General features: G+C 58.6%; 51 protein-coding genes and 3 tRNA genes. 38 read left to right on the top strand and 16 right to left on the bottom strand.

Annotation, left to right across the window (positions count from 1 at the left end; all coding sequences use genetic code 11):
• The first annotated feature begins 17 nt into the window (after positions 1 to 17).
• Positions 18 to 254: a hypothetical protein gene (locus tag IC37_RS23100; RefSeq protein ID WP_008005816.1), complete on the top strand. Its 237-nt coding sequence runs from the start codon at positions 18 to 20 to the stop codon at positions 252 to 254.
• A gap of 5 nt (positions 255 to 259) precedes the next feature.
• Here IC37_RS23100 and pdxH read toward each other — a convergent pair whose 3' ends face one another.
• The 5 genes from pdxH to dinG form a co-directional block, all read right to left on the bottom strand.
• A complete protein-coding gene (gene pdxH, locus IC37_RS23095) occupies positions 260 to 907 on the bottom strand; it encodes a pyridoxamine 5'-phosphate oxidase (protein ID WP_030131286.1) in 648 nt (215 codons plus the stop codon).
• A gap of 24 nt (positions 908 to 931) precedes the next feature.
• Positions 932 to 2,044, bottom strand: coding sequence for an OmpA family protein (locus tag IC37_RS23090; protein WP_030131287.1), 1,113 nt, complete (start codon positions 2,042 to 2,044; stop codon positions 932 to 934).
• Positions 2,045 to 2,157: 113 nt separating this feature from the next.
• Complete coding sequence (locus tag IC37_RS23085; protein ID WP_030131288.1) at positions 2,158 to 3,303, bottom strand: EstA family serine hydrolase; 1,146 nt, start codon at positions 3,301 to 3,303, stop codon at positions 2,158 to 2,160.
• A 226-nt stretch (positions 3,304 to 3,529) separates the two neighbouring features.
• On the bottom strand, positions 3,530 to 6,040 hold the full coding sequence (locus IC37_RS23080; RefSeq protein ID WP_030131289.1) for a beta-galactosidase: 2,511 nt from the start codon (positions 6,038 to 6,040) through the stop codon (positions 3,530 to 3,532).
• Between the two features lie 96 nt (positions 6,041 to 6,136).
• On the bottom strand, positions 6,137 to 8,281 hold the full coding sequence (dinG, locus tag IC37_RS23075; protein WP_030131290.1) for an ATP-dependent DNA helicase DinG: 2,145 nt from the start codon (positions 8,279 to 8,281) through the stop codon (positions 6,137 to 6,139).
• A gap of 99 nt (positions 8,282 to 8,380) precedes the next feature.
• Here dinG and IC37_RS23070 point away from each other — a divergent pair, with 99 nt between their 5' ends.
• The gene (locus IC37_RS23070; RefSeq protein WP_030131291.1) at positions 8,381 to 8,845 is read left to right on the top strand and encodes a CopD family protein; all 465 of its coding nucleotides are present in this window, start codon (positions 8,381 to 8,383) and stop codon (positions 8,843 to 8,845) included.
• Positions 8,846 to 9,116: 271 nt separating this feature from the next.
• Here IC37_RS23070 and IC37_RS23065 read toward each other — a convergent pair whose 3' ends face one another.
• The 4 genes from IC37_RS23065 to IC37_RS23050 form a co-directional block, all read right to left on the bottom strand.
• Positions 9,117 to 9,875: a hypothetical protein gene (locus tag IC37_RS23065; protein ID WP_030131292.1), complete on the bottom strand. Its 759-nt coding sequence runs from the start codon at positions 9,873 to 9,875 to the stop codon at positions 9,117 to 9,119.
• Positions 9,868 to 10,146, bottom strand: a complete 279-nt coding sequence (locus tag IC37_RS23060) for a DUF1145 domain-containing protein (protein WP_030131293.1) — start codon at positions 10,144 to 10,146, stop codon at positions 9,868 to 9,870. The genes IC37_RS23065 and IC37_RS23060 overlap by 8 nt, the downstream gene beginning before the upstream one ends.
• Positions 10,147 to 10,309: 163 nt before the next feature.
• Entirely contained in the window at positions 10,310 to 11,035 is a 726-nt protein-coding gene (locus IC37_RS23055; protein ID WP_030131294.1) for an OmpA family protein, read from the bottom strand.
• A gap of 90 nt (positions 11,036 to 11,125) precedes the next feature.
• On the bottom strand, positions 11,126 to 11,821 hold the full coding sequence (locus IC37_RS23050; protein WP_030131295.1) for an OmpA family protein: 696 nt from the start codon (positions 11,819 to 11,821) through the stop codon (positions 11,126 to 11,128).
• A 201-nt stretch (positions 11,822 to 12,022) separates the two neighbouring features.
• On the opposite strand from IC37_RS23050, the gene IC37_RS23045 reads away from it, so the two are divergent.
• The 4 genes from IC37_RS23045 to IC37_RS23030 are packed head-to-tail and all read left to right on the top strand — an operon-like array spanning position 12,023 to position 13,741.
• A complete protein-coding gene (locus tag IC37_RS23045; protein ID WP_030131296.1) occupies positions 12,023 to 12,520 on the top strand; it encodes a DUF6231 family protein in 498 nt (165 codons plus the stop codon).
• Between the two features lie 4 nt (positions 12,521 to 12,524).
• Positions 12,525 to 13,001: a YchJ family protein gene (locus IC37_RS23040; protein ID WP_030131297.1), complete on the top strand. Its 477-nt coding sequence runs from the start codon at positions 12,525 to 12,527 to the stop codon at positions 12,999 to 13,001.
• Positions 13,002 to 13,034: 33 nt separating this feature from the next.
• Positions 13,035 to 13,526 (top strand): LEA type 2 family protein, encoded by a 492-nt coding sequence (locus IC37_RS23035; protein ID WP_030131298.1) that lies wholly within the window; start codon positions 13,035 to 13,037, stop codon positions 13,524 to 13,526.
• A 5-nt stretch (positions 13,527 to 13,531) separates the two neighbouring features.
• A complete protein-coding gene (locus tag IC37_RS23030; protein WP_007906737.1) occupies positions 13,532 to 13,741 on the top strand; it encodes an SEC-C metal-binding domain-containing protein in 210 nt (69 codons plus the stop codon).
• A 202-nt stretch (positions 13,742 to 13,943) separates the two neighbouring features.
• Here the strand turns inward: IC37_RS23030 and IC37_RS23025 are convergent, their stop codons facing one another.
• Positions 13,944 to 14,501 carry a cysteine hydrolase family protein gene (locus tag IC37_RS23025; protein ID WP_030131299.1) on the bottom strand — a complete coding sequence of 186 codons (558 nt, stop codon included), beginning with the start codon at positions 14,499 to 14,501 and terminating at the stop codon, positions 13,944 to 13,946.
• Positions 14,502 to 14,647: 146 nt separating this feature from the next.
• On the opposite strand from IC37_RS23025, the gene IC37_RS23020 reads away from it, so the two are divergent.
• From IC37_RS23020 to IC37_RS22980, 9 genes are all read left to right on the top strand, one after another.
• Positions 14,648 to 15,292 (top strand): glutathione binding-like protein, encoded by a 645-nt coding sequence (locus IC37_RS23020; RefSeq protein ID WP_030131300.1) that lies wholly within the window; start codon positions 14,648 to 14,650, stop codon positions 15,290 to 15,292.
• Between the two features lie 219 nt (positions 15,293 to 15,511).
• The gene (locus IC37_RS23015; RefSeq protein WP_030131301.1) at positions 15,512 to 17,962 is read left to right on the top strand and encodes a penicillin acylase family protein; all 2,451 of its coding nucleotides are present in this window, start codon (positions 15,512 to 15,514) and stop codon (positions 17,960 to 17,962) included.
• A 314-nt stretch (positions 17,963 to 18,276) separates the two neighbouring features.
• Positions 18,277 to 19,308: a ligase-associated DNA damage response exonuclease gene (locus tag IC37_RS23010; RefSeq protein WP_030131302.1), complete on the top strand. Its 1,032-nt coding sequence runs from the start codon at positions 18,277 to 18,279 to the stop codon at positions 19,306 to 19,308.
• Entirely contained in the window at positions 19,305 to 20,993 is a 1,689-nt protein-coding gene (locus IC37_RS23005) for an ATP-dependent DNA ligase (RefSeq protein ID WP_030131303.1), read from the top strand. Before IC37_RS23010 ends, IC37_RS23005 begins: the two co-directional genes overlap by 4 nt.
• Positions 20,994 to 21,351: 358 nt before the next feature.
• Positions 21,352 to 22,134, top strand: coding sequence for a transporter substrate-binding domain-containing protein (locus IC37_RS23000; RefSeq protein WP_030131304.1), 783 nt, complete (start codon positions 21,352 to 21,354; stop codon positions 22,132 to 22,134).
• A gap of 56 nt (positions 22,135 to 22,190) precedes the next feature.
• Positions 22,191 to 22,919, top strand: a complete 729-nt coding sequence (locus tag IC37_RS22995) for an ABC transporter permease (protein WP_030131305.1) — start codon at positions 22,191 to 22,193, stop codon at positions 22,917 to 22,919.
• Positions 22,916 to 23,626, top strand: coding sequence for an ABC transporter permease (locus tag IC37_RS22990; protein ID WP_030131306.1), 711 nt, complete (start codon positions 22,916 to 22,918; stop codon positions 23,624 to 23,626). The genes IC37_RS22995 and IC37_RS22990 overlap by 4 nt, the downstream gene beginning before the upstream one ends.
• A gap of 12 nt (positions 23,627 to 23,638) precedes the next feature.
• Positions 23,639 to 24,757: a succinylglutamate desuccinylase/aspartoacylase family protein gene (locus tag IC37_RS22985; RefSeq protein ID WP_030131307.1), complete on the top strand. Its 1,119-nt coding sequence runs from the start codon at positions 23,639 to 23,641 to the stop codon at positions 24,755 to 24,757.
• A gap of 13 nt (positions 24,758 to 24,770) precedes the next feature.
• Positions 24,771 to 25,535, top strand: a complete 765-nt coding sequence (locus IC37_RS22980; RefSeq protein WP_030131308.1) for an ABC transporter ATP-binding protein — start codon at positions 24,771 to 24,773, stop codon at positions 25,533 to 25,535.
• A gap of 439 nt (positions 25,536 to 25,974) precedes the next feature.
• Here the strand turns inward: IC37_RS22980 and IC37_RS22975 are convergent, their stop codons facing one another.
• Complete coding sequence (locus IC37_RS22975; RefSeq protein ID WP_081729385.1) at positions 25,975 to 26,184, bottom strand: hypothetical protein; 210 nt, start codon at positions 26,182 to 26,184, stop codon at positions 25,975 to 25,977.
• A gap of 107 nt (positions 26,185 to 26,291) precedes the next feature.
• Positions 26,292 to 26,858, bottom strand: a complete 567-nt coding sequence (gene dcd / locus IC37_RS22970; protein ID WP_007904652.1) for a dCTP deaminase — start codon at positions 26,856 to 26,858, stop codon at positions 26,292 to 26,294.
• Positions 26,859 to 27,212: 354 nt separating this feature from the next.
• Between dcd and IC37_RS22965 the strand changes: the two genes are divergently transcribed.
• Positions 27,213 to 27,422: a cold-shock protein gene (locus tag IC37_RS22965; protein WP_002554837.1), complete on the top strand. Its 210-nt coding sequence runs from the start codon at positions 27,213 to 27,215 to the stop codon at positions 27,420 to 27,422.
• Positions 27,423 to 27,586: 164 nt separating this feature from the next.
• Here IC37_RS22965 and IC37_RS22960 read toward each other — a convergent pair whose 3' ends face one another.
• Entirely contained in the window at positions 27,587 to 28,594 is a 1,008-nt protein-coding gene (locus tag IC37_RS22960; RefSeq protein WP_030131309.1) for a DUF481 domain-containing protein, read from the bottom strand.
• Between the two features lie 167 nt (positions 28,595 to 28,761).
• Here IC37_RS22960 and IC37_RS22955 point away from each other — a divergent pair, with 167 nt between their 5' ends.
• From IC37_RS22955 to IC37_RS22940, 4 genes are all read left to right on the top strand, one after another.
• Positions 28,762 to 29,115: an MGMT family protein gene (locus IC37_RS22955; protein WP_030131310.1), complete on the top strand. Its 354-nt coding sequence runs from the start codon at positions 28,762 to 28,764 to the stop codon at positions 29,113 to 29,115.
• A gap of 44 nt (positions 29,116 to 29,159) precedes the next feature.
• Positions 29,160 to 30,719: an AmpG family muropeptide MFS transporter gene (locus IC37_RS22950; RefSeq protein WP_030131311.1), complete on the top strand. Its 1,560-nt coding sequence runs from the start codon at positions 29,160 to 29,162 to the stop codon at positions 30,717 to 30,719.
• 140 nt (positions 30,720 to 30,859) lie between these two features.
• Entirely contained in the window at positions 30,860 to 32,575 is a 1,716-nt protein-coding gene (locus IC37_RS22945; RefSeq protein WP_030131312.1) for a proline--tRNA ligase, read from the top strand.
• Positions 32,576 to 32,592: 17 nt separating this feature from the next.
• The gene (locus IC37_RS22940) at positions 32,593 to 33,546 is read left to right on the top strand and encodes a hypothetical protein (RefSeq protein ID WP_030131313.1); all 954 of its coding nucleotides are present in this window, start codon (positions 32,593 to 32,595) and stop codon (positions 33,544 to 33,546) included.
• A 75-nt stretch (positions 33,547 to 33,621) separates the two neighbouring features.
• Here IC37_RS22940 and dinB read toward each other — a convergent pair whose 3' ends face one another.
• Positions 33,622 to 34,683, bottom strand: a complete 1,062-nt coding sequence (dinB, locus tag IC37_RS22935; RefSeq protein WP_008010121.1) for a DNA polymerase IV — start codon at positions 34,681 to 34,683, stop codon at positions 33,622 to 33,624.
• A gap of 301 nt (positions 34,684 to 34,984) precedes the next feature.
• Between dinB and IC37_RS22930 the strand changes: the two genes are divergently transcribed.
• The 5 genes from IC37_RS22930 to IC37_RS22910 all read left to right on the top strand — a co-directional run bounded on the left by IC37_RS22930 (position 34,985) and on the right by IC37_RS22910 (position 39,875).
• Positions 34,985 to 35,061: transfer RNA gene (locus IC37_RS22930), tRNA-Met, on the top strand.
• Between the two features lie 221 nt (positions 35,062 to 35,282).
• Positions 35,283 to 35,359 (top strand) — tRNA-Met (locus tag IC37_RS22925).
• Between the two features lie 221 nt (positions 35,360 to 35,580).
• A tRNA-Met gene (locus IC37_RS22920) sits at positions 35,581 to 35,657 on the top strand.
• Between the two features lie 277 nt (positions 35,658 to 35,934).
• Positions 35,935 to 38,577, top strand: coding sequence for a bifunctional lysylphosphatidylglycerol flippase/synthetase MprF (gene mprF / locus IC37_RS22915; protein WP_030131314.1), 2,643 nt, complete (start codon positions 35,935 to 35,937; stop codon positions 38,575 to 38,577).
• On the top strand, positions 38,577 to 39,875 hold the full coding sequence (locus IC37_RS22910; RefSeq protein WP_030131315.1) for a virulence factor family protein: 1,299 nt from the start codon (positions 38,577 to 38,579) through the stop codon (positions 39,873 to 39,875). The genes mprF and IC37_RS22910 overlap by 1 nt, the downstream gene beginning before the upstream one ends.
• Before the next feature lie 205 nt (positions 39,876 to 40,080).
• On the opposite strand, the gene IC37_RS30015 is transcribed toward IC37_RS22910, so the two are convergent.
• Positions 40,081 to 40,251, bottom strand: a complete 171-nt coding sequence (locus IC37_RS30015; protein WP_158225671.1) for a hypothetical protein — start codon at positions 40,249 to 40,251, stop codon at positions 40,081 to 40,083.
• Positions 40,252 to 40,500: 249 nt separating this feature from the next.
• Between IC37_RS30015 and hsdR the strand changes: the two genes are divergently transcribed.
• The 7 genes from hsdR to IC37_RS22875 all read left to right on the top strand — a co-directional run bounded on the left by hsdR (position 40,501) and on the right by IC37_RS22875 (position 49,710).
• Positions 40,501 to 43,977 carry a type I restriction-modification system endonuclease gene (gene hsdR, locus IC37_RS22905; RefSeq protein WP_030131316.1) on the top strand — a complete coding sequence of 1,159 codons (3,477 nt, stop codon included), beginning with the start codon at positions 40,501 to 40,503 and terminating at the stop codon, positions 43,975 to 43,977.
• A gap of 79 nt (positions 43,978 to 44,056) precedes the next feature.
• Positions 44,057 to 44,695: a hypothetical protein gene (locus IC37_RS22900; RefSeq protein WP_030131317.1), complete on the top strand. Its 639-nt coding sequence runs from the start codon at positions 44,057 to 44,059 to the stop codon at positions 44,693 to 44,695.
• Between the two features lie 2 nt (positions 44,696 to 44,697).
• Positions 44,698 to 45,402: a hypothetical protein gene (locus tag IC37_RS22895; protein WP_030131318.1), complete on the top strand. Its 705-nt coding sequence runs from the start codon at positions 44,698 to 44,700 to the stop codon at positions 45,400 to 45,402.
• The gene (locus tag IC37_RS22890) at positions 45,403 to 46,086 is read left to right on the top strand and encodes a protein phosphatase 2C domain-containing protein (RefSeq protein ID WP_030131319.1); all 684 of its coding nucleotides are present in this window, start codon (positions 45,403 to 45,405) and stop codon (positions 46,084 to 46,086) included.
• Positions 46,087 to 46,146: 60 nt separating this feature from the next.
• Positions 46,147 to 47,694, top strand: a complete 1,548-nt coding sequence (locus IC37_RS22885) for a class I SAM-dependent DNA methyltransferase (protein WP_030131320.1) — start codon at positions 46,147 to 46,149, stop codon at positions 47,692 to 47,694.
• A complete protein-coding gene (locus IC37_RS22880) occupies positions 47,687 to 49,036 on the top strand; it encodes a restriction endonuclease subunit S (protein ID WP_051414859.1) in 1,350 nt (449 codons plus the stop codon). The genes IC37_RS22885 and IC37_RS22880 overlap by 8 nt, the downstream gene beginning before the upstream one ends.
• Before the next feature lie 347 nt (positions 49,037 to 49,383).
• Positions 49,384 to 49,710 (top strand): DUF3077 domain-containing protein, encoded by a 327-nt coding sequence (locus IC37_RS22875; RefSeq protein ID WP_030131322.1) that lies wholly within the window; start codon positions 49,384 to 49,386, stop codon positions 49,708 to 49,710.
• Positions 49,711 to 49,951: 241 nt separating this feature from the next.
• Here IC37_RS22875 and IC37_RS22870 read toward each other — a convergent pair whose 3' ends face one another.
• Entirely contained in the window at positions 49,952 to 51,853 is a 1,902-nt protein-coding gene (locus tag IC37_RS22870; RefSeq protein ID WP_030131323.1) for a potassium transporter Kup, read from the bottom strand.
• Positions 51,854 to 52,143: 290 nt separating this feature from the next.
• On the opposite strand from IC37_RS22870, the gene rimO reads away from it, so the two are divergent.
• The 6 genes from rimO to tsaA all read left to right on the top strand — a co-directional run bounded on the left by rimO (position 52,144) and on the right by tsaA (position 57,537).
• Entirely contained in the window at positions 52,144 to 53,481 is a 1,338-nt protein-coding gene (gene rimO, locus IC37_RS22860; RefSeq protein WP_030131324.1) for a 30S ribosomal protein S12 methylthiotransferase RimO, read from the top strand.
• A gap of 111 nt (positions 53,482 to 53,592) precedes the next feature.
• Positions 53,593 to 54,066, top strand: a complete 474-nt coding sequence (locus tag IC37_RS22855; protein ID WP_030131325.1) for a GNAT family N-acetyltransferase — start codon at positions 53,593 to 53,595, stop codon at positions 54,064 to 54,066.
• Between the two features lie 190 nt (positions 54,067 to 54,256).
• Positions 54,257 to 54,967, top strand: a complete 711-nt coding sequence (locus tag IC37_RS22850) for an rRNA pseudouridine synthase (protein ID WP_008072721.1) — start codon at positions 54,257 to 54,259, stop codon at positions 54,965 to 54,967.
• A gap of 75 nt (positions 54,968 to 55,042) precedes the next feature.
• Positions 55,043 to 55,513: a DUF1456 family protein gene (locus IC37_RS22845; RefSeq protein WP_030131326.1), complete on the top strand. Its 471-nt coding sequence runs from the start codon at positions 55,043 to 55,045 to the stop codon at positions 55,511 to 55,513.
• Between the two features lie 366 nt (positions 55,514 to 55,879).
• Positions 55,880 to 56,650, top strand: coding sequence for an SDR family oxidoreductase (locus IC37_RS22840; protein ID WP_030131327.1), 771 nt, complete (start codon positions 55,880 to 55,882; stop codon positions 56,648 to 56,650).
• Between the two features lie 185 nt (positions 56,651 to 56,835).
• Entirely contained in the window at positions 56,836 to 57,537 is a 702-nt protein-coding gene (gene tsaA, locus IC37_RS22835; protein ID WP_030131328.1) for a tRNA (N6-threonylcarbamoyladenosine(37)-N6)-methyltransferase TrmO, read from the top strand.
• The last annotated feature ends 134 nt before the right edge of the window (positions 57,538 to 57,671 follow it).

Here is a 57,671-nt window from a genome sequence, read left to right as displayed (position 1 = left end):
CTGACCCAAGGATTTTCATGGATTACTTCATCATTGTCGTCACGACCGTCGCCGGCTTGTACTTCCATTGGTGGCTGTACGTGCGGATCAAACGCTGGATGGACCGCGATCTGGCGTTGTCACTGGCGGGTAAAGACGAACAGAAAAGAGCCTTCATGCTTCAGCAACTGGCGAACGCTCAAACGCAGAAGATCAAGCGGCGGGACCTGCCTCAGTGGCTGGAGGCCGCTGCGGCAGGGTACCCCGATCGGTAGACTGTTTACGGCGCCAGGCGTTCACGAACCCAGTCGGTACCTTGCAAGCGGTAGTTGAGGCGATCGTGCAGACGGCTCGGACGGCCCTGCCAGAATTCGATGCGCTCGGGTAGCAAGCGATAACCGCCCCAGTGCTCGGGGCAGTGAGGCTGGGTGTCGCTGAAACGTTGCTCGGTGTTCTTGAGCAGCGCTTCCAGTTCGGCGCGATCATCGATCACCCGGCTCTGGGGCGAGGCCCAGGCACCGAGACGGCTGCCCAGAGGACGAACCTGATAGTAGGCGTCGGACTCTTCAGGCGTGACCTTCACCACCCGCCCTTCGATGCGCACCTGGCGCTCCAGGGCTGGCCAGAAGAACGTCATGGCCGCAAATGGATTGGCTGCCAGTTGCTGACCCTTGTCGCTTTCATAGTTGGTGAAGAAGGTGAAGCCCTGCTCGTCCAGGCCCTTGAGCAGCAGGATACGGCAATGCGGCCTACCGTCCTGATCGACGGTGGCCAGCGTCATGGCATTCGCCTCCACCGGCACCTGCTCGGTTTTCACCGCATCGGCAAACCACTGATGGAACAGCGCGAACGGCTCAGCCGGGGCTTGCGCCTCGGTCAGGCCATCTCGGGTGTAGTCGCGACGCATATCTGCCAAGGGCCGGGTCATGGCGCATTCCTTTTGGTTAACGAATCACTGCTTTGTGGCGTCGGCGGCTGTGGCGCTCTTCGAATCGACAGCGGCTTTGGTCGGCGCCGTCTTTTTCGCTGGGGTCGTGGTTTTAGCCGGTGCTTTTTTCGCCGGAGTCTTGGTGGCCGCTTTCTTGGCTGGTGCCTTTTTCGTGGCCGGTACAGCCGACTTCTTGGCAGCGGGTGCCGGAGTCACAGACTTGGCTACTGGCTGGGCCGCGACCTTGGTCACCGGAGCCGGAGCCGGCATGTTGTACTTGCTCAGCAACGCGACCATGGTGTTTGCCGGCGTCACCAACAGCTCGACGCGACGGTTCAAGGCACGACCTTCAGCACTGTCGTTGGCGGCACGCGGAGCATCACCACCCATGCCGCGCAGCATCAGACGATCGCGCCCCAGACCGCTGAGACGGAAGATCGCCGCCACCGATTGGGCACGTTCCTGGCTCAGTTTCACGTTGGCCGGTGCGGAACCCGACGTATCGCTGTGACCGAGTACCAGCACGGCAGTCTTTGGATCTACTTCGAGGATTTTCGCGACACGGGTGAACGGGCCGAGGGTCACCGGCAGCAGCATGGCCGGACGGTCAGGGTTGAACGAGCCTTCTACCGGCGCGGTGACGACCAACACATTTTCACGGCGTTCGAGTTTCAGGTTGCTGTCCTTGATCGCCTCACGCAGACGCGGTTCGTAGTCATCGAGCCAGGCCTGGGTGACTTTCGGGTCGGGCATTGGCACGGCTTTGGCGGTGCTCTGCTCCTTGCCTCCGAACGGCCACCACCACTTGCCACCGGCCTCGGCTTCAGCCTTGGCCACAGCGACCGGTTTGGCTTCAGGTTTAACTTCCGGCTTCACTTCGGGCTTGGCGACCTTGTCGGCGCCATCGTCGGAACCGAACGGCCAGTACCAAGGGGATGCACTGTCCGCCTTGGCGATGGGGGCTGTTGCAGCAGGTTTCAGCGGAGCCGGGGTCGGGGCCGGCTTTTTGGTCGCAACCTTGTCGGAAGAACCGAACGGCCACCAGCTGCTACCGCCTGCTGCGTCATTTTGTGGGGTTTGTGCGCAACCGGTAATAACGAAGCACAGGGCCAGGGCGAGAGTTTTATTGGATGACATGGGATATCCACAAAATGAAGTAATGAAAAATCAGACCCGGTTAGCCCGGATAAACAGCGCTTTGAAACCACAAAGGCTTTCGGGTTCCGGCCCTGGCCCCCTTAAGCGTGATTTTACAGACAAGTGGCCAGTACTCGCACAAGCTGTTGGGCTCGTGGATCCATCAAGACGTACGGCCCCAGGGTATTTGTCACAAAGCCGAAGGCCACATCGTATTCCGGGTCAGCAAAACCGATGGAACCGCCGGCGCCCGGATGACCGAATGCCCGTGGGCCGAGGCCGTAGGTGGCGTTGGGTACGTCCGGTTGATCGAGCATGCAACCCAGGCCGAAGCGGGTCCGGGTCAATAAAGTCTTGTCTTCGCCGACGCTGTGTTCGCGGGTCAGCTCATCGAGCATTTCGCTTTCCAGCAGGCTGCCGTCGAGCAGACCGGCGTAGAAACCGGCCAGGCTGCGGGCATTGCCATGGCCATTGGCGGCCGGCTGCTGCATGCGCCGCCATTCCGGTTTGTTGGTACTGGTCATTATAGACGGCGGGTTGGTGAAGGCTCGGGTGCTCATGGCCGTCGGCTCGCGCATGGTCACTTGCAGCAAGCGTTGGGCAGCGGCGTCGCCGAGGTTGCCCTTGCCACGGGCAATGTGCGCCACGCGATGGAACTCTTTGTCGGCGAGGCCAACGTGGAAGTCCAGCCCCAAAGGCTTCGCGACCCGTGCCACGATGGATTCGCCCGGCCCACGACCGTCGGCGCGACGCAGCAACTCACCGACCAGCCAGCCATAGGTGATCGCCGCATAACCATGACCTTCACCCGGCGTCCACCACGGCGCTTCGGCAGCCAGGGCATCGACCATGGTCTGCCAGTCGTAAAGTGCTTCAGGGGCCAGCAACTCGCGCAACGCAGGCAGGCCGGCCTGATGGCAGAGCAAGTGGCGCAGGGTCACGGATTCTTTGCCGGCGGCAGCGAACTCGGGCCAGTAGCGAGCGACCGGAGCATCCAGTTGCAGCTTGCCTTCGGCCACCAGTTGCAGCGCGGTCACGGCGGTGAAGGTCTTGGTGCAGGAAAACAGGTTGGCAATGGTGTCGCTGTGCCAGGCCTCGGTGCCGTCCTTGTCGGCGGTACCGCCCCAAAGGTCGAGAACGGTTTCCCCGCCAATCCGGATGCACAACGCCGCGCCACGCTCCTGAGGATCGTCGAACAGCGCCGCAAAAGCTTCGCGCACCGCTTCGAACTTAAGCTCGTAATGACCCTGAATCTGCACCCACAACTCTCCCGGATAAACGCTCTACAAAGTGGCCCGCATTGTTCCAGCCCTTGAGGGTTTTGGGAACAGGGTCGGGTCGGGCGGTGTACCCGCCCATAGAATTAATCAGAAACCCATGTGGCGAGGGAGCTTGCTCCCGTTGGGCTGCGGCAGCGGCCCCAAAAAAGAGACTGCTACGCAGTCCAACGGGAGCAAGCTCCCTCGCCACAGGGGATATCAGTGCTTAATGACCGTTACCCGAGTGCCCGCCCGCATGGCCGGCGCCCTGCTCCGCGCCTTTGTCGGCAGCGCCTTGCTTGCCGCCCTCGCCCTCATGGTTCTCGGCGGCTTTTTCCGCCTCGGCTTTGGCCTTCTCGGCCTCTTTGCCGAGTTGATCGACAGTCTGCACATTGCTTTTGCGCACAGTGTCGACAAAGCCCTGGAACGGCAGGTCAGTAATGCCCACCAGGCCGAAGTGCCCGTTCTCGCCGTCCAGCAGGCGACCCGTCACCGGTTGATCGAGGTACTGAAACCAATGCACCCCGACAATCGACGGTTCACTCATCGCCTGTTTGAGGAAGTTGGCGTAGGCCGGGCCGCGGTCTTCTTCTTTCGCCAGTTGTGTCACGCCGCCCCAGAACGGGCCGCGATCCTTTGATCCGAAGTTGAATTCGGTGATCAGCACCGGTTTGTCCAGGCTGCGCAGTCTGGCAAAGTCGTAACCGTCCTGGGGTTGCAGGGTGTACATATTGAAACTCAACACGTCGCAGTATTGCGCGCAGGACTCGACGGCTTCGGGGGTGCTGACGGCAAAACGGCCGCCCAGCAACAACTGGTTCGGCGCATGCCATTTGAGCGAGTCGGAGACGGTTTTGAAGTACGTGTCGGCGAAGACTTTCTGGAAGTATTTGAAGTCAGCTTCGATTTCCGGGTATTCGGCGCTCGGCTGCGGCGGCACGAAGCCCGGGTCTTCCATCAATTCCCAAGCCGGCAGATCAATGCCCCATGCTTTGGAAAGGCCCGCCTGGTTGCGGTACTTGTCACGCAGCTGTTTGAGGAAGGCACGTTTGGCCGGCACATCGGTGGTCATTTTCAAAGTGCCATAGGCCAGCGCGTAACGGGCCTTCGGGTCATCGCCGGGTCCGGCCCAGGCCAGTTCATTGTCGGCGAAGTAACCGATCAGCCACGGATCGTCGCGATGGTCACGGGCGGCGATGGCCACGGCGCGTTCGGTGGCCATGGCGAAACGCGGATCGAACGGATCAGGCATGCCGCCCCACCAATCGGTGCCGGTGCTGATGCTGGCGTAATCGCCGACGATCGACAGCGGCAAGGTGTATGGCACTCGGTCGGCGTTGCCCAACACCGGTGCGCTCCAGTTGCCAATGGTGTTGAAGCCCCAGGCTTGCAGGCGATCGAGGGTGTGACTGGCCCAGCGTTGTTCGTCGAAAGCTACTTTGCAGGGTTCGGCGGCCGTTTTTTCGACCGATGCTTCAACTGCGCCGGTCTTGGCCGCGTCGGCAACACCAGACGCGGATTCGGTCGCCACAGGAGTGGCTGATTGCTCGGCGGCCTTATCGGTCGTCGCCTCAACCGCATCGGCCTTGGCTGCTTCGGCGACACCGGCCTTGGTGTCGCTGCCCGGTACGCAAGGTTTGCCATACAGACGTTGCAGGTTGGCGCCATAGAAATCGTACCAGCGACCGGCGTTGTAGGCTCGGCCCTGATCGGCGCCATTGCCGCCACGGTTGTCGCCTTCACCATAGTAGCTGGCAAGAGGCTCTTCGGGTTTGGGCAGGGACTCGAACATCCACTCGCGACCGGCGACGTAGGTCTGGTTAACACTCGGGGTCACGGTGTTGACGCCCAGGGAATAGAACGGATGCCCTTCCGGGGTCACCAGGTACCAGCGGCCATCACGCTTTTCGGTGCGGAAAAAGCCGCTGGCCTTGAACGCAGGGCCCTTGGTCCAGCCCCCGAACTTGTCCAGCGAGGCCTTCTCGCGCTCGGCTAGCCAGGTTTTCAGTTGTTGCTGTTCTTTGGCCGCAGCGGACTTCAGTTGCTCGTCGCTGCTGACCTTCTCTGGCCACTTGGTCCGGGTCGATTGGCCGTAGGCGTCCATCAGACCGCCATAAGCGGCCTTGGTGACAGCCTCGCCGTCCTGCACGCCGAAGCGTTCGAGCAGGATGCTTTGGGCGACTTTCGGCTGATCCATCGACAAGGTCACCGACACCACTTGGCTGCGGTCCAGCTCACCGGCGCTGCTGGCCAGCAATACACGCTGACCTTCGAAATTGATCGGCATCGGAGGACCGGCCTTCATGCCCTGGCTCAAAGGTGAACTCGGCTGCAGGGGTACCAGCAGGGTTTGTGCAGGGCCGGCCGGCAGATCGACGCGGCTGACCAGGGTCTTGCCGTCATTGCTCTGGATTTTCACGTACAGGGTCACGGCCCAGTTCATCGCGCTCTGGATCCGCAGGCTCATGACACCCGACTGCGACCAGTCCCAGGCACCGGTCTGCGGCGTCAGGCGCAAGGTCGGCTGGGCGACCGGGTTGAAAGTCACGCGGCGCAGCACTTCGCCTTCGGCCGTTTGCTCCGCGTTCGATTGCGGCAGGCTGGCGTCCTGGGTCGCCACCTGAACCACGTCGGCGGGACGCACAAAGTTGAACAACGTTTGCTGGCCGGCAGGGGCTGCCAGCAAAGGGGCTGCGAACATCAAGGCAAAAACAGCGGGCAACGAACGGCGAATCATAGGAACGTGGAACTCCCAAGCGACCATCAATGGGCCAGTGGAAAAGCGGTGGCAGTGAGGTAGACAACGCGGCGGGCCTATTTGCCCACCGGCGTATCAGGAAATTTCACGACGGAATGGCGGCAATGCATTGAGAATAGCTTTGCCGTAGCGCTGCGTGACCAGACGACGGTCGAGCAAGGTGATGGTGCCGCGGTCTTCTTCGGTCCGCAGCAAGCGACCGCAGGCCTGGACCAGCTTCAGCGAGGCGTCGGGCACGGAGATTTCCATGAACGGATTGCCGCCGCGGGCCTCGATCCATTCCGCCAATGCCGCTTCGACCGGGTCGTCGGGCACCGAGAACGGAATCTTGGCGATCACCACGTGCTCGCAGTAGGCACCGGGCAAGTCCACGCCTTCGGCAAAACTCGCCAGGCCGAACAGCACGCTGGAATCCCCGCCATCAACCCGCGCCTTGTGCTTGTTCAGGGTTTCCTGCTTCGACAGGTTGCCTTGAATGAACACTTGCTTGCGCCAGTCGCGATCCAGACCGTCGAACACGTCCTGCATCTGCTTGCGTGAGGAGAACAGCACCAGGGTGCCACGTGAACCTTCTACCAGTTGCGGCAGGTCGCGGATGATCGCCGCGGTGTGAGCCGGCGCATCACGCGGGTCGGCTTTCAGGTCCGGCACCCGCAGCACGCCGGCGTCGGCGTGATGGAACGGGCTCGGAACCACAGCGGTGACGGCTGTTTTAGGCAGGCCGGCGCGCATGCGGAAGCGGTCGAAGGTACCGAGAGCGGTCAGGGTCGCCGATGTCACCAGCGCCCCGTAAGCCACGTTCCACAGGTTGCGCCGGAGCATGTCCGCCGCGAGGATCGGGCTGGCATTGACCTCGATGTCAAATAGCGAACCGCTTTCGGCCAGGGTCAGCCAGCGGGCCATGGGCGGGTTGTCTTCCGGGTCTTCGACGGTGAAGGCGGTCCACAACTCCCAATTGCCCGAAGAACGCGACAACAGGCTGCCGAACAGTGGGTACCACTCTTCGGCCTGGTTACTGGCAATGCCGATATTGACCTCGCCGTCCATGCCTTCCTTGAGTAAATCGGTGAGACGGGTAAACAGGTCGGTCAGTCGGGCAAAGCCCTTCTTCAGCTCGATGCCCATTTCGCGCATGTGCTCGGGAATCACCCCGCCGACGAAACGGTGACGTGGGCGCTCGCGGCCTTCGACGTCTTCGCCGGGCTTGAAGTCGGCGGCTTGCTCACAGGCGCTGAACATGAACTGCTGCTGGGTCTTGATCTCCCGGGCCAGCTCCGGCACTTGCTCGATCAACTTGCCCAGATCGCCCGGCAGCGGGTGTTGGGCCAGCAGTTTGGTGAGGTTCTTGGCGGTGGTTTCCAGCCAGTCGGCGGTGGAACGCAGACGCGTGTAGTGAGCGAAGTGACCGATAGCCTTGTCCGGCAGGTGATGGCCTTCGTCAAACACGTAGATGGTGTCGCGCGGATCGGGCAGAACCGCGCCGCCGCCCAAAGCCAGGTCGGCCAGGACCATGTCGTGGTTGGTGACAATCACGTCGACTTTGCCCATGCCCTCGCGGGCCTTGTAGAAGGCGCACTGGCCAAAATTCGGGCAATGGCGGTTGGTGCACTGACTGTGATCGGTGGTCAGGCGTGCCCAGTCGGCGTCTTCCAGCGCCGTCGACCAACTGTCGCGGTCGCCGTCCCACTTATTGCCGGCGAGCTTCTCGATCATGCTGGTGAACAGCTTCTGACTGGCCTCATCGACCTCGATCTTGAAACCCTCTTCTTCGAACAGCTGCGCGGTGGCAGTCTGCGCGTGACCTTCCTGAAGCAACATGTCGAGCTTGGACAGGCACATGTAGCGCCCGCGGCCCTTGGCCAGGGCGAAGCTGAAATTCAGCCCGCTGTTGCGCATCAGGTCGGGCAAATCCTTGTAGACGATCTGCTCTTGAAGGGCCACGGTGGCCGTGGCGATCACCAGACGCTTGCCGGCAGCCTTCGCGGTGGGGATCGCCGCCAGGCTGTAGGCCACGGTTTTGCCGGTACCGGTGCCGGCTTCCACCGCGACAATCGCGGGGTCGCCATTGCGCCGGCCTTCGTCGTCGGTGTCGATGTCACCGAGGACTTTGGCAATTTCGGCGATCATCAGGCGTTGACCGTAGCGCGGCTTGAGGCTCTTGGCTTCGAGAAAACGCGAGTAGGCGCCCTGGATCGTGGTTTTGAGTTCAGTGCTGATCATGGATTGTCGGGCGCAAAAAATGCTGGATAAATTTTCAGTGGTTCGGATCGGCCGCTATCATACCCCGCTAATGAATCCTGCGCAGAACGGAGTAACTCAATGACACCCTTTGCCCTCGTCTACACCCTGCATTTACTGGCGGCCCTGATCTGGGTCGGCGGTATGTTTTTCGCCTGGATGGTCCTGCGCCCCGCGGCGATGAAGGCGCTGGAAGGCCCTGCCCGGTTGAAGCTGTGGGTAGAAGTGTTTCAAGGTTTTTTTCGCTGGGTCTGGATCGCGGTGGTTCTATTGCCGATCAGCGGCGTGGGCATGATTCATCTGCAGTTCTCCGGATTTGAAGCGGCGCCGCGGTATGTGCAGGTGATGATGGGATTGTATGTGGTGATGACGGCGCTGTTTATCCGGATTCAGGCGTTGTTGCTGCCGGAATTGCGCACAGCGGTGACGGCTCAGGATTGGCCGACGGGCGCGGCGGTACTGGGTAAGATTCGCCGGTTGGTGGGGATTAACCTGATGGTCGGGTTGGTGCTGGTGGCGATTGCTGCGGCTCGGCCGATGTTCTGAGGAATATATAGTCTCTGTGGCGAGGGAGTCCGCCCAGCCTGCGATGAGGCTGCGCTGTCGCGCAGAGAACATGCCGATAAATCGGCAAATAAATTTATCTTTAAAATCAATGAGATAAATTTTGTTCTATAAGAGCTTGCTCCCGCTCGGCTGCGCAGCAGTCGTAAATCCGTCACCCGCGTTCATTCTGGAAGATCAAGGTCACCGGTTTTGGGGCCGCTTCGCGACCCAGCGGGAGCAAGCTCCCTCGCCACAGAGTTCTTGCCGGTTCTTACAACCGCTGAATGCTCACCGAACCCGCCACCCCCGCAGGCCCTGGCTGGCCATCGGCACCGGGGCGACCGCTCTTGCCGCCATCGGCTTTATAGACGAAACAGCCCTTGGCCTTGCCACCCGCACCCGGTTTCCCCCCCGGACCTGCCACGCCACCCACCCCGCCTGCAACCTCGACCTTGATCTGCTGCGCAGGGTAATTACGCGGCACTTCCAGCCGAACCAGCGCCCCTGGCGCACCCGGCTGGCCGTCGCTGCCATTACTGCCATCGGCACCGCGACCGGCCTGGCCCCAGGTACAACCCGGTGCTTGACCGTTGGCCCCGTCGAGGCCGACAAACCCGGGGGCGCCTGCGCCACCGCGAGCGTCTACCGACAATTGCGGCGCGTACAAGGCTTTGATCTGCACATCCAGATTGCGCCCGGAGCGAGCGGCCTTGAGGTAAGTCCCCGGCGCGCCCCGCGCAGTGATCTGACTGCCTTCGGCCAACTCGGCACGACTGACCGTCAACGCCAGCGCTTGTTCGCTTGGCACAATGGCAATCCGCGCATCACGCCCCAGGTGCAGTTCACCGACCGTCACTTCGGTCACGTTCGAGGGAATCAGCAAGGTGCCGTAATCGCCGACTTCCAGCCGTTCGAGTTGCAAGGTACTGGCGGTGTTGGGCAAGCGCATCAGCGAGTTGGTTTCGACGCTCACCACCTGTGCGCAGGCCAATGGGCTGATAAGTGCGGCGAGTAGACAGAGTTTACGCATGGGAGGCCTTCGAAGCGGCCGGGGCCGGAATGGTTTGCAGGTGGAAAACGCCGAAAAAGACAATTTTCAGGCGATCACGCCAAGGATGGGCTCGACCTTTGAGGCTGCGGTTGCAGAACACCAGCTCCAGTAGATGGAGCCCTGCCAACACGCTGCCCGCCAGATTGACCAACAGGTGCAGAGGATGAATAAACGGTATGAGCAGATTGACCAGCGCCACTAACCAGAACAGCAGGGTCAATAACTTTCCCAGCCCCCAAAACACCTTCATACGCTGCCCCGTTGAGAATTATTCTTTGGGCGCACAGTAACGGCTTACACGCGGGATAAGCCAGAGGGCAACAAAAAATTCTTCCGGAAGGTCGCCGCTTGTCCGCCGGACCGACCTGAATCGTCGTCCGACGGCTCTATCACGCGGCTTATAGTCACAGAGCTTAGCGATTGATGTGCAACTCCACGCGACGGTTTTGCGCCCGCCCTTCTTCCGTGTCGTTATCGGCCACCGGCTGGCTTTCGCCCCGGCCTTCGCTGGTGAGTTTGTTCGGCGCCAGCCCCTGACTCAACAGGTAGGCCGCCACGCTGCTGGCACGACGTTCCGACAGTTTCTGGTTATAGGCGTCCGAACCCTGGCTGTCGGTATGACCGACAACTTTAACGCTCACCACATCGGCGTTCTGCAATTTGGCCATCAGCGAATCCAGCTGACGGCGCGCTTCGGGCATCAGGTCGGATTGGTTGTAAGCGAACAGCACGTTACCGTTCAAGGTGATGACTTCGGAGACCGGTGGTTCAACAGGTTTCACGCTGGCCGGATATTGCGGCAGCGGGCAACCGTGATGTTCGACAGGTGTATCGGCAGGTGTATCGGCAGGTGTATCGGGGCAGCGATCACGTCGATCAAAGACGCCATCATCGTCTTCATCGCCATCCTGGGCATAACAGATCAGGCCACCGGTCAAGATCCCGAGCGCCGCTCCACCCGCTGCCCAGCCACTGCTTTCAATTGCACCCAAGCCGCCGCCGACCAGTCCGCCAATGATGCTGCAGATCGGCCAGGTACGTTGATTGAGGGGCGCGGTGCCATCGCTGTGAGTCGCGCAACCGGTTAGAAGGCTACCAAGCAGCAGAACCGGCAAGACGGTCCTTGTGAGAACGCTCATTGTGAATGCTCCTGTGTCACCGGCCCATACCGGTCACACAGGAGTAAAGACCCGCATCCGCGACTGTACAAGCCGCGGAGCACAAGGGATCTAGCGGTTGATTTTGATTTCCGTGCGACGGTTCAACGCACGGCCGTCCGCAGTTTTGTTATCGGCCACCGGCTGGCTTTCACCGGCACCGGTCACGGACACGAAACTGCTACGTGGCACGCCTTGGGAAATCAGGTATTCCACCACCGAATGGGCGCGTCTATCCGACAGTTTCTGGTTGTAGGCATCGCTGCCGACGCTATCGGTATGACCGGTCACGGTCAGTTGGGCGCTGGAGGATTCCTGTTTCAGGCGCGTGGCAATGGTGTTGAGTACGTCTTTATCGGCAGGGGTGAGCTTGGCCGAGTCGAACTGGAAGTGCACATCACGGATAACGATGACTTCTTCCTTGACCACCGCCGCCTCTTCGACCACAGGCGCAGGCGCTGGTGGAGGGCAGCCGTCGGCATCGACCCGCACGCCTTTAGGTGTACCCGGGCACTTGTCGCGGCTGTCCAGCACACCATCGCCGTCTTCGTCGCCATCGCCATGCACCCAGCACCAGGCCGCTGCCGTGCCGCCGACCAGCAGCGCGCCATACCCGGCCCATGCCGAACTCTCGGTCGCGCCAAGCCCTGCACCGATGACACCACCGACACCCGCACAGGTCGGCCAGTCGGTTTTCTGCAAACCTGCGCAACCAGTCAACACACTGGTTAGCAGAACCAAGGGTAATGCAGTCCGAATTATGCTCATCTAGTTCTTCTCCTGAGGGATCGGCTTAAAACCGATGCTAGGGAGTAAAGACCCGACTTTTAATCTCCGCCAGCAATAGGCCATTGCTGTTTTGCCCCATGTTCACGGAAGATCGGTACTTTTTGGCTGAACCCGCGAAACAGGACACTAGGCCCGAACGTTGGGGCAGGCTAGTCTTGGCGTTCTGATTGAGGATCTTTGATGATTGCAGGTATCTCTTCGCGCACGCCCCAACAGGCGTTGGCCGCTTTGCTTGATCGTTATGCCCCGGCACGTCTGTTGCTGATTGGCGCCAGCGAGTTCCCCGCGCTCGAAGCGTTCAAAACCGCGCACCCGGATAGCAACGTCGCCTTTGCTGCGCCAGGGCCACTGCCCGCCGAACTGGCGGCGCAACGGTTTGATCTGGCGCTGGTGGTCGATTGCCTCGAACACTTGCCCAAGCGCGACGGCCTGAATCTGCTTGGCGGAATACGCAACCTCAATGCCAGTCGCATTGCGGTGCTGGCCGACTTGCCGGCGTGCGGGTGGCTAGAGACGGACTTTTTCTCCCTGGCCCTGCAAGCCAGCGAACGCTTCCAGCGCGACGATCAAGTGCTGACCCTGTTTACCTACGATCTGCTTGACTACAAACAGGTGCCCGACTGGCTCAACTCACGCTTCTGGGCCAATCCGGAAAACTTCGGGAAATATTGGTGGTAACGCAATGAGTACATCCATTTGCCCTTGCGGCAGCGGCACGCTGCTCGATGCCTGCTGCGGCCATTACCATGCCGGCCATCCAGCCCCTAGCGCCGAAGTCTTGATGCGTTCGCGCTACAGCGCCTATGTACTGGGGCTGATCGACTATCTGGTGGCGACCACTCTGCCCGCGCAACAGCCCGGCCTGGATCGCCAGTCGATCAGCGACTGGAGCGCTCAAAGCACCTGGCTGGGCCTGGAAGTGGAAAGCGCCGAGGTTTTCGGCGGCCAGCCGGAGCACGCTTTCGTCACCTTCACCGCTCGCTGGCACGATAGCAGCGGCGAACACAGTCACCGCGAACGTTCGTCATTCGTGCAGAACGCCGGCCACTGGTATTTCATCGATCCCACCGTGCCGCTCAAGGCCGGGCGCAACGATGCGTGCCCGTGCGCCAGCGGGCAGAAGTTCAAGAAGTGTTGCGCGAGTTATTTCGGCGCTTGAGGCTAGACTGGAGGTCAAGGGAGAAACACGACCATGACCACCCGGCGACTTGCGCTCTATATGTTCACCTTGCTCCTGTTTTCAGGACTCGGCGGTTGTACGTCGTGGTTCGACTTTGACGACGATCTGCCGGATCCGCAGGTGCATCTGGTCAAGGTCGAAGTGGTCCGGGCCAAGCTGCTGGAGCAGAAATTCCTGCTGCATTTTCGCGTCGACAATCCCAACGACCAAGACCTGACGGTGCGTGCCCTGGAATATCGCATTCACTTGGGGGACATGTTGCTGACTGAAGGCGAGCACGAACACTGGTTCACGATCGGCCCCAAACGCAGTGCCTATTTCAAGGTACCGGTCCGCACCAACCTGTGGCCCAGGGTTCGGGACTTGGTGAAACTGCTGAAAAAACCCGACCAACCCATTCCCTATCGTCTGGAAGGTGAACTGGAAACCGGTTTATTCATCGCGCACTACGTGCACCTGGCGCGCAATGGCGTGATAATCGCCGCCGATTTAATTCCGGAGTGACCCCGATGACCCAGCAACCTCATGTCCATGGCCCTGACTGCAACCACGATCATGACCATCACGACCATCATGATCACGATCATGGCCATGTCCACGGCCCGAACTGCGGCCACGCCCACCAGGAACCGGTGCGCAATGCCCTGAAAGATGTCGGCCGCAACGACCCTTGCCCTTGCGGCAACGGCAAGAAATTCAAGAAGTGCCACGGCGCGTGAGGCTTCGGGCGGATATCTTTTTCGCCTGTTGAATCGCCTTCGCGAGCAAGCCCGCTCCCACATTTGAACTGCGCCAGCCACACATTGTGTGAACACAGCAGATCCAATGTGAGAGCGGGCTTGCTCGCGAAGACGGCGGCACATTCAATACAACTGTTTCAGTTAGATCCTCATCGCGGGCAAGCCCGCTCCCACAGGTTTTTTAGTCGGCCTGCAGAATTTTTGCGGTACTGACGACCGTCGCATATTCCCCATGCAAATTACCCAACGACATCGCATGCACTTCCTCGGCTGAATGGGCATTACCGAAAAAATCCGCCTTGTCGAAGGTGAAACACGCATCCTGCGCAACCCACGCTTCAAACCCCAGATTCCCGGCCGTTCGCGCCGTGGACTCGACCGAATTGTTGGTCGCCACACCCACGATGATCAACTGATCGATCCCCGCCTCGCGCAAACGCGCCTCCAACCCCGTCGAGCAAAAGGCATCCGGCACCTGTTTCTGAATCAGCCACTCACCCATCGATGGTTGAAAACGCTCCTGAAACTCCACCCCCGATTGCTGTGGCCAAAACACCGAATCCGCTGAACGGGACAGATGCTGCACATGAACCACCGGCCGCCCGGTTCGGCGCCAATGCCCCAGCAATTCCAGGATGCGCTCTTCGGCCTGAGGGTTGTTTCGACGGCCCAACTTGGGATGCAGAATGCCTTTTTGTTGATCGATGATGATCAGCGCCGCGTTTGTCTTGAGCTGCATGCCGACTTTTCTCCTGCCGGGGCATTGAATTTCCCTCACTTCAGCATCACCTCTTCCTACTGGCAAGCCATCAAACGCAAACAGGACGACCTGATGCTCGCGGTCGCTGTCCGCACCTGACGATGTCTCTTGATTTGGAGCACTTCATGATCGACCTGTATTACTGGACCACCCCCAACGGCCACAAGATTTCGATATTCCTGGAAGAAGCCAGCCTGCCGTACAACGTTTACCCGATTAACATCAGCCAGAACGACCAGTTCAAACCCGAATTCCTGAAGATCTCGCCGAACAAAAAAATCCCGGCCATCGTCGATCATGAGCCGGCCGATGGCGGCGCTCCGCTGTCGTTGTTCGAGTCGGGGGCGATTTTGCTGTACCTGGCAGAGAAAACCGGCAAGTTCCTGCCCAAAGACCTGCGCGGGCGCCAGCAAGCGCTGCAATGGCTGTTCTGGCAGATGGGTGGCCTGGGGCCGATGGCCGGGCAGAATCATCATTTCAGCCAATTCGCACCGGAAAAAATCCCCTACGCAATCAAGCGCTACATCGACGAAACCGCCCGCCTGTATGGGGTGCTCGACAAGCAACTGGCCAACAATGACTTTGTCGCCGGCAGCGAATACAGCATTGCCGACATGGCGATCTACCCGTGGATCGTTTCTCACAAGTGGCAGAGCCAGAACCTGGAAGACTTCCCCAACATACTGCGCTGGTTCAACCACATCCAGAACCGTCCGGCGACGGTGAAGGCGTATGCGCTGGTGGCCAAGATCAACCCGCCTAAATCCTGAGGCACTGCACTCTGATCGTTCCCATGCTCCGCGTGGGAATGCCTCAACGGACGCTCCGCGTTCGGCTCTGGATGTGACGCTGAGCGTCACGGGCTGCATTCCTTTGCTGCGCGTGGGAACGATCACCATAAAGAAATAAACCGCCGCCGCTTGCGCGGCCACCTCCTGCTCACTAACGTAGCGCCTTTATTGCGTCACTACCCCCGCAGGAGCTTTGCCATGGCCTCGCCAGCCCTTTCACATTTTCTTCCCCGGTTCGGCGTTGCCGCAGCAGTGGCCGGTGTTTTAAGCCTGACCGGTTGTCAGACCTGGAACACTCAGGACACCCTCCCGCCGACCTCCGGCGTGCAGCCGCTCAAGGGACTGGCGCAGAACGTTTCGATTCGACGCAATGCCATGGGCATGCCGCTGATTGAGAGCAACAGCTTCCACGATGCGCTGTTCACCCTCGGCTACGTGCACGCCAGCGACCGCATCAGCCAGATGGTCACTCTGCGTTTGCTGGCCCAGGGTCGTCTGGCGGAGATGTCCGGTTCGGACCTGCTCGACGCCGACCGCTATATGCGTGCGGTCAACCTGAAGAAAAGCGCCGGTGAGCTGTACAAGGCCTCTTCGCCGCGCCTCAAGCGTTTCTTCGAAGTCTATGCCCGTGGGGTCAACGCCTACCTGTTCCGCTACCGCGACAAACTGCCTGCGGACCTCGCAGCCACTGGCTACAAGCCTGAATACTGGAAACCGGAAGATTCGGCGCTGATTTTCTGCCTGTTGAATTTCAGTCAATCGGCGAACCTGCCGGAAGAAATTTCCTCATTGATGCTGGCCCAGACGGTCAGTACCGACAAGCTGGCGTGGCTTGCGCCGTCCGCCCCAGATGAAAAACTGCCAGTCGCAGAAGCCGAAAAACTGCAGGGCATCAAACTCAATGGGCAAATCCCGGGACTGAGCGAAATCAGCAAAGCCACCGGTCAACTGTCCGACCTGAACCTGCTGGGCGCCACGTCTTCGAACAACTGGGCGATTGCCCCGCAACGCAGCCGCAGCGGCAAAAGCCTGTTGGCCAGCGACAGCCATGGGCCGCTGGGCGTACCGTCGTTGTTCAGTTACGTGCAGATTCGCGCGCCGAAATACCAGGCCTCCGGCGTGACCATTGCCGGGTTACCGATGGTGCTCGGTGGTTTCAACGGCAAAGTGGCGTGGAGCATGACCACGGTCATGGGCGACAACCAGGACCTGTTCCTGGAAAAAATCAAACGCCAGGGCAATGGCCTTTCCTACGAAGTGGGCGGCAAATGGCAACCGGCGATCGTGCGCAACGAAACCTACTTCGTCAAAGGCCAGAAGCCGATTCGCGAAGCGGTGTACGAAACCCGCCACGGGCCACTGCTCAACAGCGCCCAAGGCACCGCGTTGGCGAACGGTTTCGGCCTGGCCTTGCAGACGCCGAACTTCACCGACGACAAAACCCTGGACGCATTTTTCGATCTGTCCCGAGCGCAGAGCGTCGAGAAAGCCTCGGACGCCAGCCGAGAAATACGTGCCATCGCCCTGAATCTGGTGTTTGCCGATGCCAGCAATATCGGCTGGCAAGTCACCGGTCGCTACCCGAACCGTCGCGAAGGCGAAGGCTTGCTGCCATCGCCGGGCTGGGAAGGTCGTTACGACTGGGACGGTTACGCCGACCCGATGCTCCATCCGTATGATCAGGACCCGGCTCACGGCTGGCTGGGCACCGCCAACCAGCGGGTCATTCCCCATGGCTACGGCATGCAGTTGTCCAATTCCTGGTCGGCACCGGAGCGCGGCGAACGCATGGCCGAACTGGCGGGCGTGGGCAAACACGACACGCGTAGCCTGATCGCCATGCAATACGACCAGACCACCACCTTCGCCGCCAAGCTGAAGAAGATGTTTGAAGCGCCGGGAATGGCTCAACCACTCAAACAGGCCATCGAAGCGCTGCCGGAGGCTGATCGCGGCAAGGCTCGCGAGACCTACACGCGCTTGATGGCTTTCGACGGCAAACTCAGCCCGACCTCCGCCGACGCGGCGATCTACGAGCTGTTCCTGCAGGAAAGCACTAAGCAGATTTTCCTCGACGAACTGGGCCCGGAAAGCAGCCCTGCGTGGAAAGCCTTTATCGCCAACGGCAAGTTGTCTTACGCGGCTCAGGCCGATCATCTGCTGGGTCGTGAGGACAGTCCGTTCTGGGACGACCTGCGCACCCCGCAGAAAGAAGACAAACCGGCGATTCTCGCCCGTAGTCTGGCGGCCGCGATCAGCGCGGGTGACAGCCAGTTGGGTGGTGATCACAAAGCCTGGCAGTGGGGCAAACTGCACCGCTACGAGTGGAAGAACGCCAGTGGCCAGACTGTGCGCGGTCCGCTGGCAGCCGGCGGCGACCACACCACACTCAACACTGCCGCGTTCACCTGGGGTCAGGACTTCAACACCACGCTGGCGCCCGCCATGCGCTTTATCGTCGATTTCGGCCAGGCCGAACCGCTGATGGGCCAGAACGGTACCGGCCAGTCCGGCAACCCGGCCAGCCCGCACTATCTCGATAGCGTCGATCCATGGCTCAAGGGGCAATACATGAGCCTGCCGATGCAACCGCAGAACTTTGACAAGGTGTATGGCAAGACGCGGTTGACGCTGACGCCTGGCAAGTAACCCCACTCCCACATTTGATCGGCGTCGGGCGCAAAGCTTGCGCCTGGCGCGATCTACTGTGGGAGCGGGCTTGCTCGCGAAGGCATTCTGTCGGGTCCATTGATGTTGAATGTGCCGCCGTCTTCGCGAGCAAGCCCGCTCCCACATTTATTCGGCGTCGGGTGCAAAGCCTGCGTCTGGCTCGGTCTACTGTGGGAGCGGGCTTGCTCGCGAAGGCGGCCTGATTAACGCCGCCATCCTTCCTTGAAAAAAAATAGAACTTCTCGTCTCGCACAAACCTCCTAGCTAACAGGCCTCTCCATTCTGGTAACAATATGGACCTTGTTATCGCTCGTCCCGAAGGTTTGTACTGCCCGCCCGGTGATTTCTATATCGACCCATGGCAGCCGGTCGAACACTCGGTCATCACTCACGCCCACAGCGACCATGCTCGCCGTGGCAATCAACATTATCTGGCGGCGGCACCGGGTGCAGGCATTCTGCGCGCGCGTCTGGGCCAGGACATCAACCTGCAAACGCTACCCTATGGCGAGCCATTGCTGCACCGGGGCGTAAAACTGAGTTTTCACCCCGCAGGGCACGTGCTCGGCTCCGCCCAAGTGCGTTTGGAATACGGGGGGGAAGTCTGGGTCGCCTCGGGGGATTACAAGACCGAGCCCGACGGCACCTGTGCGCCGTTCGAACCGGTGCGTTGCCACACGTTCATCACGGAATCGACGTTCGGCCTGCCGATTTACCGCTGGCAATCCCAGACGCAAATCTTTGCCGAGATCAATCAGTGGTGGCAGACCAACGCCGCCGTCGACAAAACCAGCGTGCTGCTCTGCTACGCCTTCGGCAAGGCTCAGCGGATTCTCCACGGCATCGATGCCAGCCTCGGCCCCATTCTGGTACATGGCGCGGTTGAACCCATCAATCGGATTTATCGCGAGAGCGGCGTCTATTTACCGCCAACGATCTATGCCGGCGAAGTTAAAAAGCATGACCCGATGATGCGCAAGGCCTTGGTCCTCGCGCCGCCTTCGGCGGGTGCCAGCCCTTGGGTACGGCGTTTCGGTGACTATAGCGATGGCTTCGCCAGCGGTTGGATGCGCTTGCGCGGTACACGGCGGCGGCGCGGCGTGGACCGCGGTTTCGTGCTGTCCGATCACGCCGACTGGCCCGGCCTGCTCTGGGCCATCGAACAAACCGGAGCCGAACGCGTGATCGTCACCCATGGTTCGATCGGGGTGTTGGTGCGCCATCTGCGCGAACAAGGCCTTGATGCCATGAGCTTCAGCACCGAATACGGCGATGATGAAGACACCACAGCCCTCGAACCCGAGAGCGTCGAGGTGCTGGCATGAAAGCCTTCGCCGACTTGTATGCCGAACTCGACGCCACCACCTCGAGCAACGCCAAACTGACGGCGATGCAGAACTATTTCGCCCAGGCCGCGCCCGAAGATGCCGCCTGGGCGGTGTATTTTCTGTCCGGTGGACGACCTCGGCAATTGGTGCCGGTACGGATGTTGCGGGAAATGGCCACAACGTTTTCCGGACTCTCACCCTGGTTGTTCGAAGAAAGTTATCAGGCTGTCGGTGATCTGGCGGAAACCATTTCGCTAGTGCTGCCCGAAACGCTCCATACCTCTACCGACGGGCTGGCGCTATGGATTGAAGACAAGCTGCTACCACTGCGTAACGCGCCCCCGCAGACCCTCGCCGAATGCTTGCCCGCCTTGTGGGCGCAACTGGATCGCCAGAGTCTGATGCTGTGCATCAAACTGATCACCGGCAGTTTCCGTGTCGGGGTTTCCAAATTGCTGGTCACCCGCGCGCTGGCGGCGATGGCCGGGCTCGACAGCAAGCGCGTGGCCCAGCGGCTGGTGGGTTACACCGATCTGTCTAACCGCCCGAGCGCCGTCAGTTACCTGAAGCTGATCGCCCCCGAATCACCCAATGAGCATGCCCAACGGGGTGGCCAGCCGTACCCGTTTTTCCTCGCCCATGCGTTGTCGCATCCGGTCGAACAGTTCGAAGCCCTGCTCGGACCGGCCAGTCTGTGGCAAGTGGAATGGAAGTGGGATGGCATCCGCGCTCAAGTGGTCAAGCGCGATGGGCGCTTGTGGATCTGGTCGAGAGGTGAAGAACTGGTGACCGAACGCTTCCCCGAACTGGAAAGCCTGGCTCATGACTTACCCGATGGCACGGTGATCGACGGTGAAATCGTCGCCTGGAAAGCCGCACAACCAGGCACCGAGGACGCCTTCGACGCGCAATCGCCATCGCCACCTTGCGTGCAGCCCTTCGCCCTGTTGCAACAGCGGATCGGTCGTAAAATGCTGAGCAAAAAAATCCTCGATGAGGTGCCCGTAGTCATCCAGGCCTACGACTTACTGGAATGGCAGGAAGAGGATTGGCGCAACCAGACTCAAGCCACGCGCCGTACTCAACTGGAACAACTCATCAAAACCTGCGCAAACCCGGTGTTACTGAGCTCGCCCGTGCTGACCGGCGAAGACTGGTTCGACCTCGCCCGCCAACGGGAAGCCTCCCGCAGGCTGGGCGTCGAAGGCATGATGCTCAAGGCCCGCGATGCGCTGTATGGCGTCGGGCGAACCAAGGACATGGGCGTGTGGTGGAAATGGAAAGTCGACCCGTTCAGTGTTGATGCGGTGCTGATCTATGCCCAGCAGGGCCATGGCCGCCGGGCCAGTCTCTACACCGATTACACCTTCGCTGTGTGGGATGGCCCACCCTCTGCCCGCGAGCGAACGCTGGTGCCTTTCGCCAAGGCTTACTCCGGGTTGACTGACGAAGAAATGCGGCAGGTCGATAGCATCGTGCGCAAGACCACGGTGGAAAAATTCGGACCGGTGAGTAGCGTGAAGCCGACGTTGGTGTTTGAGCTGGGGTTCGAGGGCATTGCCCTGTCGAAACGGCACAAAAGCGGCATTGCGGTGCGGTTTCCGAGGATGCTGCGTTGGCGGCAGGACAAGTCGGTGGAGGACGCTGACAGCTTGGCGACGTTGCAGGACTTGCTCGCCTGACCAGCCCCAATACAGGTCAGTGAAGTTGCAGAACCTGTGGGAGCGGGCTTGCTCGCGAAGAGGGTGTGTCAGTCAACATAATGTTGCCTGACACACCCTCTTCGCGAGCAAGCCCGCTCCCACATGGATTGTGGCTACCGATCTGGCATTGGCTTCCCACACTTGGCACCACCCTGGCGCAGGAATTTGGCGATGCCCATTTTCGTGCACAGATCGCGCTTTGCCATTTCTTGTATTACCTTTTAAACGCTTGTTCGGCACTCTGGTTCGGAAATTGCTACTTTGAATAGGTCTTACGCTTTCCAGTAACAGTACTTCTGCGCCACAAGCGCTCATATTGGTTCTTAGGGATTGAATAATGAAAAAAGCATTGCTGACCCTTTCTGCACTGGCGTTGTGCATGGCTGCCGGCTCCGCACTGGCCAAGGAATACAAAGAATTGCGTTTTGGCGTTGACCCTTCTTACGCGCCGTTCGAGTCCAAAGCAGCCGACGGTAGCCTGGTAGGCTTCGACATCGACTTGGGCAATGCAATCTGCGCTGAGCTGAAGGTCAAGTGCAAATGGGTCGAAAGCGATTTCGACGGCATGATTCCGGGCTTGAAAGCCAATAAATTCGACGGTGTGATCTCTTCGATGACCGTCACCCCGGCCCGCGAAAAAGTCATCGACTTCTCCGACGAGCTGTTCTCCGGCCCAACCGCTTATGTGTTCAAGAAAGGTTCCGGCCTGAGCGAAGATGTCGCTTCGCTGAAAGGCAAGACCGTCGGCTATGAGCAAGGCACCATCCAGGAAGCCTACGCCAAGGCCGTGCTGGACAAGGCTGGCGTGAAAACCCAGGCCTATCAGAACCAGGATCAGGTGTATTCGGACCTGATGTCCGGTCGCCTCGACGCGGCAATCCAGGACATGCTGCAAGCCGAACTGGGCTTCTTGAAGTCACCAAAAGGCGAAGGCTACGAAGTCAGCAAGCCGGTCGACAGCGAATTGCTGCCGTCGAAAACAGCTATCGGTATCTCTAAAGGTAACAAAGACCTCAAAGAGCTTTTGAATAAAGGTATCAAAGCGTTACACGACGATGGCACCTACGCCACCATTCAGAAGAAACACTTTGGCGACCTGAATCTGTACAGCGGCAAATAATGCCCGGCGCCCATCTCGCGATGGGCGCTTTTTTTTCCCGATCAGGTTGCTGATTTATGTTCGAAAACCTATTACAAAACCTGGGGCTTTCTGCCTTCAGCCTCAAGGGCTTCGGTCCGTTGCTGATGGAAGGCACCTGGATGACCATCAAATTATCGGTGTTGTCACTTTTCCTGGCCGTATTGCTCGGTCTGCTCGGTGCCAGTGCCAAGCTGTCAAAAGTCAAACTGGTGCGCGTACCGGCTCAGCTCTACACCACGCTGATTCGCGGGGTGCCGGATCTGGTGCTGATGTTGCTGATCTTCTACAGCCTGCAAACCTGGCTGACATCGTTTACCGATTTCATGGAATGGGAATACATCGAGATCAACCCGTTCAGCGCCGGGGTCATCACCCTGGGCTTCATTTATGGCGCGTACTTCACCGAAACCTTCCGTGGCGCGATCCTCGCCGTACCGCGGGGCCAGGTCGAAGCCGCCACTGCCTATGGCCTCAAACGCGGTCAGCGTTTTCGTATCGTGGTGTTCCCGCAAATGATGCGCTTCGCCCTGCCGGGCATCGGTAACAACTGGATGGTGATGCTCAAGGCCACCGCACTGGTCTCGATCATCGGCCTCGCCGACCTGGTCAAGGCCGCGCAGGACGCCGGTAAAAGCACCTATCAACTGTTCTACTTCCTGGTGCTGGCAGCCCTGATTTACCTGCTGATCACCAGTGCCTCCAATTTCGTCCTGCGCTGGCTCGAACGCCGCTACGCCGCCGGTTCCCGGGAGGCCGTACGATGATCGAACTCTTGCAGGAATACTGGAGACCCTTCCTTTATACCGACGGCTACAACATCACTGGCCTGGCCATGACCATGTGGTTGCTCAGTGCGTCGATCTTCATCGGTTTTCTGGTGTCGATCCCGCTGTCCATCGCCAGGGTTTCGCCCAAGATCTACGTCCGCTGGCCGGTGCAGTTTTACACCTACCTGTTCCGGGGTACGCCGCTGTATATCCAGCTGCTGATTTGCTACACCGGCATCTACAGCCTGGCTGCCGTACGTGCCCAGCCAGTTCTCGATGCGTTCTTTCGCGATGCGATGAACTGCACGATCCTGGCCTTCGCCCTGAACACCTGCGCCTACACCACGGAGATCTTCGCCGGGGCGATTCGCAGCATGGCGCACGGTGAAGTCGAAGCGGCCAAGGCCTACGGTCTGACAGGCTGGAAGCTCTATGCCTACGTGATCATGCCGTCGGCCCTGCGTCGCTCGTTGCCTTATTACAGCAACGAAGTGATTCTGATGCTGCACTCGACCACCGTGGCGTTCACCGCGACGATCCCGGATGTCTTGAAAGTTGCTCGCGATGCGAACTCTGCGACCTTCATGACATTCCAGTCGTTCGGCATCGCCGCGCTGATCTACCTGACCGTTACCTTTGCGCTGGTCGGCCTGTTCCGCCTCGCCGAACGCCGATGGCTGGCCTTCCTCGGGCCGACTCACTAGGACAACTCGTACATGCGCCACCAGATTCATGACCTGCTGGCCCCGCTGCCGGGGACCGTGCGACAGATTCACAGCTTCCACTTCGGCCCGCCGTCGGCCAAAGGCAAGATTTACATCCAGTCCTCCCTGCATGCCGATGAATTGCCCGGCATGTTGGTGGCCTGGCACCTCAAGCAACGTCTGGCGGAGCTGGAAGCCGCGGGCCGACTGCGCAGTGAAATCGTGCTGGTGCCTGTGGCCAACCCGGTCGGCCTGGAACAAGTTTTGATGGACGTTCCACTCGGCCGCTATGAGCTGGAAAGCGGGCAGAACTTCAATCGCTGGTTCGTCGACTTGAGTGAAGAAGTCGGCAACGAGATCGAAGGTCTGCTTGGCGACGATCCGCAACGCAACCTCGAACTGATCCGCGACAGCCTGCGCAAGGCTTTGGCGCGGCAGACCGCAGGCACTCAACTGCAATCTCAGCGCCTGACCCTGCAACGGCTGGCCTGCGATGCAGACATGGTGCTGGACCTGCATTGCGATTTCGAAGCCGTGGCACACCTCTACACCACGCCCGAGGCCTGGCCGCAGGTCGAGCCGTTGGCGCGCTACATTGGTTCCGAAGCCAGCCTGCTGGCTACCGATTCGGGTGGTCAATCGTTCGATGAATGCTTCACGCTGCTCTGGTGGCAATTGAAAGAGCGTTTCGGCGAGCAGTTCGAGATTCCGCTGGGCAGTTTTTCAGTCACCGTCGAATTGCGCGGCCAGGGTGACGTCAATCACCCGCTGGCCAGCCTCGACTGTCAGGCGCTGATCGATTATCTGATTCACTTCGGCGTGATTGCCGGTGAGCCGGCGCCATTACCGGCACTGCCCTACCCGGCCACACCGCTGGCCGGCGTTGAACCGGTGGCGACACCCGTGGGCGGGTTGCTGGTGTTCACGGCCCTGCCCGGGGAATACCTGGAGGCCGGGCAATTGATTGCTGAAGTGATCGACCCGATCAATGATCGCGTCACCCCTGTTCATTGCACCGCCGCCGGGCTGATGTACGCCCGTTCGCTGCGGCGCATGGCCACTGCCGGCATGGTGATCGCCCACGTCGCGGGCACCGAAGCCTATCGCAGCGGCTACCTACTTTCGCCTTGAGGATGCATGCCCCATGTACAAACTGACCATTGAAGGCCTGCATAAAAGCTATGGCGATCATCAGGTGCTCAAAGGCGTTTCGCTCAAGGCCAAAACCGGCGACGTCATCAGCCTGATCGGCGCCAGCGGCTCAGGCAAAAGCACCTTTTTACGCTGCATCAATTTTCTCGAGCAACCCAACGACGGCGCCATGACCATGGACGGCCAGCCGATCCGCATGATCCACGACCGTCATGGAATGCGCGTCGCCGATGACGATGAACTGCAACGAATACGCACCCGCCTGGCCATGGTGTTCCAGCATTTCAACCTGTGGAGCCACATGACGGTGCTGGAGAACATCACCATGGCCCCTCGCCGGGTGCTCGGTTGCAGCAAGAAAGAGGCCGAAGACCGTGCTCGACGTTACCTCGACAAGGTTGGCCTGGCAGCACGCGTGGCGGATCAGTACCCGGCGTTCCTTTCGGGCGGCCAGCAACAACGGGTAGCCATTGCCCGCGCGCTGGCCATGGAACCGGAAGTCATGCTGTTCGACGAACCGACCTCGGCGCTCGACCCGGAACTGGTGGGCGAAGTGCTCAAGGTCATCCAGGGCCTGGCCGAAGAAGGCCGGACCATGATCATGGTCACCCACGAAATGAGCTTCGCCCGCAAGGTATCGAGCCAGGTGCTGTTCCTGCACCAGGGGCTGGTGGAAGAAGAAGGTGCGCCGGAGGATGTGCTGGGTAATCCGAAGAGTGAACGGCTGAAGCAGTTCCTCAGCGGCAACCTCAAGTAACCCACTGTCCTGTAGGAGCGAGCGGTGCGGCGATCCGACTTGCCCATCCAGCATTGACGTCACTGAAAGACCGCTTTCGCGAGCAAGCCCGCTCCCACAGTTTTTGGTCGTTCGCAGCCTGCATGAACAACATCGAACCCTGTGGGAGCCGGGCTTGCCCGCGAAGGCGTCGGCACATCCAGCATCGATGTGACTGAAAAACCGCTTTCGCGGGCAAGCCCGCTCCCACAGTTTTTTGTGTCGTTCGCAGCCTGCATGAACAACATCGAAGCCTGTGGGAGCCGGGCTTGCCCGCGAAGACGTCGGCACATCCAGCATCAATGTCACTGGCGGACCGCTTTCGCGGGCGATCTTTGTCATAGGCGATAAAGAAATATGGCCAGTCAGCTGAAATCTTTTACAGATATCAGCTGACTGGCCATTCATTTCGACAGCGGGATCAGGCAACTGGCGCGGGTGGTGGTTCGTCCGGAAGAGTAGGCTCTCCGGGTTCTGTCGGTTGTTCGTTGGGGGTATCGGGATCAGGCTGACCGGGGATGCCCCCTGCCATGCTGACTGGCGGATGTGCCAACAAGGACCAGGCCAGCACGCCAACCTGATTGGGCTCAAGCCTTGCCAGTTCGGCAGTTATTCGTGGATCGATCTTCATGAAGCACTCCTGAGCGATGGCCCGATCCGCCTTGCGCGAATCGGAGCAGTACATTCCATAGAGTGTACGCCCGCTCAGGAATTCCAACGGTTTGTCAGACGGCTGACTCAGGTGCGCGGCAGGGTCACGCCACGCTGGCCCTGATACTTGCCGCCACGGTCCTTGTAGGAGACTTCGCACTCTTCGTCCGACTCAAGGAACAACATCTGCGCCACGCCTTCGTTCGCGTAGATTTTCGCCGGCAGATTGGTGGTGTTGGAGAACTCCAGGGTCACGTGACCTTCCCACTCAGGCTCGAGCGGCGTGACGTTGACGATGATGCCGCAACGCGCGTAGGTGCTTTTACCCAGGCAAATGGTCAATACGTTACGCGGGATGCGGAAGTATTCGACGGTGCTGGCCAAAGCGAAGGAGTTCGGCGGAATGATGCACACGTCGCTGTGGATGTCGACGAAGCTGCCAGCATCGAAGTTTTTCGGGTCGACGATCGCCGAATTGATGTTGGTAAACACCTTGAAGTGATTGGTGCAACGCACATCGTAGCCGTAGCTGGACACGCCGTAGGAGATCACACGGCTATCGTCGCTGCCGCGCACTTGGCGCTCGACGAAAGGCTCGATCATGCCGTGTTCCTGCGCCATGCGGCGAATCCACTTGTCCGATTTGATGCTCATGGCGGGTGTCCTGAATAGCGAGGTGGAAAAATTCTGTCCGGCATCTTACCGGGCAGTCGCGCCGCGTTCAAAGTCCGGGAGACAATTCTCGACGATCCCCCGTGAATTCCGGGCCTTCACCGCGATTCGATGCACCGTCAGTCATGAAAACAGAGAAACCTTCGCAAGAACCATTGGCACTTTCCGGAAAAAGGGTTAAGGTGGCGCCACTGTGCTGCTTGTGTCACTGAGAATCTCTACACGATATGTTGAATTTCGATCCAACCATCTACAAGAATTTTTCCTGCTCTTTGCACTCAGTCTCGGCCAGGGTTCTTCCTGCGTCGCAGTTATCTTTGTTCAAGGAGTTACACCATGTCTAATCGCCAAACCGGTACCGTTAAGTGGTTCAACGATGAAAAAGGCTTCGGCTTCATCACTCCACAATCCGGTGACGACCTGTTCGTTCACTTCAAAGCTATCCAATCCGACGGCTTCAAAAGCCTGAAAGAAGGCCAACAGGTTTCTTTCATCGCTACCCGCGGTCAGAAAGGCATGCAAGCTGAAGAAGTTCAAGTTATCTAACTTGTAACTGCTTTAGTAAAAAGCCCCGCCCTTAAAAGCGGGGCTTTTTTGTGTCTGAATGTTTTGCATGACAAAAAAGATCGCAGGCTTCGACAGCTCCTACGGGATGTACCTCAATCCTGTGTAGGAGCTGCCGAAGGCTGCGATCTTTTGATCTTTCAGTGTTACCAGGTCACGCCAAACCCTGCGGTGTATCGGGTCTTGCTCAGGTCAGCCTCATCGCTACCGCTGATGATGTCTTTCTCGGCCTTCAGATTCAGCGATGCCCAGTCGGTGACTTTGTAGCGCAGGCCGACCTCGGCATCGAGGGCGTAATCCGCCACGCCCGACAACGGCTTGCCGACCTCACCATTGGTGAAGAACTCGACCTTCTTGCCGATCAGGTAGCGGTTGTAGTCCCACTTCATCGCCAGGGAGTAGAAGTTTTCCTTGTTGCCGTTGGAATACTCATAGTCCGTGTTGTTCAGGAGCGAGCCCAAGGAGAAGGCGCCCAGTTCGTTATCCCAGAACTGATAACCGGGGCCGGTACCGATGGTGCGCTGGCGGGCGAGCTCTTCGACCTGGTCACGCTTGTAATTCAAACGCCCTTGCCAGAACCACTTCTCGGTGAGGAATCGGTCGAGAGAGTATTCGGCACGCCAGTTATCAGTGGTGACGACGTCATCCTGGAACTCGCGGTTGTACTCACCTTCCGCCGTATGACGCCACCGACCATGACGCGCGGTGGTTTTGAAACCAACGTCATAATCATCAGTATCTTTTTCGGCCCGCTGATAATCCAGCGCCATGTCGACATTGCCTTTCCACACCAAATCCTCAACCACCGGCTTGGGCTTGAGCATCTGCTGGATACTGGCCAGCTCCACGGTCTTGGGGCCATCGCCGTTGGCCAGGGTGACCTTGCCGTCCTCTGCCGCGTGCAGCGCCTTGGCCTTCTCGCCGGTATAGGCATCCTGTTTGACCAACAGTTGCTGATCACTTTCCAGGGTTTTGACCTGTTTCCAGTCGATCGGGACCGCGCCAGCGTACTCGGTCTGAATCAGCAGTTTGCCACCATCGAAAACGGTGATTTTGCCGCTCAATTTGTCACCGTTCTTCAACCACACGGTATCGGCAAGCAAGGGAGTGGAAGCACTGGCGACAGCGAGGCACAGCAAGGTTCTGGACAACATAAGCGGATCGAAGGCTCAACTTTGCGAAAAAAAGTCGGCATTATCCTCAAGAATAAGGCCCTAACAAGCACTGACCCGACTATTTCTATTGAGTTCATTTCTCAATGGCCGATTCAGGATTTACTCTACGAACGGTCAAATGCGCATTTTTTCAGGAAGCCCGGGACGTGACCGACTCAACCGTTGAAACCGAAAGCGCGGCGCAAATCCGACGCACGGCGCTCTACCTGACCCTGGCACAAGTGCCTGAGGGCAAAGTCGTGAGTTACGGCCAGCTTGCCGAGCTGGCGGGACTGGGTCGCGCCGCTCGCTGGGTCGGGCGAACGCTCAGCCAACTGCCCGGCGACACTAAATTACCCTGGCACCGGGTGCTGGGTGCCGGCGGTCGGATCAGCCTGCCTGTGGGCAGCCCTTCGGGGGATGAACAACGGGCCCGATTGCGCATGGAAGGCGTGAGTATCCTGAATAATCGTGTTGATATTCAGCGCCATGGCTGGCGCCCGGTAGAGCACAGCGGTTAGAGTGCGCGCTTTGTTTCCGTAATTCTTGAGGCAGACTCCAGCCCATGCCCCGTAAAACCTGGCGCGCCGCGCTCGCCGCCTATGCCAGCCCCTCGACGCTCGTGTTGTTGCTGCTTGGTTTCGCCGCCGGCCTGCCCTACATGCTGGTGTTTTCGACGCTTTCAGTCTGGCTGCGTGAAGCCGGCGTGGCCCGCGAAACCATCGGCTATGCAAGCCTGATCGGCCTGGCCTATGCCTTTAAATGGGTCTGGTCGCCGCTGCTCGACCAATGGCGCCTGCCACTGCTCGGCAAGCTTGGTCGACGACGCTCCTGGCTGGTACTGTCCCAGGCGCTAGTGATTCTCGGCCTGATCGGCATGGGCTTCTGCGACCCGCAAAAGCATCTGTCCTGGCTGATCGCCATTGCCGTGGTCGTCGCCTTCGCCTCGGCGACGCAAGACATCGCCGTCGACGCCTATCGTCTGGAAATCGTCGACGACACTCATCAAGCCGCGCTGGCGGCCAGCTACATGGCCGGTTATCGGGTCGCCGCCCTGTTGGCGACGGCCGGCGCATTGTTTTTCGCCGAAGGCTTCGGCTCCACCGGTTTCAACTACAAGCATGCGGCGTGGACCGGCACCTACGTGCTGTTCGGCGTGTTGATGATCCCGGCGCTGCTGACCAGCCTGTTCATGCGCGAACCGCCAGTACCGCTACGCACTCAATTGCAGGCCGGACGCTACAGCTTTGCGCACCAACTGGCGTCGGTGTTCGTGCTGATCGTGCTACTGGTGTCCGTACCGGCCTTGTTCACCCAGCTCTACAACACGGACTTCGCCAGCGTACTGTTCGAAGGCGTCAGCGTGCTCGACCTGCTGCTCGAAGACCGTGCATTCCTGCGGGCGATCCTCTATATCACGCTCACTGGCCTGTGCTTGTCGGCCATGGGTCGCCGTGGCTTGGCCCCGGTGCTGACGCCAGTCAACGACTTCATCCTGCGTTACCGCTGGCAAGCCCTGCTGTTGCTCGGGCTGATCGCAACCTATCGAATGTCCGATACAGTCATGGGCGTGATGGCCAACGTGTTCTACATCGACCAGGGATTCACCAAGGATCAGATTGCCAGCGTCAGCAAGATTTTCGGCCTGATCATGACGCTAGTCGGCGCCGGCATGGGCGGTCTGCTGATCGTGCGTTTTGGTATTCTGCCCATCCTGTTTATCGGCGGCGTTACATCGGCCGCCACCAACTTGCTGTTTCTGGTGCTCACGGACATGGGCGCCAATCTGCAGATGCTGATTGCTACCATCTCGCTGGATAACTTCAGCTCGGGCCTGGCGACTTCGGCATTTGTCGCTTACCTGTCGAGCCTGACCAATCTCAAGTTCTCCGCCACCCAGTACGCCCTGCTCAGCTCGATCATGCTCCTGCTGCCCCGCCTGATCGGCGGCTACTCAGGGGTCATGGTGGAAAAATTCGGCTATCACAACTTCTTCCTGATCACCGCCCTGCTGGGCGTTCCGACCTTGCTGTTGATCGCCTTGCACTGGTTCCAGGAGAACCGCCGCGCAGGTCCGACACCGACGCCGGAACCGGTTCAGACCCAGGTCGCGGAAGAGTCGTAGGCTCTTTACGCAGGAAGCATGGCAGAGGGCGAGCAGATTCGCCCTCTGCCACACAGCCGGCCGCACTCCTGTACGCCAGCAGATCTCGCCCGTACAATGCTCCGTCATTTCTCGTCATCAGCAACCGACAACGGCCAACCATGCGCACCAGTCAATTTTTGCTCGCCACACAGAAAGAAACGCCTTCCGACGCGGTCGTCATCAGCCATCAGCTGATGCTGCGCGCCGGTATGATCCGCAAACTCGCCTCGGGCCTGTACACCTGGCTGCCCATGGGCTTGCGAGTGATGCGCAAGGTTGAAGCCATCGTGCGTGAAGAAATGAACGCCGCGGGCTCTCTCGAAGTGTTGATGCCGAGCACCCAACCGGCTGAGCTGTGGCAGGAATCCGGTCGCTGGGAAGAATACGGCCCTGAATTGCTGCGCTTCAAGGATCGTCATGGTCGCGACTTCTGTGCCGGCCCGACTCACGAAGAAGTCATCACTGACCTGATGCGTAACGAGCTGAGCAGCTACAAACAGCTGCCGATCAACCTGTATCAGATCCAGACCAAATTCCGTGACGAAATCCGCCCACGCTTCGGCTTGATGCGCGGCCGCGAATTCATCATGAAGGACGCCTACTCGTTCCACGCCGACCAGGCATCGCTACAGGTCACCTATGACCGCATGCACCAGGCGTACTGCAACGTGTTCAGCCGCTTGGGCCTGAAGTTCCGTCCGGTTGAAGCCGACAACGGCTCCATTGGTGGTGCCGGTTCCCACGAGTTCCACGTATTGGCCGAATCCGGCGAAGACGATATCGTCTTCAGCAACGGTTCCGACTACGCAGCCAACATCGAAAAGGCCGAAGCCGTACCGCGCGAAACCTCTCGCCCGCTGCCTGCCGAAGCGCTGCGCCTGGTCGACACGCCGAACGCCAAGACCATTGCGCAACTGGTCGAAGGCTTCAACCTGCCGATCGAAAAGACCATCAAGACCCTGGTGGTGCACGCTGAAGAGCAAGGCAAACTGATTGCCCTGATCATCCGTGGCGACCACGAGCTGAACGAAATCAAGGCCGCCAACCAGCCTGGCGTTGCCAGCCCGCTGGTCATGGCTTCCGAAGCTGAACTGCGCGACGCCATTGGCGCCGGCGCCGGCTCCCTTGGCCCGTTGAACCTGCCGCTGCCGATCATCATCGACCGTTCCGTCGAGTTGATGAGCGACTTCGGCATCGGTGCCAACATTGATGACAAGCACTACTTCGGCGTGAACTGGGAGCGCGATCTGCCGGTTCCGACCGTTGCCGACCTGCGCAACGTTGTGGCTGGCGACCCAAGCCCTGACGGCAAAGGCACCCTGGAAATCAAGCGCGGCATCGAAGTCGGGCACATCTTCCAGCTGGGCAACAAGTACAGCAAAGCGATGAAATGCGAAGTACTGGGCGAGAACGGCAAACCGGTCACCCTGGAAATGGGCTGCTACGGCATTGGCGTGTCCCGCGTGGTGGCTGCCGCCATCGAGCAGAACAACGACGAGAACGGGATTATCTGGAGCGACGCTCTGGCCCCATTCCAGATTGCTCTGGTACCGCTGCGCTACGAAACCGAACAGGTTCGCGAAGCCACCGACAAGCTCTACGCAGAACTGACTGCCGCCGGCTTCGAAGTGCTGCTGGACGACCGCGACAAGAAAACCAGCCCGGGCATCAAGTTCGCGGACATGGAGCTGATCGGCATTCCACACCGGATCGTGGTCAGTGACCGCGGCCTCGCCGACGGCAATCTGGAATACAAGAACCGCACAGAGGCCGAGGCGCAAGCGCTGCCGGTCGCTGACGTGCTGTCTTTCCTCCAGGCTCGTATCCGCCGCTGACACCAGATAGAGACGTCATGTTCAAGCGAAACACCTTAGGCCTCGGTGGTGCCGCCCTGTGCGGCACCCTACTGGTCAGCGGCTGTGCCAATCAGATGTCACAACGCAGTGAGCACGAGGAGCGAGTCGAGCGCAAATTGCTCGATCACAGCCTGCAGATCGATGTCGGCGAGCCCAAGGTGCTTGAGCTGCCGCAACGTCGGGTGAAAATCCACGAGCAGAAGACCTTCGAAGTCACCGAGTTCGAAGTCACGCGTCGCTACGATCGCTACACACCTTATCAACCCTGGCGGGAGGTTTACGAGATCCCGCTGGGCGCAGTGGCGGTGGTGGCCGGTGTCGGTGCGAACGTGGTCAACGTGTTCGCCCTCGGCAATCTGCCGGACAGCGTGACAAAGGACTGGCTCAGCTATGGTTTCTCCGGGCTCAACCCGTTCATGAACGTGCAGTCCCATGGCCGGGCGCAGCAGAATCTGGCAGGTATCGACGAAGTCCAGCGCGACAAGCGCACGGAATACTCGAGCCTGCCGTGGAGCGAGCGCCCGGTGCAGGTCAAGGCTGGCAAGAACACGTTCGAGCTGAGCACCGACCGTAACGGCGTGTTGCGCCTCAACCTGCTCGACAGCCCGTTCGCCGAACATGATCTCAATCATCTGGGCAAGCTGCAGATCAGTGTCGAGGACAACAAGGACGATGTGCACACCGACTCATCCCTGGCGATCAGCAGCACCTTGCGCGGCAAGCTGCTCGAAGCTCACGGGCTGATTTACGACGACCTCGAAGACGACGAAGTGAGCCAGTGGGTACACCGGGTCAAACGCCTGTCGGAACTGGGTCTGGAAGAAGAAGCCAGCGAGCTGGAACAGAGCCTGATCGAACTGACCCGCAACGATCCCGAGTTGCAGACCGAATTCCTCAAGTCACTGACCAAGGATGCCGGGCGACTGGTGGCGGATCCGGGGCCGAATTAAGGTCAAAAGCTTCGCGAGCAAGCGACTTGCTCGCGAAGGCGTCATTACATTCACCACCACACAAAAACCCTGCCCCTACCGCTCAAACAACTCCATCTGCTCAAACCCGCCCCGCAAATCCTCAAGCCTCACCCCAATCCCCAACAACCGCACCGGTTTCCCGCCGCGATTGAAGGCTTGGGTCAGCAGCAACTGATAACTCCCCAGATCCCGCCCTGCCCCGGCCTGCTCCAAAGTGGTCTGGGTAAAATCATGAAATTTCACTTTGACGAACGGCTTGCCCGGCCGATAACTGCTGTCGATCCGTGCCATGCGGCCATTCAGGGATTCCAGCAACTCGGGCAATTTATCCAGACAACTCACCAGATCCGGCAGATCCACATCGTAAGTATTTTCGACGCTGATCGACTGCCGGCGACTGTCGTTATGCACCAACCGCTCATCGATCCCACGGGCCAGGCTCCAGAGTCGCTCGCCAAAGCTGCCGAATTCGCGCACCAGCGCCAACTTGTCCCATTCGCGCAAATGCGAGCAATCGACGATGCCGAGCCTGCCGAGTTTGTCAGCGGTCACTTTGCCAACCCCGTGCAGCTTGCTCACCGGCAAACCACTGACGAAGTCTTCCACCTGATCCGGTGTGATCACGAACAAGCCGTTAGGCTTCTTCCAGTCGCTGGCGATCTTGGCGAGAAACTTGTTCGGCGCCACGCCGGCCGACACGGTGATGTGCAACTGGTTGGAGACCCGGCGGCGAATATCCTGGGCGATTCGCGTGGCGCTGCCGCCGAAATGCGCGCTGTCCGACACGTCGAGGTAGGCCTCATCCAGGGAAAGCGGCTCGATCAGGTCGGTGTAATCGCGAAAGATCGTATGAATTTCCTTCGATGCTTCTCGATAGGCCTCCATGCGCGGCTTGACGATGGTCAGGTCCGGACAGAGTTTCAAGGCATGCCCGGAAGACATGGCCGAGCGTACGCCATAAGCCCGCGCTTCATAGTTACAGGTGGCAATCACCCCCCGCCGATCCGCCGAGCCGCCCACCGCCAATGGCTTACCGGCCAAGCGCGGGTCGTCACGCATCTCGATGGCGGCGTAGAAACAGTCACAATCGACGTGGATGATTTTTCGCTGCGTCATATAAAAGCGGTGTTCATGGCGAAGAAATGAAGGATTGGTGAGTCGTACCGGCAGTATCTCACTGGCACCTGTATATAGCACCAGTAGTCTGAATGTTCTTTTTCCTTTGTAGGCAAAGTACCGCAGGAATTTATTTTCTCAATCGAAAGAGCCCTCTCGATAGAGCCACAAGCCTTGCCCTGCCTGCGTTTCAGACCGATCAGCCATTGTTTTTTTCACCTAAGCGCTTGAACAGGAACAGGTTTTGCCGAAATTGAAGGTTGACAGCCCTGCGATCCTCTGTAGAATGCCGCCACACAGACGCGGGATGGAGCAGTCTGGTAGCTCGTCGGGCTCATAACCCGAAGGTCGTCGGTTCAAATCCGGCTCCCGCAACCAAACATCAAAAAAGGCTACTCGAAAGAGTGGCCTTTTTTGTGCGCGCCTGTTTTATAAAAAATCAGCGATCTATGCCTTATGGCACAGAAACAAGAAATCGTTCTGATTCCGAAACTTAGGTCTCCCCTGCGACCATTCGCCGTCGTTTTACACTTATTTGAGCCATACTAGGATTAACGGTTGACACTCCGGCGTTCGCCTGTAGAATGCCGCCACACAGACGCGGGATGGAGCAGTCTGGTAGCTCGTCGGGCTCATAACCCGAAGGTCGTCGGTTCAAATCCGGCTCCCGCAACCAAACATCAAAAAAGGCTACTCGAAAGAGTGGCCTTTTTTGTGCGCGCCTGTTTTATAAAAAATCAGCGATCTATGCCTTATGGCACAGAAACAAGAAATCGTTCTGATTCCGAAACTTAGGTCTCCCCTGCGACCATTCGCCGTCGTTTTACACTTATTTGAGCCATACTAGGATTAACGGTTGACACTCCGGCGTTCGCCTGTAGAATGCCGCCACACAGACGCGGGATGGAGCAGTCTGGTAGCTCGTCGGGCTCATAACCCGAAGGTCGTCGGTTCAAATCCGGCTCCCGCAACCAAACATCAAAAAAGGCTACTCGAAAGAGTGGCCTTTTTTGTATCTGTTGAAAAAGTCCTTTCGCAACAATGATCTGTCACTGTGCAGTGAGCCGTTCGGGATCGCCAGACTGTGAGTTCAGTCCAGACTGAACCACAGACAGAACCCTCTACGACTGATGATGCGCCATCGCCCACATCCGGTGAGAGGCGTTAATATTTGTCATTATTTTTTTCTGCAGGGATTGGTAACTTGGCTGGATACCTCCATCCTGTCGCGCACAATCCAAGAGGTGATTGATGCGCGCCAACTCGTCTGATCCACAAGACACCGTCACAGCGACACAACCGATCAAAGCCGAGCGTCTGCGCTTGCTGGATCGAATCAGCAAATATCGTCAGCCCATCGGTCTGGCAGTCACTTTGCTGTTGTTCGCCATTGCGCTGATTGCCTGTCGTCACCTGCTGAGCGAACTCGATCTGTACGCGCTGCACGACTCGATTCTGGAAGTGCCGAAACCGGCCTTGCTGGGTGCGCTCGTCGCGACCGTGATCGGCTTCATCATTCTGCTGGGTTACGAATGGTCGGCCAGCCGTTATGCCGGCGTGACGCTGGCGCCGCGAGTATTGGCATTGGGCGGCTTCACTGCGTTTGCCATTGGCAATGCCATCGGCCTTTCGCTGCTGTCAGGCGGCTCGGTTCGCTACCGTTTATATGCACGTCATGGTGTGGGGGCTTCGGAAGTCGCGCACATGACCTTGTTTGCCAGCCTCTCGCTCGGCTGTGCCCTCCCGCCCCTGGCCGCCCTCGCCACCCTCAGCAACCTGCCCGCCGCCTCCGCGGCCCTGGGGTTCTCCGAGACGTTGCTGGGTGCGATTGCAGTGGCCGTGCTGCTGCTCACCACGGTATTGGCCATCGGCATCTATCGCCGTCGCTTGCCGGAACAGCTTTATCCCGACAACCTGCTGGTCAAGGTCGGCCGCCGCACCTTGCGCCTGCCGGGTCGCCGTCTGACGTTCCTGCAACTGGTCATCACCGCTCTGGACGTGGCCGCCGCCGCGACCGTGCTCTATCTGTTGCTGCCGGAAGCGCCGCCCTTTGGTGCGTTCCTGCTGGTCTATCTATTGGCCTTGGCCGCTGGCGTGCTCAGCCATGTACCGGGTGGTGTCGGGGTGTTCGAAGCGATTTTGCTCGCTGCCTTCGCCGACAAGCTCGGCGCCGCGCCACTGGCCGCCGCGCTGCTGCTCTACCGCCTGATCTACGTAGTGTTGCCGCTGCTGGTGGCTTGCGTACTGCTGCTGGTCAACGAAGGCCAGCGCCTGTTTCAATCGCGCCAGTCCTTGCGTGCTGCATCTGGCATGGCCGCGCCGATTCTGGCGGTGCTGGTATTTCTGTCGGGCGTGGTGCTGCTGTTTTCCGGTGTGACGCCGGAGATCGATACCCGCCTTGAACACATCGGCTTTCTGATTCCGCATCGATTGGTCGACGCTTCGCACTTCGGCGCCAGCCTGGTAGGCGTGCTCTGCCTGCTGCTGGCTCAGGGGCTGCGTCGCCGTCTGTCGGCCGCGTGGATGCTGACTACCATTTTGTTGTTGGTCGGCGCCCTGCTCTCTCTGCTTAAAGGGTTCGATTGGGAAGAGGCTTGCCTGATGACCCTGACGGCGAGTTTGCTGGGGGTTTTCCGCCGTTCGTTCTATCGCCCCAGTCGCCTGACCGAAGTGCCGTTTTCGCCGCTGTACCTGGTGGCCAGCCTCTGTGTACTCGGCGCATCGATCTGGCTGCTGCTGTTCGCCTATCAGGACGTTCCCTACAGTCATCAACTCTGGTGGCAGTTCACCCTCGACGCCGATGCCCCACGAGGCTTGCGTTCGTTGCTGGGTGCTGCGGTCCTGCTGGTGGTGGTCTCTCTGACCTGGCTGCTGCGTACCGCGCGCCCGGTGATCCATCTGCCAACGCCCGACGAACTGGAGCGCGCGGTAAAGATCCTCATGGCCTCGGCCCAACCGGATGGCGGCCTGGCCCTGACCGGTGACAAGGCGCTGCTGTTTCACCCCAACGACGAGGCGTTTCTGATGTACGCCCGCCGTGGTCGCAGTCTGGTGGCGTTGTATGACCCGATCGGCCCGACCCAACAACGGGCGGAAATGATCTGGCAGTTCCGCGACCTTTGCGATATCCACCACGCCCGCCCCGTGTTCTATCAAGTACGCGCCGAGAACCTTCCGTACTACATGGACATCGGCCTGACCGCGATCAAGCTTGGCGAAGAAGCCCGGGTCGATCTGCAGCGCTTCGATCTCGAGGCCAAAGGCAAAGAGATGAAGGACCTGCGCTACACCTGGAACCGCGGCACCCGTGATGGCTTGTCGCTGGAGATCCATGAGCCGGGGCAAGCGCCGATGGATGAGCTAAAGGTGATTTCCGATGCCTGGCTGACTGGCAAGAATGTCCGCGAGAAAGGCTTCTCGCTCGGGCGTTTCAGTGACGACTACCTCAAGCACTTCCGTGTCGCGGTGATTCGTTTCGAAGGGCGCCCGGTGGCGTTCGCCAACCTGCTCGAGACCTACGGCCATGACCTGGCCAGCCTCGATCTGATGCGCGCGCACCCCGACGCTCCCAAGCTGACCATGGAGTTCATGATGGTCGGCCTGATTCAACATTATAAAAATCATGGATACGCGCGCTTCAGCCTGGGCATGGTGCCGCTGTCGGGGTTGCAACCCCGGCGTGGTGCACCACTGACCCAGCGCCTGGGCTCGATGGTATTCCGCCGTGGTGAGCAGCTGTACAACTTCCAAGGTTTGCGCCGCTTCAAAGACAAGTTCCAGCCCGACTGGGAACCCCGTTATATGGCCGTGCCCGCCGGACTCGATCCGCTGGTGGCCCTGGCCGACACTGCCGCCCTGATTGCAGGCGGCTTGACTGGATTGGTGAAACGCTGATGATTCAACGCTCCCTGCGGTACGTACTGGCCACACTGGTAGTGCTGGCCCTGATGGTCGGTGGCGGTTACTGGTACCTGAAACGCCCGGCACCAGAACCGACCCTCGAACGGCTGACGCCGGCCGATGGCGCCGCGATGACCCGCGTCATCCCCGGCAACACGCCGCGCGCCCAGGTGCTGGTGGCGGTCAATGAAGACCAGAAGCTCAATGACAAGCAATTGACCACCCTGAGCCGCAGCGCCTCGGCGCAAATCGTCCAGGTGATTCTGCCCAAAGACTGCCTGCTGCAAAGCCGCGCCCTGCAAGCGGGTCTGCGCGAACTGAAAGGCCCGGCCACTCTGGTCAGCGGCATCGGCCCAGGCGCCGTACTGGCCTGGCGCTGGTTGTCGGAGCAGAAGAACGACAAGGCCCAGGCCATTTCGGTTGACCTGGCCCTGGAAAAGCCCGGTGGCTGCACTCACCTGCTGCCGAAAAACGCCGCCCACGGTCACTGGCTGGTGGCCTGGAACGACAACCCGGACGACACCAGCGCCGGCTTCGTGCGTGATCAGGCCAATGCCGAAACCAGCATCAGCGACTACGACATCAACCTGCCGCAAGTGCTGAACAACGAACTGCGCAAAATCCTCGTTGGCGGCGATAAAGCCGCTGGTGGCCTGCAGATCCCGGTGGTCGAAGTGCCGGCCGGCCAGGCCAAGGACACCGTCACCCTGTTCCTTTCCGGTGACGGCGGCTGGCGCGACCTGGACCGCGACGTAGCGGGCGAGATGGCGAAGATCGGCTACCCAGTGGTTGGCATCGACACCCTGCGCTACTACTGGCAGCACAAGAGCCCGGAACAAAGCGCTCTGGACCTGACCGAACTGATGCAGCACTACCGGCAGAAATGGGGCACCAAGCGCTTCATCCTGACCGGCTACTCGTTCGGCGCGGACGTATTGCCCGCCATCTACAACCACCTGCCGGAAGCGGAGCAGCAGCGAGTCGATGCAATCATCCTGCTGGCCTTCGCCCGCACCGGCAGCTTCGAAATCGAAGTCGAAGGCTGGCTCGGCAACGCCGGCAAAGAAGCCGCCACCGGCCCGGAAATGGCCAAGCTGCCGCCGGCAAAAGTGGTGTGCATCTACGGTGAAGAAGAAGTCGACGAGAGCGGCTGCACCGACAAGACCGCCGTGGGCGAAGCGATGAAACTGCCTGGCGGCCATCACTTTGACGAGAACTACCCGGCGTTGGCCAAGCGATTGGTGGATGTGATCGAGAAGCGTCAAGCGAAGGAGACGGCTGCTCAGGAGTGATCTGAAGCCCCGCCCACGAAAAAGCCCCCGCAGTTGTTTGGTTGCGGGGGCTTTTTCATATTTACCGATTCAACTAAGCACCACAGCTCCCACAAGGGATCTTTATTGCATCAAAGTCATGCGCTCAACCGCAGCGAAGCCACGGCCCTCGGATCCGTTTGTATCTGTGGGGGATCGATAACACCCCAAACCATCCACTGCTTCGTCAGTCCCTTTCGGCGTACCGAGCCCGCATATCTTCGTGGCTGACTGCATCTGCCTGTTCAAAACGGACCAATCGCACACCGGCCAAGGCCTCAATTGTCATGTCTTCAAGCTCGTCGACCATTTCCTGGGATACATCGACGCTACGAATCTCCACTGCCACAGTATTCACCTATCCTCCACTATCGGTCGCTTACACGTTTTTTGTGCGCAGAACATTGCGTCGAATTGAACATAGATCAAGCTATCGACCAACAAGAGAAACCCTCAGACACAAAAAAAGCTCAATACAGCGGGTGCTGGCACTAAGCCCTACCAAGCCATAGTCAAACCTGGCCAATCTTGGTTAAGCTCAACGCAATATTGCGCAAACTAAGCTCAACTAGGCGCAATCCAGGGATGAGCATGCACAGGAATGAACATGGCCGCGATCAGTAACTTCTCGTTTCTCCGGGAACACGACCCCGTTTTCCTTCAGCTTGCGAGCACGGCCGAACAGATCTTTGCCAGCGATCCCAACACCACACTGATGAAGTTGCGGCAGCTGGGTGAGGCCTTGGCTCAGGACCTGGCCAGCCGCGCCGGTATTGAATTCGACGCTACGACCAAGCAGGCCGATCTACTTTACAAGTTAGGTCGGGACATCCAACTCGATCAAAACATCCGCGATCTGTTTCGAACGCTACGCGTCGAAGGCAATAGAGCCACTCACCAATTTCGCACTCAACACCGCGAGGCGATGGATGGGCTCAAAGTCGCCCGAGCTTTAGCCATTTGGTACCACCAATCGTTCGGCAAAAATGGCGACAAGTTCCAACCTGGTCCTTTTGTAAAACCGGATGACCCCAGCGCCCCACTGCGCGACCTACAAAACCAGATCGAGCAACTAAAAGCGCAATTGAGTGAGTCCAGCCAGCAGCTTGAAAGCAACCAGCAGTTGACTGAGCTGAAGAAGCGCGAGGCCGAAGAGTATTCCGTTCTAGCAGAGCAAATGGATGCCGAATCTCGCCTTTACCAGCAGCAAGCCAAACAGCATGAAGCCGAGCTGGAGAAGTTGCGCGCTGAGCACGAGCAGCGCATCAAAGCTTTGCAAATTCAACTTTTGACTCAGCCTCAAGCTTCGTCACAGGTCATGCATAACACCATGCAGGCCACCCATAAGTTCGATTTGAGTGAAGACCTCACCCGCATCCTCATCGACCAGCAGTTGCTCGATGCTGGCTGGGAAGCCGACTCCCTCGACCTGACCTATGGAAAAGGCGCACGTCCCGAGAATGGCAAGAATAGAGCAATTGCTGAATGGCCTACCAGCAGCCCAAAAGCCTGTGCCGACTATGTCTTGTTCGCAGGTTTGATGCCGGTAGCCATTGTCGAGGCCAAGCGAAAACGTATCAACATTGCAGACCGTATTCCACAGGCTGCACGCTACTCTCGCGAATTCAAGTTCACCCCGGAACATCAGCAGCCGTGGCTACTCGCCGGCCTCTACGCCCCTTGGAATGATGGTGAAGGAGCAGATTTCAAAGTGCCCTTTGCCTTTGCCTGCAATGGTCGCCCTTACATCAAACAGCTCGCTGAGCATTCCGGGACCTGGTTCCGCGATCTACGCAGCCCGGCCAACACTGCCCGCCCCCTGCAAGATTTCCATACGCCCAATGACTTACTGGATCTGCTCAAACGCAGTCAGGCAGAGGCCGAAGCAAAGCTTAAGGAAGAAGGCTTCGCCTACCTGAAATTGCGCGATTATCAGGAAAAGGCCATCCATGCAGTAGAACAAGCGTTAGCCAACAATCAACGCGACTGCTTGCTTGCCATGGCCACTGGCACAGGTAAAACTCGCACCATCATCGGCTTGATGTATCGCTTCCTGAAAGCTGAGCGCTTCAAGCGCATTCTGTTTTTGGTCGACCGCAGCGCTCTCGGCCAACAGGCTATCGACTCGTTTAATGACACCGCCCTTGAGCAAAACCACACACTCGCTCAGATCTACGACATCAAAGAGCTAGGTGATATGGCAGCCGAAGCGGAAACCCGCATCCAGGTGGCCACCGTGCAGGCTATGGTAAGCCGCATTTTCCGCTCTGACACACCACCGTCGGTAGGCGAGTTCGACTGCATCATCGTTGACGAAGCCCACCGTGGTTACACCCTCGATCAAGAGATGAGCGAGGGTGAGCTGGCTGTTCGTGATCACAATCAGTACCTCTCGCAGTACCGCCGCGTGCTGGATTATTTTGACGCTTGCAAAATCGGCCTGACCGCCACCCCAGCCAAACACTCCAGCGAGATTTTCGGTAAACCGGTGTTCACCTACAGCTACCGCGAAGCCGTGGCGGATGACTGGTTGATCGACCATGAACCACCGATCCGATACGAAACCCAGCTCAGCAAAAACGGCATCCGATTTGAAAAGGGAGAGAAGGTCAGCGTCATCGATACCCAAACCGGTGAAATTGATGTCGCCGAATTGGAGGACGAACTTAACTTCAATATCGAGTCGTTCAACCGTCGGGTGATCACGCCTGCTTTTGACAAAGTGATCTGCGATGCCCTAGCCAATGAGCTGGACCCTTTCGGCGAAGAAAAAACCATGATTTTCTGCGTCAACCAAGCCCATGCCGAACGGGTGAAAAACCTTCTGAACGCTGCCTTTAAAGACGCTTACGGTGAGCAATACAACCAAGCAACCGTGCAAATCATCACCGGACAGAGTGACAAAGTTGAACAACTGATTCGTAAGTACAAAAACGAACCAAACCCCAGCATCGCAATTACCGTAGACCTGCTCACCACCGGCATCGACGTGCCAAAAATCTGCAACCTGGTGTTTATGCGCCGGGTGCGCTCACGCATTCTCTATGAACAGATGAAAGGGCGCGCAACCCGACGTTGCGATGAAATTGGCAAAACGGTTTTCCGCATCTACGACCCCGTCGACCTCTACGCCAGCCTGGAAGCTGTCGACACCATGAAGCCTCTGGTGAAGAACCCGAATGTTTCGCTAGAGCAATTGGTCAGCGAACTCACCAGTGATGCCAGTCACGACGCTCCCGGCAACCAGGATGATAGTAGCCACGCCCATGATGTGCTCGACGTACTCAGCCAGCGCATCATGCGAATTTTGCGCAAGGCTGACCACAAAGCTGAATCCAAGCCCTCGCTGAAGAAAAAGCTCCAAGAACTTGAAGACATTTGGGGGGTAGAACCCGCCAAGTTGCACAAACACTTGCACGAACTGGGACCAAAGCAGGCTGCTCAGTTTATTCGCCAGCATAGCCAATTGCTTACCCAGCTTGACGCTGTCAGCAACCTGATGGGCTCGGAAAACTATCCGATTATTTCCACCCATCGGGACGAATTGATGGTGCGCGAGCAAAGCTACGGCACCTATCACAAGCCTCAGGATTACCTCGAAAGCTTCCACGATTTCGTCCACAGCCAACTCAACCAATCCGCAGCCTTGGGCGTGGTAGTCAATCGACCGAAAGACCTCACTCGCGAACAACTGCGCAATGTCCGCTTGTTACTGGATCAGCATGGGTTCAGCGAAGTCAGCCTGAAAAGCGCCTGGCGCAACCAGACCAACCAGGAAATCGCTGCCAGCATCATTGGTTACATCCGCCAAGCCGCTATCGGCGAAGCTCTGCTGCCCTTCGACCAACGTGTGGCCAACGCGATGCAGAAAATCTATGCCCTTCAGCAATGGACGCCGGTACAACGCAAATGGCTTGATCGCTTGGCAAAACAATTGGTGCACGAGGTGATCATCGACACACATCAAGTCAACGAAGCCTTCCAGAACGATGGCGGCATCAAGAGTTTGAATCGCCACCTCGGCGGCAACCTGGATAAGGTGCTGGAAGCCTTGAACGACAATCTTTGGCCTGAGGTCGGCTGAGCCCGTTGACAGTCGCTAAGCAAAAACGCCTAAACTGTCCTCAGTCCTAGGACAAAGGACAGTTGCTAACCGAGGCCCAATGAAGAGTCAAGACGTACTTCTGCTGATTAAACTGATTTGTCTGGAGCAGCGCGAGCGTCTGCAGCACAGGCTCGACAACGAAACAGCAGAACTGATCAAGTTAAGCGATACCGGCACCACCGACCAATGGCAAGGCTGGGAGGATCGCTCAGAGCAAGACCCGCCTGTGCATCACGACAGCTACTCCGTTCGCGCCCTGCAAACCTCACTGGGCATCAGCAAAACCGAAGTCGCCTCCGCACTCAAGCGCTGTCAGCAGATTGGGCTACTACGCATAGACCCAAGCACCCAGCTACCTCGGGTCAACACCACCGCACTATTAGGCTTTATTGAGCATGGCTTGCGTTATGTATTTCCGGTCAAGCCCGCAGAATTTGTCCGCGGTATTCCAACAAGCTTTTCCGCCCCCGTGTTGCAGGGCAAGCTGATGAGTGGCGGCGACCTTATCCACGTTTGGCCGGACGCTTATGGCACTCGCAAAGGGCAATCCATAACCCCCCTATTCAAGACAGTACCGGGCGCGGTCAAAAAAGACTCCCTTTTGTATGAATACCTGGCGCTGATCGATGCCGTTCGCCTGGGCAATGCTCGGGAAGCCAATCTTGCGAACCAAATTCTGCGCGTGAAAATTCTTTAAACATGAGCCGCACACAAAACATTGAGATGCTCGAAGTCGTCGCCAAGGCGGTCGGCGCAGACTTGTGCCTGGAAGTCGCCTTCGTCGGCGGTTGCACGACAGCCTTGTTGCTGACCGACGAATTCAGCCTGGAAGAGGTGCGCTACACCGACGATGTCGATCTGGTCGTACACCTGACAGGTTATGCCCAGTGGCAACAACTGGTGGAACAACTCAAGCAAAAAGGCTTCAAGCAATCGCCGCAGGATGAAGTCATCTGCCGCATGCGCCTGGGCGAACTGAAAGTCGACTTCATGCCCGAAGATGCTGAAACCGCCAACCTATTGGGCTGTAACAACCGCTGGTTCACCGATGGTTTAGCCACCGCGCAATGGCACGAATTACCGAGTGGCTCTCGTATTCGCCTGTTCAGTCCGCCTTACTTCCTTGCCAGTAAACTCGAAGCCTACGCCGGTCGCGGCGCTCAGAATCCACTTGGCAGCCAAGACCTTGAGGACATTCTCAACCTGGTTAACGGCCGAGAAGAACTGTTGACCGAAGTAGAATCTGCCGCCCCTGAACTCCGAGCCTACCTGGCCCAAACAATGGCAGAACTGCTGGGGAACAACGATTTCGGCTACCTGGTGCAGGATGCCGCTCGTGGCGATAGCGAACGTGAGCAGATGATCTGGCAACGTTTGCACCACATCGTCCGGGTAACCGCCTGAATGCTCACAACTGCTAAATGGCATACCCAGGCGGGCACCCTCACGGCGGACAACCGTGATGTCTCCGCTCATGCCGCACATACACATGCCAGCATTTACCTCATTGCCGACGGCAGTAGCAGTCACCCTCGCAGCGGTGAATTGGCCCAGGCCCTGCTTGATGATCTAACCGTCGGTTTTAACCAGTTACCTACGATTGAACTGAACGCAGATCCGTTGGCCGAAGCGCTATTGCGGATAATTGCCCGCAGCCATCAGACGCTACGTGACGATTTCCCCCTCGCAGCCTGCAGCTATCTGGTGCTTTGCCTACTTCCCAATGTCGCATTCACTGTTCATGAAGGTGACTGCTGCCTGGGCAGAATTGAACATGACGGTGAAATCACCTGGCTGAGTGCTGTACATTGCGCCCCAAACTGGCAAGGCAACCTCACCCATGCGCAGATTGCACTGGCGTCGTCACGTCATACGTTGACCCGCTGCTTCAGCGCCAGGCGAACGAGTAGCCCTGAAATCAATTACTGGCCTGCCCGCCCAAACCAACAGTGGTTGCTGGCGAGCGATGGCTTCTGGGCTGGTTTATGTGCCCAAGAGCAACAGACATTTTTGCGTGACGGCCACCTGCCCGCCCCGCCCACCGATGACGACATCAGTTGCCTTAGCGTCATCACGCGAACGACTTGATGAGTCGAACCACTCATCCTTATCGACTCATATTCAGACCCATTTTTTAGAGTATTTCCCATGAACAACAGCGACATCGTCCAGAAGCTCTGGAACCTTTGCGACGTCCTGCGCGACGACGGCATCAACTACAGCGACTACGTCACCGAGCTGGTGCTGCTGCTGTTCATCAAGATGGAATTCGAACAGGTTCAGAACAACGACAGCTTCAGCCACAAGCTGCCCGAAGGGGCGCGCTGGCCGGACCTGAATGGAAAATCCGGTCTGAATCTGCTGAACCACTACCGGCAGATGCTGCTCGATCTGGGCAAAAATACCGACCCGTTGATCGCCGCCATCTACGCCGATGCCCAGACCCGCCTCAAAGAGCCGCGCCATCTGGAACAACTGATCAAAAGCCTCGACGGCATCGACTGGTTCAGCGCCCGTCGCGATGGCCTTGGTGACCTTTATGAAGGCCTGCTGGAAAAGAATGCCAGCGAAACCAAATCCGGTGCCGGTCAGTACTTCACCCCGCGCCCGTTGATCGACAGCATCATCAACTGCATCAAGCCCCAGCCCCTTGAAACCATTCAGGATCCGGCAGCAGGTACCGCGGGCTTCTTGATTGCTGCCGATGCCTACATCAAGAGCCACACCGACGATCACTATGATCTTGATGAAAAAACTCGAAGCTTCCAGCGCAACCGCGCCTTTGTCGGCGTAGAGCTGGTGCCTGGCACCCGCCGCCTGGCGCTGATGAACACCCTGCTGCACGGCATGGAAGGTGATGAGGAAGGTGTGGTGCACTTGGGCAATGCACTCGGTCAAACCGGGGCCAATCTGCCGAAAGTGGATGTCATCCTGTCCAACCCACCGTTCGGCACCGCCAAGGGTGGCGGCGGCCCGACCCGCGATGACCTGACCTACAAGACCAGTAACAAACAGTTGGCCTTTCTCCAGCACATTTACCGTGGGCTGAAACCCGGAGGCCGCGCCGCCGTAGTGCTACCCGACAACGTGCTGTTCGAAGCGGGCGTCGGCACCGATGTGCGCCGTGACCTGATGGACAAGTGCAACCTGCACACCATCCTGCGCCTGCCCACTGGCATCTTTTACGCTCAGGGCGTGAAAACCAATGTGCTGTTCTTCCAAAAGGGCGCCATCGAAAACCCTCGTCAGGATCAAGGTTGCACCCAGCGTGTGTGGATCTATGACTTGCGCAGCAATATGCCAAGCTTCGGCAAACGCACTCCTTTCGGCGCACAGCACCTCAAACCATTTGAGGATGCCTACGGGGACAATGCCAACGGCAACAGCTCGCGTGCGGAGAATGTCGAAGGCATCGGTGAACTCAGTCGCTTCCGTGTGTTTACGCGCGAGCAGATAGAACAACGCGGCGATTCGCTGGATATCAGTTGGCTGAAGGATTCCGCCAGTCTTGATGCGAGCGACTTGCCGGCGCCCGAAATATTGGCCGGTGAAGCTATGGCCGAATTGACCGAAGCCCTGCATGAACTGGAAGAGCTGATGAAGGCGCTTGGGGCTGGGGACGAAGTGGTCGCACAGAAGCAACTGATGGCGGAAGTCATGGGATTGGTGGTTGCTCAGGAGAATGGGGATGAATGAGTTGCCAACGGGGTGGGTAACCGCTTGCATTCGCGATGTTGCTGACATAAATCCCAAGCAGGCTTTCGATGATCACTTGGCAGCAGGCTTTGTGCCCATGTCCCACGCCCCGACCAATTTCCGGGACAAGTTGCGTTTTAGTGATCGCAGCTGGGGCGACATCAAGAAGGCCTATACGAATTTTAAAAATGGCGACGTAATATTCGCCAAAGTGACTCCTTGCTTTGAAAACGGCAAAGCCGCGTTTGTTGAAGGTCTACCTAATGGTATAGGTGCGGGAAGCAGCGAATTTTTTGTACTGCGTCCATGTAATGAAGAGGTGTCAGCCAAATATCTGCTGGCGTTAGTTAAAAGCCGTGGATTCATGCGTGAAGGCGCATCGAACATGACCGGAGCAGTAGGCCTACGCCGTGTACCAAAACAGTTTGTTGAAAACTACCCTGTGTTGGTTCCACCATCTGCCGAACAAATCCGCATAGCCCAAAAACTTGATGAACTGCTGACTCAGGTAGACACCCTCAAAGCCCGCATCGACGCCATCCCCACCCTGCTCAAACGCTTTCGCCAATCCGTCCTCGCTGCAGCAGTTTCCGGGCGGTTGACAGAGAGCTGGCGAGATGGAAAACAGCCTGAATGGTCATATCAAAAAGCCGCTGATGCTTGCGATAAAGTTCAAAGCGGAGGAACACCGAGAGAAGGATTTACTGACCGCGGCGTTCCCTTTTTGAAGGTCTACAACATCGTCAATCAAAAAGTTGACTTTGACTATCGTGCGCAATGCATAACAGAAGCAATACACAAGGGGTCATCCGCAAAATCCATTGCAAAGCCTGGCGATGTCATCATGAACATCGTTGGGCCGCCGCTTGGCAAGATCGCAACAATTCCAGCAAGCCATGAAGAGTGGAACATTAATCAAGCGATCACACTCTTCAGACCGAGCAGCAGAATAATATCTGGCTGGATTACCATCGTTCTTGAAGGTGGCGATAATCTGCGAAATATAATTAATGAAACAAAGGGCTCAGCTGGGCAGGTGAACATTTCACTTTCTCAGTGCAGGAGTTTTGTGTTTCCTGTTCCATCGTTAATTGAACAACAAGAGATCGTCCACCGCGTCGAACAACTCTTCGCCTTCGCCGATCAACTGGAAGCCAAAGTCGCCTCAGCCAAAAGCCGTATCGACCAGTTAACCCAAAGCATCTTGGCCAAAGCCTTCCGCGGCGAACTCGTCCCCCAAGACCCAAACGACGAACCCGCCAGCGTGCTGCTGGAACGCATCAAGGCCCAGCGCGCCGCCGCTCCCAAAGCCAAGCGTGCGCAAAAAAGTGCGCGCGTTTAGTTTCGTTTACTTAAGGTGTCGCAATATCGGATGACGCCCGCAAACGTTGTAGGCAAACTCCGAATCTCGTATATGGGCACTTTGATGCCTTGTTGGGCTTTTCTTCGGCGGGATACTCTCCGGACGTCGCTGACCATTCAGCGATCGGGCTTGGAAACCCGTCGAATACTAGCCGCAACAGCGCCCCCATCATGATTGCTCGTTTTTGTGATCATGAGTTATGACAGCTGTGCGTGGGACGCCTTCGGGCGTGCCGGTTCCTAGTTTCCCGGTTTTCCAACCTGCGCATAGCTGTCACCCATTCGCTTGGAAACGAATGTGTCAGCTCCTCAACTAGGATTTTGACTATGACTAAATTTGATTCATCCGCGATTTCAGAACTAAAAACCATCGGCCTCACCCCGCTCATCTACTGCTCGGATCAGGCGTTGTTCAACGTCCGCGCCGGCGTCCCCATCGTTGATGCATTGTCACAAGCCTCCGACCTGCTGTTCCTCGCCAAATCATTTACCGAGGATGCAGCCTACATAAAAGACACCGACCGCCACGCCTGGGCCGCGCATTATTTGACGGCTATGTCCAAGGCAGTGATTGATGATGTGGTGAAGGTACTGACACCGCGACCTGCTCGGACAAAGACTGAATCTGAAGAAGAGCTACCTGAAAGCAAGTAAAGGCACAGGGACGGAAAAGCCGCGTAATCACGCGGCTTTTTCATTCCAGCAGACACCGCAAATACCCTGTGGGAGCGGGCTTGCTCGCGAAAGCGTACCGTCAGGCGACATCAATGTTGAATGTGAGTCCGTCTTCGCGAGCAAGCCCGCTCCCACAGGGGATCTCCTTGACTCCAAAAAATGTAAGCCACACAAAAAAGCCCCCGCTACCTTCATGGCAACGGGGGCTTTTTCATGTGGCTTACATTTCGACTTGCGTACCCAACTCAATCACCCGATTCAGCGGCAAATTGAAGAACCGCAAATTACCATTGGCATTCTTCAACATGAAGGCGAACAACGTCTCGCGCCAGCGGGCCATGCCTTCGAGCTTGGAGGCGATGACCGTCTCGCGACTGAGGAAGTAGGTGGTGCGCATCGGACTGAAATTCAGGTCATCCAGATGGCACAGTTTCAAGGCCTCAGGCACGTCCGGCTCGTCGGTGAAGCCGAAGTGCAGGATCACCCGGAAGAACCCTTCGCCGTAGGAATCGACATCGAAACGCCGTTGCGGCGGGACGCGCGGGATGTCTTCGTACACCACTGTCAGCAACACGACTTGCTCGTGCAGCACCTGGTTATGCAGCAGGTTGTGCAACAGCGCGTGAGGCACGGCATCCGGGCGAGCGGTAAGGAACACAGCCGTGCCCTGGACCCTATGCGGCGGCTGCACGCGGATACTGCTGATGAAGATCGGCAGCGGTAACCCGCCCTCGTCCAGTCGCTCCACCAACAATTGCTTGCCGCGTTTCCAGGTGGTCATCAACACGAATAGCGCGATACCGGCAATCACCGGGAACGCACCGCCCTGAATGATTTTCGGCACGTTGGCGGCGAAGTACAGACCGTCCACCAACAGGAAACCCAGCAACACCGGAACCGCGAGAACCGGTGGCCATTTCCACAGCAGCAGCATCACCGCCGACACCAGGATGGTGGTCATCAGCATGGTCCCGGTCACCGCCACGCCGTAGGCCGAAGCCAACGCGCCGGAGGACTCGAAGCCCAATACCAGCAGGATCACGCCAACCATCAGTGACCAGTTCACCGCACCGATGTAGATCTGGCCTTGCTCGGCACTGGACGTATGCTGGATGTGCATGCGCGGAATGTAGCCGAGCTGGATCGCCTGACGGGTCAGGGAGAATGCACCGGAGATGACCGCTTGCGAGGCAATCACCGTGGCCATCGTCGACAATCCCACCAACGGGATCAACGCCCAGCTTGGCGCCAGCAGATAGAACGGGTTACGGGCGGCTTCCGGATCACCGAGCAGCAATGCGCCCTGGCCGAAGTAGTTCAGTACCAGCGCTGGCAGAACCAGAATGAACCAGGCCCGGGCGATGGGCTTGCGACCGAAGTGGCCCATGTCGGCGTACAACGCCTCGGCACCGGTCAATGCCAGCACCACGGCGCCAAGAATCGTGACCCCCATGCCTGGGTGAACCATGAAGAAACGTACGCCCCACACCGGATTCATCGCCTGCAACACTTCCGGGTGCTGACTGATGCCATATACGCCTAATGCGCCGAGCACCAGAAACCAGGTGACCATGATCGGCCCGAACAGAATGCCGATCCGCGCCGTACCGTGGCGCTGAATCAGGAACAATGCCACCAGCACCACCAGCGACAGCGGCACTACCCAGTGGTCGATGCCATCGAATGCCAGCCCAAGGCCTTCAATCGCCGACAGCACGGAAATTGCCGGAGTGATCATGCTGTCGCCATAAAACAGCGCCGCACCGATCAACCCGCAAACCACCAGCAACATGCGCAACCTGGCGTGCCCCGCCGCTGCCCGTCGGGCCAGCGCGGTCAAGGCCATGATCCCGCCCTCACCCTGGTTGTCGGCACGCAGCACGAACATCATGTATTTGATTGAGACGACCCAGATCAGCGACCAGAAGATCAGCGCCAGAATGCCCAGCACGCCGTCATGGTTGACCGGCACGCCATAGCCACCGGAAAACACTTCTTTGAGGGTGTACAACGGGCTTGTGCCGATATCGCCATAAACCACCCCGACCGCCGCGACCAGCATGCCGATCGGCTTCGCCGCCGAATGCTCGGCACCCGCCGCCTGACTACTTGCCTGACCCATCCACCACTCCTGTTACCAAACCCGGATTTCTTTGAAAGAGCACTATGCTTTGCCGTGCAGCATGCGCTGTTTTACTTGTTGTTACAGACGTTTTATTGACTATAGAGAATCGGTAAAGCGTAAAGGCGCGAAGCATAGCGCAGCACTCGTCGTATTTCCCCGCATAAAGCTGGTCAAGTGCGCCGCCCATCGCTAGAATTGCGCACTTTTTGACCAGAGGGCGCAACATAGCGCCCGTCTGTCGCCTTGCCGTCTTCGGCTGGAGGCGTCACCCAATACCGAGGTTAGACATGTCCACCACTCCTGCGCCGGCCAATCCAAAGGTTGGCTTCGTTTCCCTGGGTTGCCCTAAAGCACTGGTCGACTCCGAGCGCATCCTTACCCAGCTGCGCATGGAAGGCTATGACGTTGTGTCCACCTATCAGGACGCGGACGTCGTGGTGGTCAACACTTGCGGCTTCATCGACTCGGCCAAGGCCGAGTCCCTTGAAGTGATCGGCGAAGCCATCAAGGAAAACGGCAAGGTCATCGTGACCGGCTGCATGGGCGTCGAAGAAGGCAACATCCGCAACGTCCACCCAAGCGTATTGGCCGTGACCGGTCCGCAACAGTACGAGCAAGTGGTCAACGCCGTGCATGCCGTTGTGCCGCCGCGTCAGGATCACAACCCGCTGATCGACCTCGTGCCGCCGCAAGGGATCAAACTGACCCCGCGCCACTACGCGTACCTGAAGATTTCCGAAGGCTGCAACCACAGTTGCAGCTTCTGCATCATCCCGTCGATGCGCGGCAAACTGGTCAGCCGTCCGGTCGGTGATGTGCTCGATGAGGCCCAGCGCTTGGTCAAGTCCGGCGTTAAAGAGCTGTTGGTGATTTCCCAGGACACCAGCGCCTACGGCGTCGACGTGAAATACCGCACCGGCTTCTGGAACGGCGCGCCGGTGAAAACCCGCATGACCGAACTCTGCGAAGCCCTGAGCACCCTCGGCGTCTGGGTGCGTCTGCACTACGTTTACCCGTACCCGCACGTCGACGAGCTGATCCCGCTGATGGCCGCCGGTAAAATCCTGCCGTACCTGGACATCCCGTTCCAGCACGCCAGCCCGAAAGTCCTGAAAGCCATGAAACGCCCGGCCTTCGAAGACAAGACCCTGGCGCGGATCAAGAACTGGCGCGAAATCTGCCCGGACCTGATCATCCGTTCGACCTTCATCGTCGGCTTCCCCGGCGAGACCGAAGAAGACTTCCAGTACCTGCTGAACTGGCTGACTGAAGCCCAGCTGGACCGCGTCGGCTGCTTCCAGTACTCGCCGGTCGAAGGCGCACCGGCCAATGACCTGGACCTGGAGATCGTTCCGGACGACGTCAAGCAAGACCGCTGGGACCGCTTCATGGCGCATCAGCAAGCGATCAGCTCGGCACGCCTGCAAATGCGCATCGGCCGTGAAATCGAAGTGCTGGTCGATGAAGTCGACGAGCAAGGCGCGGTCGGCCGTTGCTTCTTCGACGCCCCGGAAATCGACGGCAACGTGTTCATCGACAACGGCAGCAACTTGAAGCCAGGCGACAAGGTCTGGTGCAAAGTGACCGACGCTGACGAATACGACCTGTGGGCTGAACAGATCTAAACGCAAAAAATACAAAAGCCCCGCTCTCTTGACGAGATGCGGGGCTTTTTTACGTCTATCGTTTTGTGGGAGAAAGAACTCGCGTCATCCACGGAAGAGAGGCCAGCGGGCATGCGCCAACACTCAGTCATTCACACACCGAAACAGAGCGACTACGAAGAACTCACCCAAGTGTGGGAGGCCTCGGTGCGCGCCACCCATGACTTTCTGCCCGATAGCTACATCGAACTGCTGAAGAACCTGGTGTTGACCCGCTACCTCGACGCGGTGATGCTGATCTGCACCAAAGACTCGCACCAGCACATCACCGGGTTCGCCGGCGTCGCGGCGGGCAAAATCGAAATGCTCTTCATCGACCCGGCGCATCGCGGCAAGGGCCTGGGCAAGCTATTGCTGCGCTACGCCATGGAACACCTGAACGCCGATGAACTGGACGTCAACGAGCAAAACCCGCAGGCCTTGGGGTTTTACTTCAAACAGGGCTTTGAGGTGATCGGTCGCTCGGAAGTCGATGGCATGGGGCAGCCCTATCCGTTGCTGCATATGCGTTTGCGCCAAAACCAGCAAAGTTCACAGCATGGCTGACACAACACGGAACAAATGTGGGAGCGGGCTTGCTCGCGAATGCGGTGTGTCATTCAACAGATAAATTGACTGATCTACCGCCTTCGCGAGCAAGCCCGCTCCCACAAAAAGCTGTGCAGCGCAAATGGAGCCGGGATTAACCGGCGCCAGGCAGGTACAATGCCCACCCCTTTTTTGTTACGGCCCTGTCATGACTGACCCGATTCGTCTCTCCAAACGCCTCATCGAACTCGTCGGCTGTTCCCGTCGGGAGGCTGAGCTGTTCATCGAGGGCGGCTGGGTCACCGTGGACGGTGAAGTCATCGACGAGCCGCAGTTCAAGGTCGACACCCAAAAAGTCGAGCTCGATCCCGAAGCCAAGGCCACTGCGCCGGAGCCGGTGACCATCCTGTTCAACGTGCCTGCGGGCATGGACGCGGAAACGGCCATGGCGACCATCAGCGCCGAGACCCTGAGCGAAGAACACCGCTACGGCAAACGCCCGCTCAAGGGCCACTTCCTGCGCCTGACCGCCAGCACCGATCTGCAGGCCAATGCCAGCGGTCTGCTGGTGTTCACCCAGGACTGGAAGATCCTGCGCAAACTCACTGCAGACTCCGCCAAGATCGAGCAAGAGTATGTGGTCGAAGTTGAAGGCGACATGGTGGCTCACGGCCTCAATCGCCTGAATCACGGCCTGACGTACAAGGGCAAGGAACTGCCGCCGGTCAAAGCCAGCTGGCAGAACGAAAACCGCCTGCGTTTTGCGATGAAGAACCCACAACCGGGTGTGATCGCCCTGTTTTGCCAGGCTGTAGGCCTGAAGGTCGTCGCCATCCGCCGCATCCGCATCGGCGGCGTGTCCATCGGCAAAGTGCCTTTGGGGCAATGGCGCTACCTGTCCGGCAAAGAGAAGTTCTAAGACTTTTCACGCCGCCATACATTTCGGCGCCGCTGCTTATGCGGCGCCCACTGCTGAATATCAGGACTGCACACCATGATTCATAACGACGTACTGCGCAGCGTGCGCTACATGCTCGACATCAGCGACAAGAAAGTCATCGAGATCATCAAGATCGGTGGCATGGACGTGTCCATGGAAGACCTGCTGACGTACCTCGACAAGAAAGAGGAAGACGAGGAAGGCTTCGTACGCTGCCCGGACGAGGTCATGGCACATTTCCTCGATGGCCTGGTGATCTTCAAGCGCGGCAAGGACGAAAGCCGTCCGCCGCAGCCGATCGAAGTGCCGGTGACCAACAACATCATCCTGAAGAAGCTGCGTGTGGCCTTCGAGCTGAAAGAGGACGACATGCACGCGATCCTCAAGGCGGCCGAGTTCCCGGTGTCCAAGCCTGAGCTGAGCGCGCTGTTCCGCAAGTTCGGCCACACCAACTACCGCACCTGCGGCGACCAGTTGCTGCGCAACTTCCTCAAAGGCCTGACTCTGCGCGTTCGCCCGCAGTAAATCGCCCACGAACGCCACGGTCCCTGTAGGAGCGAGGCTTGCCCTAACTAATGCCAGTCAGTTAAGCGCAATTCAATGTGGGAGCGGGCTTGCTCGCGAAAGCGGTGTATCAGGCGACATCAATGTTGACTATGCCGCCGTCTTCGCGAGCAAGCCCGCTCCCACAGGTTTCGCACCTTAACTGACTGGCATTAAGGCTTGCCCGCGAAGGCAATCTTCAAAACGCCTTCGCCAGCAAGCCGTGCTCCTACACGGGCCGTGGCCGCTCAAGGCTGTATAGACCCTCATTCCGCGCAAAAATAGTGGCTCCGCTTCTGACGGCTGACGACTAGGGTGTACTGACCCTCAGCTCTCAGGACTCGCCCTATGCACCCGTATTTTTCTCTCGCAGGCCGCACCGCTCTGGTGACTGGCGGCACCCGCGGTATCGGCAAAATGATCGCCAAGGCTTATGTCGAGGCTGGCGCCACTGTGTACGTCTGCGCCCGAGATGCCGAAGCCTGCCAGAAAACGGCTGATGAACTGAGCGCATTCGGCCGTTGCCACGCGGTGTCAGCCAATCTGGCCACTGAAGAAGGTGTGCTGCAATTGGCCACTCGGCTGGGTGAACAGATCAGCCATCTGGATATTCTGGTGAACAACGCCGGCACCACGTGGGGCGAGCCGCTGGAGAGTTACCCGGTCAAGGGTTGGGAGAAGGTCATGCAGCTCAACGTGACCTCGGTGTTCAACTGCATCCAGCAATTTCTGCCGCTGCTGCGCAAGGCTGGTTCGGCGGCGAATCCGGCGCGGATCATCAACATTGGTTCGGTGGCCGGGATTTCTTCCTTTGGCGAACAGGCCTATGCCTACGGCCCGAGCAAGGCTGCCCTACATCAACTGTCGCGGATTCTGGCGCGGGAGCTGGTGAGCCAGCACATCAACGTCAACGTGATTGCACCGGGGCGTTTCCCGAGCAAGATGACTCAGCACATCGGGAATGATGAGCAGGCGTTGGCCGAGGATACGGCGTTGATTCCGATGAAGCGCTGGGGGCGGGAGGAAGAGATGGCGGCGTTGGCGATCAGTCTGGCGAGTACGGCTGGGGCGTATATGACTGGGAATATTATTCCTTTGGATGGTGGGTTCAGCCTTTAATCCGTGGTGCGGCCTTCGCGAGCAAGCCCGCTTCCACACTGGATTTATGCTCGCCACAAATGGTGTGGTCACAGGAAATCCAGTGTGGGAGCGGGCTCGCTCGCGAAGGCAATCTGTCAGTCACCACCGACCCAAGGGCCGATCGGGTTATCATGCCCGCCCACACCCCGCCTCGACCCCAAACCATGACCTACAACGTTTCCCCCATCGGCTTCGTGCGCTCCTGTTTCAAGGAGAAGTTCGCCATTCCGCGCCAGCCGCAACTGGCCCCGGCCGCTCGAGGCGTGCTGGAGCTGGTGGCGCCGTTCGATCAGGGTGATGCGGTACAGGGGCTGGAACAGGTCAGCCATGTCTGGCTGTTGTTCCTGTTCCATCAGGCCCTGGAAGAAAAACCACGCCTGAAAGTCCGCCCTCCGCGTCTGGGTGGCAACAAATCCATGGGTGTGTTCGCCACTCGGGCAACGCACCGGCCCAATGGCATCGGTCAATCGGTGGTCAAACTGGACAAAGTCGAAGCCAATCGGCTGTGGATCTCCGGCATCGACTTGCTGGACGGCACACCGATTCTCGACATCAAACCTTACGTGCCCTACGCCGATATCATCGACACGGCATCCAACAGCATCGCTAGTGCCCCGCCGCAGTTGATTCCCGTGCAGTGGACAGACTCAGCGCTGCAACAGGCTCACGGCCACGCTCAGCGGCTTGATGAGCCCTTGGTCGAGCTGATCGAGCAATGCCTGGCACAAGACCCACGCCCGGCGTACCAGATTCCTGCACCGGAAAGGGAATATGGCGCGCAGTTCTGGGATGTGGATGTGCGCTGGCATTACCCGGAAGCCGGCATGATCCGCGTCCTCGAAGTCATTCCCGTATCCAACACGTAGGAAATTTCGTCCGGCATAAAAAAGCCCGCGCAGCCTTAAGGCAACGCGGGCTTTTTATGGTCTACGCCAAACCAATAATGAAATGGCTACCCCCGCCGCCCCCTGCGATCGCCCACTAAGCTTTCGCAGGGGGC

This window comes from Pseudomonas sp. QTF5 (assembly GCF_000512695.2).
In the GTDB taxonomy this organism is placed as follows: Bacteria; Pseudomonadota; Gammaproteobacteria; order Pseudomonadales; family Pseudomonadaceae; genus Aquipseudomonas.
This window is presented reverse-complemented; position numbering and strand designations above follow the sequence as displayed.

Coding starts and splice junctions, on each gene's coding strand:
- IC37_RS23100 (WP_008005816.1), top strand. CDS start 18: ATGGATTACTTCATCATTGTCGTCACGACCGTCGCCGGCTTGTACTTC.
- pdxH (WP_030131286.1), bottom strand. CDS start 907: ATGACCCGGCCCTTGGCAGATATGCGTCGCGACTACACCCGAGATGGC.
- IC37_RS23090 (WP_030131287.1), bottom strand. CDS start 2,044: ATGTCATCCAATAAAACTCTCGCCCTGGCCCTGTGCTTCGTTATTACC.
- IC37_RS23080 (WP_030131289.1), bottom strand. CDS start 6,040: ATGATTCGCCGTTCGTTGCCCGCTGTTTTTGCCTTGATGTTCGCAGCC.
- dinG (WP_030131290.1), bottom strand. CDS start 8,281: ATGATCAGCACTGAACTCAAAACCACGATCCAGGGCGCCTACTCGCGT.
- IC37_RS23070 (WP_030131291.1), top strand. CDS start 8,381: ATGACACCCTTTGCCCTCGTCTACACCCTGCATTTACTGGCGGCCCTG.
- IC37_RS23065 (WP_030131292.1), bottom strand. CDS start 9,875: ATGCGTAAACTCTGTCTACTCGCCGCACTTATCAGCCCATTGGCCTGC.
- IC37_RS23060 (WP_030131293.1), bottom strand. CDS start 10,146: ATGAAGGTGTTTTGGGGGCTGGGAAAGTTATTGACCCTGCTGTTCTGG.
- IC37_RS23055 (WP_030131294.1), bottom strand. CDS start 11,035: ATGAGCGTTCTCACAAGGACCGTCTTGCCGGTTCTGCTGCTTGGTAGC.
- IC37_RS23050 (WP_030131295.1), bottom strand. CDS start 11,821: ATGAGCATAATTCGGACTGCATTACCCTTGGTTCTGCTAACCAGTGTG.
- IC37_RS23045 (WP_030131296.1), top strand. CDS start 12,023: ATGATTGCAGGTATCTCTTCGCGCACGCCCCAACAGGCGTTGGCCGCT.
- IC37_RS23040 (WP_030131297.1), top strand. CDS start 12,525: ATGAGTACATCCATTTGCCCTTGCGGCAGCGGCACGCTGCTCGATGCC.
- IC37_RS23035 (WP_030131298.1), top strand. CDS start 13,035: ATGACCACCCGGCGACTTGCGCTCTATATGTTCACCTTGCTCCTGTTT.
- IC37_RS23030 (WP_007906737.1), top strand. CDS start 13,532: ATGACCCAGCAACCTCATGTCCATGGCCCTGACTGCAACCACGATCAT.
- IC37_RS23025 (WP_030131299.1), bottom strand. CDS start 14,501: ATGCAGCTCAAGACAAACGCGGCGCTGATCATCATCGATCAACAAAAA.
- IC37_RS23020 (WP_030131300.1), top strand. CDS start 14,648: ATGATCGACCTGTATTACTGGACCACCCCCAACGGCCACAAGATTTCG.
- IC37_RS23015 (WP_030131301.1), top strand. CDS start 15,512: ATGGCCTCGCCAGCCCTTTCACATTTTCTTCCCCGGTTCGGCGTTGCC.
- IC37_RS23010 (WP_030131302.1), top strand. CDS start 18,277: ATGGACCTTGTTATCGCTCGTCCCGAAGGTTTGTACTGCCCGCCCGGT.
- IC37_RS23005 (WP_030131303.1), top strand. CDS start 19,305: ATGAAAGCCTTCGCCGACTTGTATGCCGAACTCGACGCCACCACCTCG.
- IC37_RS23000 (WP_030131304.1), top strand. CDS start 21,352: ATGAAAAAAGCATTGCTGACCCTTTCTGCACTGGCGTTGTGCATGGCT.
- IC37_RS22995 (WP_030131305.1), top strand. CDS start 22,191: ATGTTCGAAAACCTATTACAAAACCTGGGGCTTTCTGCCTTCAGCCTC.
- IC37_RS22990 (WP_030131306.1), top strand. CDS start 22,916: ATGATCGAACTCTTGCAGGAATACTGGAGACCCTTCCTTTATACCGAC.
- IC37_RS22985 (WP_030131307.1), top strand. CDS start 23,639: ATGCGCCACCAGATTCATGACCTGCTGGCCCCGCTGCCGGGGACCGTG.
- IC37_RS22980 (WP_030131308.1), top strand. CDS start 24,771: ATGTACAAACTGACCATTGAAGGCCTGCATAAAAGCTATGGCGATCAT.
- IC37_RS22975 (WP_081729385.1), bottom strand. CDS start 26,184: ATGAAGATCGATCCACGAATAACTGCCGAACTGGCAAGGCTTGAGCCC.
- dcd (WP_007904652.1), bottom strand. CDS start 26,858: ATGAGCATCAAATCGGACAAGTGGATTCGCCGCATGGCGCAGGAACAC.
- IC37_RS22965 (WP_002554837.1), top strand. CDS start 27,213: ATGTCTAATCGCCAAACCGGTACCGTTAAGTGGTTCAACGATGAAAAA.
- IC37_RS22960 (WP_030131309.1), bottom strand. CDS start 28,594: ATGTTGTCCAGAACCTTGCTGTGCCTCGCTGTCGCCAGTGCTTCCACT.
- IC37_RS22950 (WP_030131311.1), top strand. CDS start 29,160: ATGCCCCGTAAAACCTGGCGCGCCGCGCTCGCCGCCTATGCCAGCCCC.
- IC37_RS22945 (WP_030131312.1), top strand. CDS start 30,860: ATGCGCACCAGTCAATTTTTGCTCGCCACACAGAAAGAAACGCCTTCC.
- IC37_RS22940 (WP_030131313.1), top strand. CDS start 32,593: ATGTTCAAGCGAAACACCTTAGGCCTCGGTGGTGCCGCCCTGTGCGGC.
- dinB (WP_008010121.1), bottom strand. CDS start 34,683: ATGACGCAGCGAAAAATCATCCACGTCGATTGTGACTGTTTCTACGCC.
- mprF (WP_030131314.1), top strand. CDS start 35,935: ATGCGCGCCAACTCGTCTGATCCACAAGACACCGTCACAGCGACACAA.
- IC37_RS22910 (WP_030131315.1), top strand. CDS start 38,577: ATGATTCAACGCTCCCTGCGGTACGTACTGGCCACACTGGTAGTGCTG.
- hsdR (WP_030131316.1), top strand. CDS start 40,501: ATGGCCGCGATCAGTAACTTCTCGTTTCTCCGGGAACACGACCCCGTT.
- IC37_RS22900 (WP_030131317.1), top strand. CDS start 44,057: ATGAAGAGTCAAGACGTACTTCTGCTGATTAAACTGATTTGTCTGGAG.
- IC37_RS22895 (WP_030131318.1), top strand. CDS start 44,698: ATGAGCCGCACACAAAACATTGAGATGCTCGAAGTCGTCGCCAAGGCG.
- IC37_RS22890 (WP_030131319.1), top strand. CDS start 45,403: ATGCTCACAACTGCTAAATGGCATACCCAGGCGGGCACCCTCACGGCG.
- IC37_RS22885 (WP_030131320.1), top strand. CDS start 46,147: ATGAACAACAGCGACATCGTCCAGAAGCTCTGGAACCTTTGCGACGTC.
- IC37_RS22880 (WP_051414859.1), top strand. CDS start 47,687: ATGAATGAGTTGCCAACGGGGTGGGTAACCGCTTGCATTCGCGATGTT.
- IC37_RS22875 (WP_030131322.1), top strand. CDS start 49,384: ATGACTAAATTTGATTCATCCGCGATTTCAGAACTAAAAACCATCGGC.
- IC37_RS22870 (WP_030131323.1), bottom strand. CDS start 51,853: ATGGGTCAGGCAAGTAGTCAGGCGGCGGGTGCCGAGCATTCGGCGGCG.
- rimO (WP_030131324.1), top strand. CDS start 52,144: ATGTCCACCACTCCTGCGCCGGCCAATCCAAAGGTTGGCTTCGTTTCC.
- IC37_RS22855 (WP_030131325.1), top strand. CDS start 53,593: ATGCGCCAACACTCAGTCATTCACACACCGAAACAGAGCGACTACGAA.
- IC37_RS22850 (WP_008072721.1), top strand. CDS start 54,257: ATGACTGACCCGATTCGTCTCTCCAAACGCCTCATCGAACTCGTCGGC.
- IC37_RS22845 (WP_030131326.1), top strand. CDS start 55,043: ATGATTCATAACGACGTACTGCGCAGCGTGCGCTACATGCTCGACATC.
- IC37_RS22840 (WP_030131327.1), top strand. CDS start 55,880: ATGCACCCGTATTTTTCTCTCGCAGGCCGCACCGCTCTGGTGACTGGC.
- tsaA (WP_030131328.1), top strand. CDS start 56,836: ATGACCTACAACGTTTCCCCCATCGGCTTCGTGCGCTCCTGTTTCAAG.